This window comes from Lacrimispora sp. (assembly GCF_031982545.1).
Taxonomy (GTDB): domain Bacteria; phylum Bacillota; class Clostridia; order Lachnospirales; family Lachnospiraceae; genus Lacrimispora.
In genome coordinates this window covers 461,373-518,238 of the sequence record NZ_DALYXB010000002.1, presented here as the reverse complement: position 1 = coordinate 518,238, position 56,866 = coordinate 461,373, and the positions used below count along the sequence as shown (strand labels likewise).

Sequence of the window (56,866 nt, the reverse complement as noted above, 5' to 3'; positions counted from 1 at the left end):
GTCAGGTCTTGATATAATCAATAAGAGTCATGACAGTATCTTAAAGGTATCTGGATTTGAATGCGACAGAAAGAACCCCACTGCCCTTGCAGTGTGGAACTCTCTAAGCTTTAAAAGAACGGGAATCGTTGAGTTTGAGACTGCGGTTCAGAATCTTTCCGCGATCACACAGCAAACCTTTAATGGGCACATGATCGCTTTGGCTGAGGCTGTGCCATCAAAGGGTGTAACGGTACTTTCCGCAGGTGATTCATTGGAGAAGGCGGAGTCTGTGTTTTCCTCTGTGGAATGCGGGGAAGAAGGAACTGTGAGAAAGGCGGTCAGCCCTTACTATGAGGTGGAATTTGATCAGGCAGGAAATCTATCCCGTATCTATGACAGAACAGAAGAAAGAAGTCTGTTAAAGGAAGGGAAAGCGGGAAATGAACTGCTTGTATTTGAAGACCGGCCACTGGAATTTGATGCATGGAATATTGATTCTACCTTTGAGGAGAAACAGTGGCAGGTAAATGACGTAATAGAAATGAAGCTGTTAGAAAATGGCCCTGTCAGAGCAGTGGTACTTGTAAAACGGAAATTCATGGATTCTGTCATTGAACAGCAGATCTGCTTTTACAGTCATACAAAGAGAATTGATTTCAAGACCAGAATTAACTGGAATGAGCATCAGATGCTGTTAAAGACTGCCTTTCCTCTGGATATTCTGTGTAAAGAGGCCAACTACGACATTCAGTTTGGTAATGTAAGCCGGCCGACTCACAAAAATACCACCTGGGATCAGGCAAGATTTGAAGTATGTGCCCATAAATGGGCGGATGTTTCAGAAGCAGGCTATGGCGCCGCTGTTTTAAATGACTGCAAATACGGTTATGACGTTCAAGATTCTGTCATTCGCCTTACGTTATTAAAATCCGGCATTTTCCCGAATCCGGATGCAGATCAGGGAGAGCATACATTTACCTATTCTCTGCTGCCTCATAAAGGAGATTTCCGTACTGGCAGAGTTATACAGGAAGCCTATGACTTAAACTGTCCTCTTATTTCTACTGAAATTAAAGGAGATGGTGTTCTATCCTGTTCCTTCTTAGAGATTGAGAATGAAAATATACTGGCTGACACAGTGAAGTGTTCGGAAGATGGGGACGGACTGATTGTACGTTTCTATGAGTCCTATGGTATGAGGACCAATACCCATGTATCATTGTCCATGACAGAGGGTGCACAGATCAGCGAATGCAACTGTATGGAAGAGGAGACTAAAACGGTGCCGGCAGAAAACGGACGGATTGCCCTTACCTTTAAGCCTTATGAAATAAAAACCATAAAGATTCAATTGTAAAAATTATATTTTTGCAAGATTTGCAAAAGATATACAGTAACTTGACAAACTATGCATAGTCACTGCCTGTGAGATATCATATAATGGTGCAATATAACTGTATCAGAAAAGGGAGGATATGCAGATGGAGCTTGCTGCAGAACGAAACGGACGGATTCATATATGGATGGAGGAATTACAAAGCCATCTATTTGAAAGACTTTCTTCAGTGACATTTACCGGTTTTACGACGAAAGAGCATTTCTCTTACGAGGAAGCACTAAAACAGGAGTTTCACCCCATGCCTCAGGGAACCCCCTGGGGCAGCAAATGGGAATACGGCTGGTTTTTAACGGAGATCGTCATGCCAGAAGAGGCGGAGGGAAAGCGGATTTTTCTTCACCCGGAGGTAGGCGGTGAGATGCTTTTATGGGTAAATGGGAAAACGGCAGGTTCCAGAGATTTAAAGCACGATGGAATTACACTGACACGCCATGCAACGGCAGGTGAGCGTTTTTTTGTTGTGGCAGAAAGCTATGCAGGGCATGGACCGAGACTGGAAAAGGGCGGACCATGCCCTGATTTTCGTACTGCGGTTCCGGAACCGCCGGAGTTCCAGGTTAAGGTAGGAAATTCGGATTTTGGAATCTGGAACGAAGATGCATTTCAGCTGCTTATGGACGTATTTACATTAAGCAAGCTTTCTGAGGGGCTTGATCCCAAATCCCTAAGAGCAATGAAAATAAATCAGGGACTTTTGGAATTTACATTTACAGTGGACTTTGAACTGGACCGGGAAGGACGAAATGAATCGTTTCGTGAGGCGAGGAAAAAACTGGAACCCCTTCTTTCCTGTGTAAATGGATCAACGGCTCCGGAGTTCACCATTTTCGGACAATCTCACCTGGATCTGGCATGGCTGTGGCCATGGGAAGAGACAAAACGCAAATGTGCAAGAACGCTATCCACCCAGATTGCCTTATCCGATGAATATGAGGATTATAAATTTCTCTTATGTGAGCCGCCGATTATGGAGAATGTAAAAGAACATTATCCCGAATTGTATGGACGCCTTCTAAAGAAAGTGGAAGAGGGATCTTTTATCCCTGAGGGCGGAATGTATGTGGAACCTGATACCAATCTGGTATCGGGAGAGAGCCTCATACGCCAGTGTCTGTACGGAAGAAAATGGTTTCGAAAAGAACTTGGCATAGAAAGCGTTATGGTCTGGCTGCCGGACTGCTTCGGCTTTAACGGACAGCTGCCCCAGATTATGAAAGGCTGTGGAATCCGTTATTTTGCAACACAGAAGATGGCCAGAGCACTGAAGGGCTGTGATGGTTTCCCTTATAATAATTTTTGGTGGGAAGGAATCGATGGAACCAGGATACTGACCCATTTTTATAAAAAGAACAATGCAAGGCTGGATCCTCTTGATCTGATTACCCGATGGGAGGAAGACAGGGTACAGCAGGAAAATATTGATACCTTTATTTTCCCGTTTGGATTCGGCGACGGCGGCGGAGGAGCCACCAGAGAGATGGCAGAGGTGGCAAAACGGATGAAGGATTTAGAAGGTGCGCCCCGTACCAGCATGGAAAGTCCGGTTAAATTCTTTGAAAGACTGGAAGAAGATAACTCTGTAAAAGAGGTTTACAGAGGGGAGCTTTACCTTCCATGGCATAGAGGCACCTATACGTCCCAGGCACGGATTAAGAAGGAAAACCGGTTGATGGAACGAACACTTCGGGAAACGGAGATGCTTAATTCCATTGCATGTTTTGTGGAGAGCGGTGACAATAAAACAGAAGAACTGGAAGCTTTGTGGAAAGTACTTCTGTTTAACCAGTTCCATGATATTATACCGGGGACTTCCATCACCAGGGTTTACGAAGATGCAGCAGCCCAGTTAAAAGAAGCTGGGGGGAGCGCGCTCTGTCTTTACGAGGAAGCAAAGAAGAAGCTCACTGGTTCAAAAGCAGACGGTCTGCTGGTGTTTAACTCACTTTCCTGGGAGCGGGAAGAACTGGTGGAGATCCCCCTGGAAGACGGAGAAGAGCTAATCAGCTGTGGCAGACTGCCGGTAAGTCAGAGAATGGGAGATCAATTGCTGATACCCGTGAAGGTACCTTCCTGTGGTTATGCCCAGATTGAAGAAAACAGCTGTGCAATTCAGGGTGATACTTGCAGAATCTATGAAGAAAACGGATTTTTTATTTTGGAAAACCAGCTTTTAAGAGTAACGATAGATGGCGTTGGCCAGTTAAGGAGCGTACTGGAGCAGGATACCGGAACGGAATTTGTTGATGGAATTGCAAATCAGTTTCTTCTTTATCGGGATATCAATGTGGATTACGATGCATGGGAAATCAGCTCTTTCTATAAAGAGGTGCCAGTGAAACTCAATCAGGCTGCAGTGATTACCATTGAGGAGGCAGGCCCTTTAAAAGTGGTACTTCTTGTAAAGCGTCAGATTCATAAGTCAGTCATGACCCAGAGAATCTCTTTGTCTTATCACAGCAGGCGGATTGATTTTGCAACCGTGATTGACTGGCAGGAAACCCACAAGCTGTTAAAGACTTCATTTCCAGTTACGATCCGGGCCGAGGAAGCTTTAGAAGAAATACAGTTTGGATATGTGAAACGGCCCACCCACCGCAACCGACGTTATGATGCAGACCGGTATGAGGTGTGCAATTACCGATATACTGCGATGACTGAGCCTGGAAGAACAGCAGCAGTGCTCAATGATTCCAAGTACGGAATCAGTACGGACGGGAATGCTATGGAACTGACATTGTTAAAAGCACCTGTATGGCCGGATATGTATGCAGATAAAGGGTTGCAGGAATTTACTTACTCCTTTTATGTAAAAAGCAGTGATTTTGCGGACAGCGGTGTGGTACGTGAAGGAATGCAGCTAAACAACCCGCTTAAATTCTGGGGAAAAGGGGCAGGTACGAAAGAATATTTCAGTATTTCGTCAGATGATGTGATTTTGGAGACAGTTAAAATGGCAGAAGACGGGGAAAATCATTTGATTTTAAGATTTTATGAGGCATTTGGAAGGCATACATCCTGCGTGATAAAAGCTGGTTTTAAAATCAGTAAATTGTGGGAAACTACAATGGAAGAAACCATATCATCCACAACCACACTGCCTGTGAAACTTTTAGGGGATAAAAGTGAAATCCTCTTAGATTTTGCTCCTTTTGAAATAAAAACATTACGTTTCGTTTTATAAACGCAAAAAATGCGAGTAAGATGGTTTCAATAAAAACAAATTACGCATAGCAACAATGTACCCAAAATATTATAATGTTTTCATCAGCTTTAAGAAAAAACACACCAAAATTTGATATGGAGTTAACAAAATGCAAAAGAAGCTAATCATTTTTACAGACAGTGGGGATACCATTATTGACGAAGGCACTGAAATTCGCAATGATGAGGATATTGTAATCCACGCAGAATTAATTCCCGGTGCGGGGGAGACCTTAAAAGCTCTTTATGATGCCGGTTATGTCATTGCTATGGTGGCTGACGGAGAAGAACAGTCCTTCACCAATGTTTATGAAGAAAATGGCCTTGGTTATTGCTTCCACACCAGAACAATTTCCGAGATCGTTGGGGTCCAGAAACCTTCCGAGAGAATGTTTATAGATGCCATGGAGAAAAATCACCTGACCGAAGAAGATAAAAAACGGGTGGTTATGATTGGAAATAATGTGAGAAAGGACGTTGCCGGAGCCAACCGCTTTGGAATTACCTCTGTTCTCATTGACTGGTCTCCGCGCTATGATATGAATCCGGCTGATGAGTGGGAAACGCCGGACTATACCGTCCATGAGCCAAAAGAGCTTCTGGCACTGATTGAGAGTCTGGAGGCAGAGCTTCAAAAAGACGGAAACGAATAGAAGGAGGGTATGGATATTATGAAAGAAAAGACAATCAAGGAAAAGGCACGTAAGATTCCCTTTAAGGTGTATGTGCGCAATACCTGGCAGCTTTACTTAATGCTTCTGATTCCGGTTATTTATATGCTTATGTTCCGCTATAAGCCCATGATTGGTGGCGTAATTGCTTTTAAGAAATTTAACGTGTTTGCGGGTATCTGGAACAGTCCCTGGGTTGGTCTTTCCAACTTTAAAGAAGCATTTGGTTCCAAAGATTTCTGGAATGCACTGAAAAACACATTGATTTTAAATGCAGGAGATTTAATTATCGGTTTTCCGATTCCCATTCTGATTGCAGTTTTCCTGTTTGAAATCAGAAATTTAAAGATCCGGAAAGCAACACAGACGATTTTATATCTGCCGAACTTTCTTTCCTGGGTTATCATTGCAGGTATTATTACACAGCTGTTTTCAACCAGCGGACTTGTGAATGATATCATACGCAAAGTAGGTTTAAGGGAAATTAATTTTTTAAGTAATACTTTTATCTGGAGATTTGTATACTGGTTCGCCGGAATATGGCAGTCAGCAGGCTATTCTTTAATTATTTATCTGGCAGCGTTGTCAGCGACGGATCCTTCTCTGGGAGAAGCTGCTTATATTGATGGTGCCACAAGACTTCAGAGAATTGCACATGTTACGATCCCTCAGATCAGAGCTACTATTTCCATCATGCTGATTATGCAGCTTGGAAAGATCGTCTCCATCGATTTTGACCGTCCTTATATGATGGGTAACACACTTGTTAAAAGCGCCTCCGACGTTATCAGTACCTATGTTTACAGTGTAGGTCTTCAGGCCGGCCGGTTTGATTTTGCCACTGCAGTTGGTTTATTCCAGTCAGTAGTCGGTATCGTAATGATCCTGTCCGTTAATCAAATATCTAAAAAAATGGGAGAGGAGGGAATTATGTAATGGCAGAATTAAAAAGTAAATCAGACAGACGGTTCCAGTTATTCTGGAATACAGCATTTATAATAATCAGCATTGTAGCGCTGATTCCAATTTTTCGCGTAGTTTCCATGTCATTAAGTTCCAAAGACGCAATTTTAGGCGGTAAAGTATTCCTTTATCCGATTGAATTTACAACCGAAGCTTATGTCCGTGCATTTAGAAGCGGAAGTTTCCTTTCCTCATTTATTTATTCCGTTTTCCTGATGCTGGGTTCAACGGCAGTCTGTATTGTTATGACGATTGCTGCAGCTTACCCTCTTTCAAAGAAGAATTTAAAGGGCGGAACGATCATTATGACAATGTTCGTACTGACCATGTATCTGGATCCCGGTATTATTCCGAAATATTTAAATGTTAAAGATTTCAGAATGATCGATACTGTATGGGCATTGATTATTCCAGAAGCGCTGAGCGCATATAACATGATCATCATGTGTACTGCTTTCAAGGGACTGGATTCCTCATTATATGAAGCGGCTAAAATAGACGGCTGTAACGAGATTCAGACATTATTCAAAGTAGCACTTCCGCTGGTATACCCGACACTGGCAACACTTGCTTTGTTCTACGCAGTGGGAAGATGGAACCGTTTAAGCGATGTTTTATACTATGTAAACAGCTCCAGACTGTATACTGTTCAGATGATATTAAAACAGTTAATAGAATCTGTTGCAATATCACAGCAGGAGGGAGTAGCTTCCCAGCTTGTAGCCGATAATATTAAATCTGCAAGTATTGTAATTTCCATGACACCTATGCTGATTGCCTATCCGTTTATTCAGAAATACTTCACAAAGGGCATTATGCTTGGTGCAGTAAAAGGTTGATTATTTATTTTTTACAATAAATAAATGAAGAAAAGAAAGGGAGGTTTTATTAATGAAAAAAGCAAGATTATTAAAAAGCTGTATGGCAGTATTTGCAGCAGCAGCTCTGGTAACCGGCTGCGGATCCAATGCAGGTAAAGAAACAACAGCAGCAACTACCGCAGCAGCAGGCGGTACTGAAACAAAGGCAGAGGCAACAACTGCAGCAGATAAGGGAGAAGAAGTAACCATTAAGGTTATGGTATGGGACAGAGGTGATGCAGCTCCAGGAACAACTGTGGAGAAAAACACCCAGACAGAATGGATCAAGCAGCAGATGAAAGAAAAGTACAACATTAATGTTGAGTACGTTTCTGTACCAAGATCCTCTTCTGATGATAAGTTAAATATCATGATGTCTGGCGGCAGCGCACCTGATATCGTATTTACCTACAATCAGGGTATCTTCTATAACTTTGCACAGAACGGCGGTCTGGCTGATTTAACTCAGGCTTATGAAAACTATGGTGCTGACATTAAGAAATACGTTTCTGATGCGCAGAATATGGGTCAGCTTGAGGGAAAACAGCTTGCTATTATGAAACAGAGAGGTGTGGAATCTCCTCGTCATACTGCATTTATCCGTAAGGACTGGCTGGATAAACTGGGAATGCAGATGCCAAAAACCAAAGAGGAACTGGTAGCTTATTTAGAGGCAGTAAAAGAGAAAAATCCAGGCGGAGTAGACAATGTAATTCCGTGGGCAATGAGTGGACGTAATGATACAGAAAAGGGTTATCTCAATTTCGTGGGATCCTATGTAAACTTTGCAAATGACAAAGATGCATATGTATATAGTGAAGCTTATACAGCAGTTGCTCCAGGCGCTGTTGATGGAATCAAAAAGTTAAATGAACTTTATAACAAAGGACTTATCTCTAAGGACTTTGCTACAGATACCCAGGAAGATATCTACAAGGCTCAGTTAACTGCAGGCAATGTTGGATTCTATTTAGATGATACAGAGCGTACCTTTGATTTTATCTCTGTATTAAATCAGACTTTAGGTAACAGCACTTTTGCACCGGTACAGTGTTTTGAACTGTCAGATGGATCTTATCGTACTACATTTGAGCAGAGATATGGTATGTTTGTTATGGTTCCAAAGACCAGCGAGAAGAAAGCTGATGCTTGTATGAAATACTTAAACTGGCAGGCTGATCCGGAAGTTGCAGAAAATATTGTTTATACAACCGAGCATAAGAGAGATGAAAATGGCGTACCGCTTAAATTCTCCGATGAAGAGCTTTATGCAAAGGGTTATCCTAAGACACTGGATGATTTAAATATCGTAAACCTTGCTATGGATTGGACAACAAAGAAAGAATCTATTGTTGGAAAATGGGCAAAGGATTATCCAGGTGTAGGAGATACTAATTGGTTCTCAAACTTCTATGATGTACGTTCCGAAGGAAAGTTCCGTTATCCTGTATATTCCAACATTTCACAGGCAGAAAGTGACTATGGACAGAATGTAGAAAACATGATGATTGAATATGTTTACAAGCTGATCAGCTGTACACCAGATCAGTTCGATGCTCTTCAGAAGACAGAATATGACAACCTTGTAAATGCAGGGCTGCAGAAGATTCTTGACGCAAGAGCAGAATATTTTGACACTATAAAGTAATTCCTTAACGGGGCAGCAGGCTATAAGAAGCTCGTTACAGCTCTTTCTCATCGAAATAAGGATGATGCCGGGAAGCTGTAACGGGCTTTTTCTGCCCATCTGATCGTTAAAGAATTGTCGGAATGCTGTTTCCGCCTCCATCTTTACGGAATTCAGAGGGCGACTGGCTGCAATACTTTTGAAAGATTCGGTTAAATTGTGAAAAGCTTGTAAATCCGCATTCTTCCGCCAGTTCAGAAATCTTCTTTTTCGTGTTTAACAGCAGGTATTGCACGTTTCGGATTCGTGTCATCTGAATGTATTGGGTCAGGGTGTAACCAGTCACATCTTTAAACTGATGGGACAGATAGTAAGGGCTGATATAAAATTCTCTGGAAAGGGAGTCCAGTGTTAATTCTTCTGAATAATGATTATGTATAAAGTTGGCAATGGTGTATATTTTTTGTGAAGCTGCATCCTTTAACGGTTCATTGGAATAGGTGTTAAAAGGTGCCAGCTGCCGTAATGTATAAAGAAATTCCACAAACATTCCGTGGACAATGAGTGATTTCAGTTCCGGTTCTTCGTCCTGAAAGGAGTAGCGGTAAATACGGTTAAGTTTTTCATTAACCAGCTGCTGCTGTTTGGAGGGAAAACGGAAAATCGGCAACGGTGAGTAAAAAGGTTCAAAAAGCTTCTGATAGGTTTCAGGCATTCCCCAAAGTGCAGGGGGATACAAAAACCCGATGATCAGCCGTTTGCTGGGGGCACCTTTCTGATATTCGGAGCGGTGCAGCACCGATGGGCGAAGAAGTACGATATCGCCGGATCGTATGGAGTAGGGGATACCTTCTACCAGATGGTATGCCTGGGGACTAATCAGTATCATCAGTTCATAAAAGGAATGAAAATGCTGAAATGGCATGTTGATATCAAAGGATCGTTCATCATAATCAAAGTAATAATAAAGAGAGTGCTGGATATCGTTAATGGTGATATTATGCCTTTTCTTATAAAGCAGTGTATCATCAGGATTTGTCATAGGAACCACCTTTATACTTTCTATGGAATAGTCATGTATCGGATATTCATTATAGCAGAATGATGACAAGATGTGCAATACATTGGCAAATAAAAAAGAAAAATATTGTAGAGATTGCAATTTGCTCCAACTATTTCGTTGGTGGCAGCAGAAAGGAAGTGGCAAAAGAATGGAAAATTTAAAAGAAAAAATAAACCTGCTTGTATCCAGCTTTGAAAAGATTCTGTATGATGAAGATGATATCTTTTTAAAAAACATGCAGACAAATAATCTGGCTGGAGACAATCCGGAACGGTACCGCTATTGGGAATGGACACAGGGAGTAGGCTTATTCGGTTTATGGAAGATCCATGAAGAAACCGGTGAAGAAGAAATTATAGAAAAACTGAATAAGTATTATGAAAGACAGCTTACCATTGGTTTGCCTGCCCGTAATATTAACACAACAGCTCCTCTTCTGGCTTTAACCTATCTGGTTGAGAAAGACGGAAATGAGACTTATATGGAAATCTGCCGGGACTGGGCACAGTGGCTTGTGGATGAACTTCCCAAAACAGAAGAAGGCGGATTTCAGCATCTGACTTCTGATACCTTAAATGAGCAGGAACTTTGGGATGACACGCTCTTTATGTCCGTTTTATTCCTTGCCCGTATGGGTGTGATTCTTAAGAAACAGGAATGGATTGATGAGGCTGAATATCAGTTCCTCATCCATGTGAAATATCTGGCTGACAAAAAGACCGGTCTTTGGTATCATGGCTGGACATTCCATGGCTGCCATAATTTCGCCGGTGCATTCTGGGGAAGAGGCAACAGCTGGATCACAATGGCGATTCCGGAACTGTTCGGCATCATACCATGCAGCGGTGCGGTCAAACACTATTTAACAGAAGCATTAAAAAATCAGATTGATGCATTGGTTTCCTACCAGAACGAAAATGGCATGTGGCATACAGTCATTGATGACAATACCTCTTACGTTGAGGCCAGTGCAACCTGTGGTTTTGGTTATGGAATATTAAAAGCGGTTCATTTAGGACTTGTGGATGCCTCTTTTGAGGCAAGTGCCAGAAAGGCTCTTCTGCCCGTTCTTCAGTGTATTGATACGGAAGGTGTGGTGCATCAGGTATCCTATGGAACTCCTATGGGAAGAGAAAGTGTACAGTTCTATAAAGATATTGAACTTCGCCCAATGCCATACGGACAGGCAATGGCTATGCTGTTCCTGTTAGAAGCATCAAAATAATAAAAGACAAAGGGCGGACCCATTTTACGGCAATCCGCTCTTTTACTATGGAGGAAAAAATGAGCACAGACTTAGAATTACTGGCAGCCTATAAACCAGTCATCATGCAGGATAAAAAAGAGCCTTTTGTAATTACAGCCATGGGATGTACTATTTTCCGTGAAACAAAGAAAAGCGATTCATTTCCAAAACGTGAGATTGTGATTAATAAGGAAGAATTGGATTTTGCAATCGAGTATGCCATCTGGTATGATTTTGATATCCAGCATTTATACGAGTTAGAGCATGTCTGGGTCTATGTTGACTATAATGGCAGGGTAAAAAAAGTGGAAGCCAGCTTCCATGGCAAGTTTTTAAACATGGTAGACTTAGATAATGGGGAGCTGATCCTGGAGGACGGTACCCATCCCGTGGTCTATACCCAGCCGGGCAAGCACGCGCTGGTGCCTGATCCCAGAGTGATCAGAGTGATACCGGCCTGGTTAGAAAGCTGTCAGGAGATGGCAGGATTAGACGGTGTCCTGGTTCAGGATATGTTTGAGGATCAGATTCATACCGATGATGATCTGCAGAAAATGACTGAGGCATATATTAAGGAAGTATTTGGGTTTAAGCCTTCTATGGAATTTGTGCCATTTAACCTGGAAAATGAGAAGCTGATGTCCTGGGAAGAATTGAAAGAATCCATTCCTGACCGTGTTAACAAACAGATTGCAGTGATTAAAGATTATTTTCATATATAAAGAATGAGGGTGCAGGAATGCACCCTCATTTTACGCTAATAGTTGGCTGGAACCGCACGAAGTGATATGGTATGCTTAAAGCAGGTAAAGTCTGTAAAATAGACTGTATAACAGTCCTGTGAACGTCCCTGGCTTCCGAACTTGCCTGCTACATAGTTATGTGCACCAAAGCCAGGTCCGGCTGTAATGGCATATTTTCCCCTGGAGGCAGTAACGGTTCCTTCTCTTGCCACAATTCCGCCACCTGCATTCCCTTCAGAGATGAAATAAGGGGATTCCACCCGGCAGCCTGCATCAAATGCAAGCTCTACCCGCAGCGGAGCCCGATCAATTCCAGCAGTTTCTATGGTGATATCAATTCCATCCGCTACCTCTGTAACAATCAGAACAAAGTTCATGTCTGGTCCATGCATTTTTTCTCTCTTTGAATGATCCATCTTCCACCAGTCCGCAGTGTCCTGAGGTTCCTGAAAGGGAAGATAGTACCAGCCCGCCATTTTCTGATTCAGTACAAATCCCTCTTTTCCGGGAAGCTGTACCAGGTTCTCCGGAACGAAGTATCTGTGCTCACAGAAGCTTGCACCAATTTTCATACTGACGCATAGATCCCCATGTACAAAATAGAGGAAAGAAGGACTGCTTTTTAAGATGGAACAGGAATAAGCTTCTCTGCGAAGCCGTACAATTCCGGAATCAGTATAGTGGTGGCAGTAATTAGTCAGAATTTTACTTTCCTCATATTCAAACTCGCCCAGTTCAGGAAGAAGCATGAAATGAATCAGCCAGTCCAAAGGTCCGATTCCTTTTGCCACAGCCTGATCCATGATAAAGCAGGCGGCCTGTAAAAAGGTCTCGTCGTGGAATTTAATTCCCATATATAAATATTCCAGATAATACCCGGTGGGAAAAATCCTTGTTCCACGATCCTGTCTTGTGGAGTTATTGGTAAAGATACTTCCGTCCGGCTCTATATAGTGAAGCATCATGGTTAAATTTCTTTTAACAGGCTCATACCAGGAATCGTCACCGGTTGCCATTGCAAGCATGATCATGGCGTTATTATTAACCAGGTTATATCCTCCTGCTGACCGTTCTGCGTATTCTCCGTCCTCATTGCAGTCACAGCCTTCGATTAAGAATTTCTCTGCCCCTTTCTTCATGGATTCATCAGAGGTGAAACGATAGAGCATCATTAAAGTGGACGCAATGGCCCAACGGTGGTTGGGAGTGTGGAATCCCCCGTTTATCATGGCCTTTCCGCCTTTGATCAGAATGGACTCCATAACAGGCATAAGAGTAGAAAGCATGGTGCGTTCCATAGAAGGGCAGTCTTCTTTCCCTGACAGCCGGTTCAAATAAATATAAGCGGGCAGAAGTCCGTCAATGCAAAATGCCGTATCTGCACCAGAATAAAAATTACAGTTTATAAGGTCAAAAAATCCGTTTTCCCGCTGACCGTTTGCAATATAAGAGAGAGCTATGGAAATTCTGTTGTAAATATCTTCATTGCCGTAAAAACGGCTGTTACTGTTAAATAAGCATGCGGTCATGGTTGTCACCTGAAAAATGGCAAGTTTTGGTTCTACCAGCCCGTCATGATCACGAAAACCTCCATAGAATTCTGAGGTCTCATCCATGACCTGCTGATTCATTATTTCTTCTGTTTTCCGGTCGCTGTATAATATGATTTTTTCGTAATGTTTTTTCATAGATGCTCCATTCTCCGCAGTCAGCGGCTTAAGTCTTTGCCGTTTTTATTGTATCACGGGAGTGGGGGCGGGACAATGCAGATGTTGCCAATTTGTTTTTTAAAGTTCGTAAAATTTGCGGTTCTTATTTAAAAAGAGGGGGCTGGGAGTGATTTCCTATTGGTTTGATAGGAAGACATGATAAAAAAATGGAGCACCGCAGGATTGGGGAAATACGGTACTCCTAAGAAGAGTTACATAAAGTATAACGCAAGAAAACGGTTAAGTAAAGATAAATATGTAATTTTTTTTATAAATTAGTGAAAACTTTAGAAAAACAATGGGTATTTGAGATTATATAAGTAAGAACAACCGTGTTATTATGCAGTTGAAAATTAATTTCATATTGAATCGGTTGCTGCATAGATTATACCATATGCTCCATCTGAGATTGCAGGAGGTGCGAATGGAAAAAATTCTGGACAATCGATATTACGATTTAATTATTAGCAATGCCCTGGTCACTTCGTATAATACCGGTGATAACATTACCATGATGAACGATTTGTTTTCTCTGCTTCATATCCCAAAGGATCGTATGGAGCCTTGTGATCTTGGAATAAATGCCTATCACAGCTTTCCGGAGCTATATACACTGGAATCGGTTGTCAGTATGGAAAATACCGGTGAAGAATCAAGACAGATCGCTGCTACCCGGGGACTGTTCGGCAGAGGTGTTATAGTGGGAATTGTTGATACAGGAATTGACTACCGTCATCCTGCCTTTATGAATAATGACAGAACCAGCCGTATTCTTTCCATTTGGGATCAGACAGTGGAGGGTACGCCTCCGTCGGGCTTTACCTTTGGATCAGAATACACAAAGGAGCTGATTAATTTCGCCCTTCTTTCCCAATACCCTTATAATATTGTACCGACCGATGATCCCTATCGGCATGGAACCGCAATTGCAAGCGTTGTCGCAGGTCGATCCAACGATAAGGAAGGATTCAGCGGGGTAGTGCCCCAGGCGGATTTAGTGGTGGTAAAGTTAAAGGAGGCAAAAGAAAATTTAAAAAGACTGTTTTGCGTTCCAACAGGTGCCCTGTGCTATCAGGAATCAGATATTATATTAGGAGTCAGGTATTTACTAAACGTCTCAAACAAGTTAAATCGTCCGCTGGTAATCTGTCTGGCGCTGGGAACCAATCAGGGCGGACATGACGGACGGGGAGCTTTAAGTACTTATTTAGATAACCTGATGCTGCTGCCTAAAATAAGTATCATTACCTCGGCGGGTAATGAAGGAAACAGCCGCAGGCACTATTATGGAAATGTCACAGAAGAACCGTTTTCAGACAATTTTCAGTTAAACTCAGGAGGAATAGACAACGAATACTTTATAGAAATCTGGCCCTATATTCCTTCCAGACTTTCCATACAGCTGACAGCACCCACCTGGGAAAGCACCCAGGTTATAAAACCTGCATTAGGACAGTGCCACAAGCTGAGTTTTCAATCGATTAAAACCAATGTCTGGATAAATAATGTTTTATTTGAATCAGAGACTGGGAATCAGCTCATCCTGCTTCGGTTCCGGAATATGGAACTGGGTATCTGGTATATCAGGCTGGATAATAAGGATGCAATACCGTTTTCATTTCATTGCTGGCTCCCATCTGGTAATTTGATTTCAAATGAGACTTATTTTGTAAATTCCGATCCCAATACAACCATTACCATGCAGGGAGATACTGCAAATCTTCTGTCTGTTACGGCATATAATCAAAATACCGGCTCCATTCTTGCACAGTCCAGCAGAGGATATACAAGGCTGGGGGGGATAAAACCGGATCTGGCGGCACCCGGGTATAATATTCCATGTGCAATACCGGATTTTCAGTATGGAACAGTCACTGGAACCGGAGTAGCTGCGGCATATGCTGCCGGGATAGCTGTCAAAATCATAGAATGGGCATACATCAAAGGAAATTACACCGCGATTACAGGAAATCAGATCAATCGCCTGATGATGAGAGCGGCAGAGCGGGACCCTGATGCTGTCTATCCCAATAATATCTGGGGGTATGGAAAGATCAATGCTGAAAATATTTTTAATGAATTAGAAGACTTTTAAATACTACCTCCTGACTGGTGAGGAGTGCTTTCTGGTTAGGAGGCTTGTTGTAACCTTTACAGAAAATTATGCATCCAATAAAAAGGGGAGAGTTTGTCTTTCCCCAAAAAGGAAAGGGGGAGATCCGTTATGATGGAGGAGATTCTTCGATATGTGAAACCGGAATTGATTGTGGTTGCTTTGGTTTTGTATCTTCTGGGACAGGGTATTAAACAGAGCCAGACGATTAAAGATAAGTATATCCCGCTTATTAATGGGGCGGCAGGTATCATTCTTTGTGGAATTTATATTTTTGCAGTCAGTGAAACAGATACTGTACAGAAGGCCGCTATGGCTGTGTTCAGTGCAATGACACAGGGCATACTGGTTGCCGGGCTCAGCACGTATATTAACCAGCTGATAAAACAGTGGGGAAAGCCTGATTAAACAGACTGTATATCCTGGTTTGATTTGGCGGGTTATCGGTAACCCGGCCCGCCTACTTCTCGTCGCCTAATTCTTTTCTGACTCTGGGGTTAATGCCCCTGCGTTTCATCTCACCTAAGATGTTTTCAAATTCGTCCGGTGGAGCAGCAGGAGTCTTTATATTTCTGCTTGCTGCTTCCAACCGGTCAAATTCTTTTGCCAGCCTTATTTCGCTTTCTTTCCTTTGGCGTTTCAAGCGATCACCTCCCAGAAAATTATATAACGTTGTATAATTTTCTGCTATCTGCGAGAAGTGGTGAATAAAATGGAAGAGAGGGAAAAATAAAACACCGGACTACCTTGTATATTAACAAGGGATTCCGGTGTTTCCATCAATTCATTATACATGCGGGTAACAGGACTTGAACCTGCACGGTCTCCCACCAGAACCTAAATCTGGCGCGTCTGCCAATTCCGCCATACCCGCTGATAGCAAACAGATCATAATAAAATGAGACACCGGGGATTCGAACCCCGGACAACTTGATTAAAAGTCAAGTGCTCTACCACCTGAGCTAGTATCCCATACTGGGCTAGTTGGATTTGAACCAACGAATGCAGGAGTCAAAGTCCTGTGCCTTACCGCTTGGCGATAGCCCAATAACATCTCCTGATAAAAAAAAATTCCCTTTAAGGGAAAGGTGAGTACAGGGATTCGAACCCTGGGCCTCCAGAGCCACAATCTGGCGCGATAACCAACTTCGCCATACCCACCATAAAAAGCTTCACACTGCTGGTTGACAGTGTGAAACGAGCCTGAAGGGATTTGAACCCCCGACCCACGGCTTAGAAGGCCGTTGCTCTATCCAACTGAGCTACAGACTCAAGAGCGGGTGATGGGAATCGAACCCACGTATCTAGCTTGGAAGGCTAGTGTTCTACCATTGAACTACACCCGCAAAGGTTTTTTGAGAAATAGATGACTTGATCTCAAGTCGGGGTGACAGGATTCGAACCTGCGACTTCCTGGTCCCAAACCAGGCGCTCTAGCCAAGCTGAGCCACACCCCGAAGGTTTTTTGCGTCTTTGTTTTTTTCTTGTTTTCCGCAACGCAAGAGTTATTATATATGATGGATATAGATTTGTCAACATTATTTTCAAAAAAAAATAAAAATCGAAAAAAGCTGATAATTGGGGGATTTCGTAAGGGAAGAAAAGCAGATAGAATAGCCTTAAAATGGGAGGAACCGGCAGGTACATAAATGTTCCTGCCGGTTTGAGTATGAAAAATAAAAAGTCAATGTTAAAAGGGTGGGGTTCCTTTACAAATATCAGTATACCCTGGAATTATGACATAAGTTTGACCAGTCGATAAAGATTTCATAAAAAAACTAAAAGAATTCTAAGTAATGTTTGAAAAAACAGAAAGTTTTTCCATTTAAAGAGGATTTGCTGATTTGAAAAAGTAAAACTACCTACCTTTTGTGATTTGACTGTTTTGTGTATTGCTTCTTATGATATAATTAATACAGACAGTAAAACAGGAAAAACGAAAGAGAAAGGAGCACTTATGAAATACTGGGATATTTTTGAGAGTGAACTGGGTCCTATTCAGGTAATATGTGATGAGGAAGGAGTATTAGGTGTGGAATTCGGGAGTGAAGCTCCAAAAGAGGGGCTAAAAAAATCCACAGACCTGATTAAGAAAACGGTTCTTCAGCTGAACGAGTATTTAATAGGAGAAAGAACAGAATTTGATCTCCCATTAAAACCTGAGGGAACAGCATTTCAAAAAAAGGTATGGGAGGCACTTTGCACCATTCCTTACGGACAGACAAGAAGTTATAAAGAGATTGCCGTGCAGATTGGTAATGAAAAGGCCTGCCGTGCAGTGGGAATGGCAAATAACCGCAACCCCATTTCCATAATCATCCCCTGTCACCGTGTAATTGGTGCAGACAAAAGCCTTGTGGGATATGGGGGAGGACTGAATATTAAAGTGAAATTATTGAATCTGGAGAGTCCTGGTGTCATCTGGGAAAATTATTAAGATTTCATTGTGATTCTTTCGGTTCGTTTAAAATGCTATACTTTCAGGATTGTTCATGTTATAATCCTCCACGTCACCAGAAAAGAATTTTATGATGAGGAGTGATTCTATGAGAAAAAATAAGATCTTAGCAGGGATTTTAATTGCGATGACAGTGATGATGACAGCGACAGCCTGCGGAAAGAATAATACAAAAGCGGAATCGACGCAGGAAACCAAGCAGCAGACACAGGCAGAAGCATCCACTGAGGCAACCACAGCGGTGAACGCAGAAGTGGCTTCTTCTGGGCAGGAAACATCAGAAGGTGAGGATACATCGGAAGAAGAGGAAACAAAAGAAACACAGCCGATTACAGCTAATGATGCAGGAGATATTAAAGAAGGCTTATTTACTTCCAAATCAGGCAAATATGAGATTATGCCACCAAAAGGCTGGTCACTGGATGAGGACGGAGATGAGAGCGTGGTAGCGATTTCTTCACCTAACGACGAAGATTACCTGGAAGTTACTTATGTACAGGGTGATGATGCAGATGGAGCCAGGGAAGTTTATCCGGCTACCATGGATGAATATAAGAAGTTAATCAGCCGTGGTGAGGATATGGAATTTGTCCGTTACGATGTTAAAAACGGCAGTGACGGCAGCCAGACCTTCCGTTATGCACTCCGGTATAAGACACCTCAGGATGGAGTTCGTTATTATGCCATCTCCGGTTCTTATAACGCAGCTACAAAAACCTATATCAGTGCAGCTGGAACCATTGGTTCAACTGACAGCGGAGTAGAAGGACAGATCGAAGCTGCTCTGGATTCTCTTAAACTGAAATAAAATAACTATAATTGAATGAATGAAAGCAGGGGCAGTAACCAGTTAAACATGGTTATCGCCCCTGCTTTTATAAGTGGATCTTTATTCCGTTTAACAGCTGAACATCTTCTTCCTGATGTGTACTGATTAAAACCAGCTTTCCTGCCGATTGCTCTTTTATATAGGTTATCACCTGTTGTTTTGTCTCTTCATCAAGGCCCGTAAACGGTTCATCCATGATTACCATATCAAAAGGTACCATTAGAGCGCGTATTATGGCCACACGGCGTTTCATTCCACCACTTAAGGTTGCTGCCGGCCGGTCCAGAGATTCGCCAGGCAGCAGCTGTTTAAGGGCTTCCCTGGCCTTCCTTTTGCTATGCCCTGAAGAAGAAGGCATTACCATGGTTACATTCTCTACCGGAGTGAACACTTCACAGAGCCGGTTTTCCTGAAATACGGCTGAAATTCTTTCCTTGTTAAGACCGTTCACCTCTCCGGAATCTGCTGAAACAAGACCCAGCAGTATATGAAACAATGTGGTTTTCCCTGATCCGGATGGCCCCATGAGGCAGTAAACATTACCCGATACCAGATGAAGATTGACATGGTCAAGTACGAAGTGTCCGTCAAAGGACTTGCAAAGCTTTCTGATAACAAGTTCCATATTCATCCTACCTCTTTCTTTTTTGTCTGATACCGGGAGATGCCAGGTTTAAAAGCCACAGGAAGAAGGATTCAAAAAGCGCGCTGAGCAGAATGATCACCAGTGTCCATGCAAATAAATCAGCAGTACTTAAATAAATCTTGGAAAGATAAAGCTTTTCACCGATTGAATGGAGAGGAACGCCGATTACCTCTGCGGCAATTCCTGATTTCCAGCTCATACCCAGCGCCACCCGGCAGCCGCTTGCCAGATAGGGAAGCAACGCCGGACGATAAAGATAAAAAAACCTTTTTGCTTCTGACATCTGAAAAACATCGGCCATTTGAAGCAGTTGCTGGTCCGTACTTTTGATTCCTGCAATTGTCTGTATATAGATTATGGGAAAAACAACAAGAAATCCGATAATCACAGAGAGATTTTCAGATCCTGCCCAGATTAACGCCAGTATAACAAAGGAGGCAACAGGAACGGACTTCATCAGTGCCATAAGAGGCGACAGAAAATCTCCGATGAGGGGATATCGGCAGGCAGCTGTACCGGCTAAAATCCCGGCTGCAAAAGCAGAAAGAAATCCAAGGCTGATTTTTCCAAAAGAAAAACCAATGGTTTTCCAAAAGTCTGCCAGCCGGATCTGGTTGAATAATGCCAATATAACGTCCAAAGGCCCAACCAGTATTATGCTGTTGTGGACTGCCGTACTGGCAGCCTGCCATATCAAAAACCAGAACAGAATAATTCCGGCTTTTTTAAAGCGGAGAATGCCTGCATTCATACTTAGATCTCCTTAAGACGGTTACTGATGCATATAGTAGAAGTCATCACCAGGAAGTGCGCCTCCAACTGTCTGAGGTTCCATTTCATAAAGAACATTTAAATATCCGCTTAAAAGGGATTTCATTTTTTCACCATCCACATAGGTAATGCTGCAGAAAGGAATTGCTTTTTCTGCAACTGGTGCTTTTTCAATAATTCCAGCGGCAGCCACTAATGCAGCAGCCTCGCTAACATTATTATTGGCAAATTCTGCAGATTCTTTGTGATCTGCAAGAAATTGATCAATGGCTTCCTTATGATCCTTTAAAACATCATTTCTGCAGACGGTAACTCCGGTTACCAGACTTCCGTTTCCTTCTTTAGCAGCTGCATCCCACTCTTTGTTCAAATCAAGAACCATTTTCAGCTGATCGTTCTGAGCCATGGCTGCTGTCACAAATGGCTGGGGAAGAAGACCTACTGCGTCTGGTTTTTCTTTTAATACAGCAGCTACTTCTGCAGCTTCTGACTTATATTCCAGTTTTACATCATCAGCAGTCAGCCCGTTTGCCTTCAGGACGTAATTTAAGGCATAATCAGGAGTGGTTCCTTTTCCTGTTAAATAAACAGTTTTCCCCTTTAAATCAGCTGTGGTGTGAATGGAATCATCCGAAGACACAGCATAAAGAACGCCCATGGTATTGATGTCAAGAACCGTCACATTGTGTTTGGTTTTGGTGTAAAGGATGGATGACATATTGGCAGGGATCAGGGCGACATCCAGTTCTCCGCTCACAATTTTACCAAGAAGCTCATCGGCTGCAGTCACCATGGTAAATTCATAGGAATTCCCGGTTTCTCCTTTTTTAGCCTTGTCCATCAGCTTTACCAGTCCCATGGAAGTAGGACCTTTTAAAGAGCCGATTTTTAAAGTGTAGGAATCTTTTGAACCCTCTGCTTTTGTAAGTTCCGGTGCTTTGGTGGTTTCTGGTGCTGCTGTAGTCTGGGCTGCAGATGTGCTTTCCGGTGCGGGAGCGGAAGCCTGTGGGCTGCTTTTTGCACAGCCGGTTAAGACAACGGCTGTCATAGCAAGTGCTGCAAGTGCTGATAAAACTTTTTTCATAATAATCCTCACTTTCTGTCCGTACCATTTTATATTGGTTTTTATGCAAACAGATGAAAAAAAACCACGCCGACAGGCATGGGATTTCCGGTTTGACGTATTCTCCTCGCCTTCTCCGTCAGGTGTTCCTTTCGGGTTAGTACGAACAGGTAAAGTATACCATTTTTCAGTCTTGTTTGTCAAAATATTATGCAGAATCTCATAGAAATGTGTTATACTTGTAACACCTGAAGAGCGTGACTCTGTCAGGATTGTGAAAGGAGAAAAAACAATATGAACGATGTATATGAGAAGCTTTTAAGCTGTTTAAAAAGTGTACGGGAGAAAACTGATTTTGTTCCCGAGGTTGCCCTTATTCTTGGTTCCGGACTTGGGGAATATGCGGAGGAGATTGAAGTAGCTGCCACCATAGATTATAAAGACATTGAGGGATTTCCGGTTTCAACCGTTGCCGGTCATAAAGGAAGATTCATCTTTGGTTATGTAAATAAAGTTCCAGTAGTCATTATGCAGGGACGGGTTCATTTTTATGAAGGATATCCTATGACGGATGTAGTTCTCCCAACAAGACTTATGGGACTTATGGGTGCAAAGACTTTATTTTTGACCAATGCCTGTGGTGGCGTGAACAAGGAATTCAAACCTGGCGATTTTATGCTTCTTAAGGATCACATTGCCACATTTGTTCCTTCTCCGCTGATTGGAACCAACATTGGGGAGCTGGGAACCAGATTCCCGGATATGAGCGATATTTACCGCAAAGAGCTGAGAGCGGTAATTAAAGAAGCGGCAAAGGAAGAGGAAATTGAACTGCAGGAGGGAATTTATCTGCAGCTGACAGGACCGGCCTATGAATCTCCTGCAGAAGTGCAGATGTGCTGGATACTGGGAGCGGATGCAGTTGGAATGAGTACAGCCTGTGAGGCGCTTGCAGCCAACCATATGGGCATGAAGGTTTGCGGCATTTCCTGTATTACCAATATGGCATGCGGTATTATCGACCAGCCTTTAAGCCATACGGAAGTTCAGGAGACGGCTGACAGGGTAGCACCGTTGTTTAAAAAGCTGATTACGGCATCTATTACAAAGCTTGCCGGTAAATAAAGGAGGAAGGGGCCTATGGATCGTATGCTGGCGGAACGGATTTTTGCTGCGTCAGGAAGAAAAAAGCCATCTCTGGTATTGAAAAATGCCAGGATGGTGAATGTATTTACTTCAGAACTGGAAGATGGTGATATCGCCATTGAGGGCGGATATATTGTGGGGATCGGTTTCTATGAGGGGGAAACAGAGGTGGATTTAGGCGGCCAGGTGGTGTGCCCCGGTTTGATAGACGGACATATCCATTTGGAGAGTTCCATGCTCTCCCCTGAAGAATTTGCGAAAACCGTAATACCTCATGGTACTTCAGCAGTCATTACGGACCCCCATGAGATTGCCAATGTGGCAGGAACAGAAGGGATCAGATTTATGATGGAGCGCTCCAGGAATCTGGATTTGGATGTGTACTTTATGCTCCCTTCCTGTGTTCCGGCAGCAGGGCTTGATGAGTCCGGAGCTGTTTTAACAGCAGATGATCTGGCCCCCTTTTATCAGGAAAAATATGTGCTTGGACTTGCAGAACTGATGGATTTTCACGGAACCGTACAGGCAGATCCAGGTATTATGAAAAAAATAGTGAGCGCCGCAAAACACGGCCGGATCATTGATGGCCACGGTCCCCTTCTTACCGGCCGGCAGTTAAATGCTTATATCACGGCCGGTGTTGGGTCGGATCATGAGTGCTCCTGCATGGAAGAAGCAGTGGAAAAGATGAAACGGGGACAGTGGGTGATGATACGGGAAGGAACTGCGGCCAGGAACTTAAAGGCCCTCCTTCCCCTGTTTGAGGAGCCCTATTATCACCGCTGTATGCTGGTGACCGATGACAGGCACCCTGGCGAGCTATCCAGGCTTGGCCATATGGATTATATTATCAGAAAGGCGATCAGGCTGGGAGCTGATCCGGTGCGTGCCGTGATCATGGCATCTTATCAGGCTGCCCGGTATTTCAGACTGAGTGAGACAGGGGCCATTGCACCCGGTTATCAGGCAAATCTCATTGTTGTTTCTGATCTTAAGGAGTTTACAGTCAGTAAGGTTTACCGGAAAGGAATTCTTGCGGCAGAAGATGGAAGGCTGGTACAATCTCCAGAGGCTGGAACAAATGACCGCAGACAGATACCGGATAAAGTGGGTAATTCTTTCCGGTTAAAAGAGATTGTGCCAGAAGACTTTATTATGAAGGAAGAGGGAGATACCATACGGGTTTTATGTTTAACTCCCGGAGAATTGACTACAAAAGAGAGACTTGTGCCATGGACTGAAAAACTGAGAGCTGATCCGGATGCTCTTGCTGCCATGGATATTGTAAAGATGGCAGTAATGGAGCGGCATAAGAATACCGGACATACAGGCCTTGGTTTCCTTGGCGGATACGGACTAAAACGCGGGGCTGTGGCAACCAGTATTGCCCATGATTCCCATAATCTGATCATTGCAGGAACAAATGACCGGGATATGGCACTTGCAGGGAATACTGTGAGGAAGAACCAAGGTGGCATTGCGGTTGTGGCGGACGGAGTGGTTCTTTCAGAGCTGGCTCTTCCTATCGGTGGACTTATGAGCCCGGAGTCCGCAATATGGGTAGACGAGCGGCTGGAAAGGCTGAAGATACATGCGCACCAGCTTGGTATCGGAACGGGAATTGACCCTTTTATGACCCTTGCATTTGCCAGTCTTCCAGTCATTCCCATGCTGCGGTTAAATACCTGTGGTCTGATTGACGTACAACGTCAGGAAGTTGTAAAAACTATATTTTTCAGTACTTCAAAAAATACATATAATCAGTAAATAAGTATTGATATAAATATAACAATGTGCGATAATGGTCGAAAAGGCAGTTCATGCAGGGGATTTATTTCGGAGGGAGAATATTCATGAGAGTAACAATATGCATAGGAAGTGCATGTCATTTAAAAGGATCCAGAGAGATCATAGCCCAGCTTCAGAATATGGTGAGAGAGAAGCATTTGGAAGAGCAGGTGGATTTAAATGGTTCTTTTTGCAGCGGAAATTGTGTGAATGGAGTCTGCGTGACGGTTGACGGTCAGATCTATTCATTAAAACCGGAAGATACAAAGGAGTTTTTTGATAAAGAAATTCTGGGGAGGCTTTAATCATGGGAATTATTGATTTCAAGGCGACCAAATGCAAGCACTGCTATAAATGTGTTCGTAACTGTGAAGTCAAAGCGGTCATGATTAAAGATGAACGGGCAGAAATCATGTCTGATAAGTGCATTTTATGCGGAAAATGCATGCAGGTATGTCCTCAGTCTGCCAAAACGCTTATCAGTGATCTGGATCTGGTCAAAGGATTTCTTGATATTGGGTATAAAACTGTGATTTCACTGGCTCCATCCTATATGGGGCTGTTAAACTATAAAACAGCAGGACAGATAAACGGCGCCCTTAGAAAGCTGGGATTTTCTGATGTGCGGGAAACTTCAGAGGGGGCGGCAGTGGTGACTGCTGAGTATACCAGACTTTTAAAGGAAGGCAGTATGGAGAATATAATCACAACCTGCTGTCCCAGTGTCAATGATTTAATCGAAATTTATTACCCTGCACTGATCCCTTATCTGGCGCCGGTAGTATCGCCTATGGTTGCCCATGGCAAGATGTTAAAAGAAGAATTTGGAAGGGATACCAAGGTGGTCTTTTTGGGACCCTGTATTGCCAAGAAAAAAGAAGCTGAGGATTTAAGGCACGGGGATTATATTGATGCTGTCTTAAATTTCAATGATATAGAACGGTGGCTTGCTCAGGAAGAGATTACCATCGGGGATTGCGAGGATATCCCTTTTGTTCATATGAATCCAAGAGTGAACCGCCTCTATCCGGTTACCAGTGGAATCGTAAGCTCAGTGCTGGCAACAGAGGCCGAACGGGATGGGTACCGGAAGTTTTATGTCCATGGCTGCCGCAACTGTATTGATCTTTGTGAAAGCATGCTCCGGGGTGAGATTACGGGGTGCTTCATTGAGATGAATATGTGCTCAGGCGGCTGTATCAAGGGTCCTGCTGCAGATCATGAGCATGTATCCAGATTCAGGATAAAGCTGGATATGGAAGAAACCATTGAAAAAGACGGGGTTCCCGATGAAGAGATCCAGGAAATCTTTAATTCCCTTACCTTTGGAAAGCGTTTCTTAAACCGTGCTCCCAGGGATATTGTTCCTACGGAAGCCCAGATTCAGGAGATTTTGAAGAAGACAGGAAAGACAAGACCGGAAGATGAACTAAACTGCGGAGCATGCGGTTATTCCACATGCAGAGAGAAGGCCGTAGCTGTTATTCAGAAAAAAGCGGAATTAAATATGTGCATCCCGTTTATGCATGAAAAGGCGGAATCTTTATCCAATCTTGTTATGGAGACGTCTCCCAACATAGTACTCATTGTTGATAAGGAGATGAAGATACTGGAATATTCTGCAGTTGGTGAAAAGTATTTTGGCAAGACCAGACAGGAAGCTTTAACCATGTATCTGTATGAATTAATTGATACCACTGATTTTCAATGGGTGTATGATACCCATCAGAAAATTCATGGCAAAAAGGTCACATATGGAGAATACAGAATTTCTACTCTTCAAAACATTGTTTATGTAAATAAGGAAGATGTGGTGCTGGCAACTTTTATCGACATTACAAAGGAAGAAGAACAGGCCAGACAGGAGTATGAAAAGAAGTTAGAAACCATAGATCTGGCGCAAAAAGTAATTCATAAGCAGATGATGGTGGCCCAGGAGATCGCAGGGCTTCTGGGTGAGACTACGGCAGAAACGAAAACCACACTGACCAAGCTGTGCAAGTCTCTGTTAGATGAGGGCAGCGAAAGCGAGGTTAAATAATGGGAGTTACCGTTGACGTTGCTTATAAAAGCTTAAATAAATTCAGTGAAGTACTTTGCGGGGATAAGGTGGAGCTCCTCCATACGGATGACTCCAATATTATGATCCTGGCCGACGGTATGGGAAGTGGAGTAAAGGCAAACATACTGGCAACCATGACCTCTAAGATACTGGGCACCATGTTTTTAAACGGTGCAACCCTGGAAGAGTGTGTGGAGACCATTGTAGAGACACTTCCTGTCTGTCAGGTGAGACAGATTGCATATTCTACCTTCAGTATTCTTCAGGTATTCCACAATGGAGATGCCTATCTGGTGGAGTTTGATAACCCAGGCTGTATCTTTATCAGGGACGGGAGTCTGGTTCCCATTCCACACAGCATGCGGGTGATACGGGATAAGAAAATTAATGAATACCGGTTCCGTGTAAAAAAAGGAGATGCTTTGATTCTGCTTAGTGACGGAACCATTCATGCAGGTGTGGGGCAGCTTTTGAATTTTGGCTGGCTCTGGGAAGATGTGGCTGCTTATGCGGTAAAACAGTACCGTATGACCATATCAGCTGTTCGTCTGGCCAATGCGTTATGCAGAGCGTGTGATGAACTCTACCAGTACCGGCCCGGAGATGATACAACCGTTGCTGTTATGCGGATAATCGACAGCAAGCCGGTTCATTTAATGACAGGGCCGCCAAAGGACCCGGAAGATGATGTTTGTATGGTAACGGATTTCTTATCCGGAGATGATTCCACCAAGAGGATTGTCTGCGGAGGAACCAGTGCCAATATTGTTTCCAGGACCATGGATAAGAAACTGACGGTATCCCTTGAGTATTACGATCCGGATTTACCGCCTGTGGCTTACATCGACGGCATTGAACTGGTTACAGAAGGGGTATTGACTTTAAACAGGGTTTTAAAACTCTTAAAGCGGTATGTTAAAAATGAATCAGTAACGGAGGAATTTTTCCTGGAACTGGATAAACCAAACGGCGCATCCATGGTAGCAAAGATGATTATTGAGGACTGTACGGAATTAAAGCTGTATGTGGGGAAAGCAATTAACAGCGCTTACCAGAATCCGGGGCTTCCCTTTGATTTGGGAATCCGGCAAAATCTTGTGGAGCAGCTGAAGCATGCGGTGGAAGAGATGGGGAAGACGGTTACAGTTGCTTATTATTAATAGAGAATATTCACACAGCCACGTTTTGTGGAAGCTTCAAGGAGGAACGATATGGTAACGAATGATGCAACATTACTTCGCATCAAGCATCAGGTTTTAAATGAAGTAGCGAAGCTTGCCTGGGAAGGTACATTGGAACAGAAAAGGGATGAGATTCCCTATCATATGATTCAGGGGCCAAAGGCACAGTTTCGGTGCTGTATTTACAGGGAGAGGGAAATTATCAGAGAGAGAGTCAGGCTGGCGGAGGGGTTCTGTCCCAGTGGCAGAGACACCAAAAATGTAGTGCAGGTAATTAATTCTGCCTGCGAGGGATGCCCCATTGCCAGATATGTAGTAACAGATAACTGCCAGCTCTGTATGGGTAAGGCCTGCCAGAATTCCTGTAATTTCGGAGCCATTTCCATGAGTCATGACCGGGCCCATATCGATCCTGACAAATGTAAGGAATGCGGAAAATGTTCTCAGGCATGTCCTTATAATGCTATTGCAGATTTAACACGCCCCTGTAAAAGAAGTTGTCCGGTAGATGCAATTACCATGGATGATAACGGAATCGTTGTAATCGATGAAAGCAAATGCATTCAGTGCGGAGCGTGCATTCACAGCTGTCCATTTGGTGCAATTGGATCAAAAACCTTCATGGTAGACGTAATCAATCTGATTAAGGCCGGGAAAAAAGTAGTGGCTATGGTCGCGCCTGCAACAGAGGGGCAGTATGGACCGGATATCACCATGGCAAGCTGGAGAACGGCCCTTAAGAAAATTGGATTTGAAGATATGGTTGAAGTTGCCCTTGGGGGAGACTTAACAGCTGCTGCAGAAGCTGCGGAATGGGCAGAGGCTTATAAGGAAGGGAAGAAGATGACCACTTCCTGTTGTCCTGCATTTGTAAATATGATTAAGCAGCATTATCCCATGCTTTTGGAGAATATGTCCACTACGGTATCACCCATGTGCGCAGTATCCCGAATGCTGAAGGAGAAAGATCCGGAAACCATAGCTGTATTTATCGGACCTTGTATTGCCAAGAAAAGTGAAGCTCTGGATCTAAATGTGAAGGGAAATGCGGATTACGTGTTGACCCTTGGAGAGGCTCATGCCATGATGGTGGCCAGGGGAATAGAACTGGAGCCGGAGGAAAATACATATCAGGCAGGTTCCATTTTTGGAAAGCGGTTTGGTAATGGAGGCGGAGTTACCGCTGCAGTGTTAGAATGTCTCAAAGAATCAGGAGAAAATACGGATATTGAGGTCATGAAATGCAACGGTGCTGCGGAATGCAAGAAAGCGCTGATGCTTTTAAAGGTTGGAAAGCTTCCAGCAGACTTTGTGGAAGGGATGGCCTGTATGGGCGGCTGTGTAGGGGGTCCAAGCAAGCATAAGAGTGAGGGAGAGGCTAAAAAGGCAAGGGATTTACTCCTTGGCAGGGCCGATTCCAGAATGGTGCACGAGAATCTGAAAAATCAGGGTCTCGAGGCTGTTATGATGCATAGAAACAATTAAATAAGATAAAGTAACAGATATAAGAGTCCCTGCCAGATTATAATCCGGCAGGGACTCTTTTAATACAGAATCTGCTTACATTCCGGCAAACTGATTCTTTATTTTGGATATTTTTTGCTGTTCTGCCTGTTCTGTGGTATACCATCCCTTTGCGGACATCTTTTTATAGATATCATCCTGCATGCACAGTGTATCATTTAACGCATTGTCAAATGCCTGGTGTACATTCATGGTAGGGGATTCAATAGTTCCGTGCATATATAAATCACAGGCACCCTTTGTGACGTTGAGTAAGTTTTCCATAATACACTTATCGTCCATCTTGCTTCCTCCTTACACTAATTTATAGATGTTATCGAAAATCTGCTGGTGCTTTTGCTGCAGCTGCTGTGCGCAGGCTTTTAATTCAGGATCCTGTAAATTTTGTGCAGCATCCTGGCACTGGGTTTTTAAGAAATTTTCATGTCCGAGAGCGTCTTCAATATAATTTAATTCTTTTGGGCTCATGTCTCATCACCTCCAGTCATAGTATGGAGAATTTAAGACGATCCATTCATTTTTCATTTCATTTCCTTTTTATGACAAAAAAACTCCTTCTGACCAGGCAGAAGGAGTTTAAAATTTAACTAATTATTATTAATTGATCTTTTTACGTAGCTGGTGTGAAGCAGGTGATGTGCTTTTTCACTTCCAGGTTCGCCAAGATAGGTAGCATAGAGTTCCTTGATTGCAGGGTTCTCATGAGATTTACGAATTGGTGCAGCTGCATCGGTGTCGTAGAGAACTTTTGCACGCAGTGTGCGGATATCTGTGGTGTTACGCACATATCCTGGCTGCTGAGGCTGACCGCCGCCGTTTACACAACCGCCAGGGCAACCCATGATCTCGATGAAGTGGTAATCAGCTTCACCGGATTTAACCTTGTTTAAAAGGTCTCTTGCATTGCCAAGACCGGAAGCAACAGCAACTTTTACATCCATATCGCCAACATGATAGGTGGCTTCCTTGATCCCTTCTGTACCGCGGACATCAGTGAAATCCAGCTTCTTAAGTTCCTCACCGGTTAATGTCTCTACAGCAGTACGAAGAGCAGCTTCCATAACGCCGCCGGTAGCACCGAAGATCACGCCTGCACCGGAATAAATTCCCAGAGGAACATCAAGCTCTTCGTCAGGAAGATTGTTAAAACGAATACCCGCCTGTTTGATCATTCTGGCCAATTCTCTGGTAGTTAAGGAATAGTCTACATCTGCAACGCCATTGGCATCCTGATCTTCTCTGCCGATCTCAAATTTCTTTGCAGTACATGGCATAATGCTGACAGAAACGATATCTTCCGGCTTGATGCCCATCTTTTCTGCATAGTAGGATTTGGCAATCGCACCGAACATCTGCTGCGGAGATTTACAGGAAGATAAGTTCTCTGTCATATCAGGGAAGTAGTGTTCGCAGTATTTAACCCAGCCTGGAGAGCAGGAAGTAATCATAGGAAGAACGCCTCCGTGCTGTACACGCTCGATGAACTCATGAGCTTCTTCCATAATGGTTAAATCTGCACTGAAGTTGGTATCAAATACTTTATCAAAACCAAGTCTTCTGAGAGCAGCAGCCATCTTACCTTCCACATTGGTTCCAATTGGGTAATCGAATTCTTCGCCGAGAGCAGCACGTACAGAAGGTGCAGTCTGAACGATGACATGCTTAGTGGGGTCTGCAATAGCAGCAGTTACTTCTTCAATACTGGATTTTTCGTAAAGAGCACCTGTAGGGCATACTGCGATACACTGTCCGCAGGAAACACAGCTGGTTTCTCCCAGTCCCATATCAAAGGCAGAACCGATAAATGTGGCAAATCCACGATCATTTGGTCCGATTACACCAATTCCCTGTACTTTCTCACAAACTGCAGTACAACGGCGGCAGAGAATACATTTGCTGTTGTCTCTGACCATGTGAGCGGCACTCTCGTCCAGAATGGAAGGAGTCTTGTCACCGTCAAAGTAGTCATCTGCATCCACGCCCAGTTCCTTACATAAAGTCTGCAGTTCACAGCTTCCGCTGCGTACGCAGGATAAGCAGGATCGGTCATGGTTGGAAAGAATCAGCTGAAGTGTTTTCTTTCTGTATTCACGAAGGCTTGGAGTATTGGTCTTTACCTCTAAGCCCGGATTGATTGGGTATACGCAGGAAGCAGCAAGTCTGCCTCCGTTGATCTCAACGGTACAGAGTCTGCAGGCTGCAATCTCATTGGTATCTTTTAAAAAGCATAAAGTCGGTATCTCAACCTGGGCAAGTCTGGCAGCTTCCAAAATGGTGGAGCCTGCCGGAGCGCTTACGTCCATGCCATTGATTTTTATAGTAATATTCTCCATGATACAATCTCCCTCCATTATTTTTTATAGACAGCGCCGAATTTACATTTCTCCATACAAACGCCGCACTTGATACATTTCTCAGGATCAATCACATGCAGGTTCTTTACGGAGCCGGTAATGGCGTTAGCAGGACAGTTTCTTGCACAAAGTGTACAGCCCTTGCACTTGTCAGCATCGATGTAGTAGGAAAGAAGTGCCTTACATACACCAGCCGGACATTTCTTGTCATAAATATGGGCATCGTATTCGTCACGGAAGTACTTTAAGGTAGAAAGCACCGGGTTTGGAGCTGTCTGTCCAAGTCCGCATGCAGAATTGGCCTTAACGTAATAGCACAGCTCTTCCAGACGGTCTATATCTTCCGGTTTTGCCTGTCCTTTTGTCACCTTGTCAAGTATCTCAAGCATACGCTTGGTACCGATCCGGCATGGAGTACATTTACCGCAGGATTCCTCAACTGTAAACTCTAAGAAGAATTTCGCGATATCAACCATACAGTCGGTCTCATCCATTACGATCAGACCACCAGAACCCATCATGGAGCCGATTGATAAAAGGTTATCGTAATCAATTGGAATATCGTAGTGCTCGGTAGGAATACAGCCGCCGGAAGGTCCGCCGGTCTGGGCAGCTTTAAATTTCTTTCCGTTAGGAATGCCGCCGCCGATTTCCTCGATGATTTCACGCAGTGTGGTACCCATTGGAACTTCTACCAGACCGGTGTTGTGAATCTTGCCGCCTAAAGCGAATACTTTTGTTCCCTTGGATTTCTCTGTACCCATGGATGCAAACCATTCTGAGCCGTTTAAGATGATCTGTGGGATATTTGCATAAGTTTCAACATTGTTTAAGATGGTTGGTTTGCCGAACAAACCTTTCTGAGCCGGGAACGGAGGTCTTGGTCTTGGTTCACCACGGTTACCTTCGATGGATACCATCAGTGCAGTTTCCTCGCCGCATACGAATGCACCTGCACCCAGACGGAGATCAATATCAAAGGAAAAGCCTGTTCCGAAGATATCATCACCTAAAAGTTCCATCTCTCTGGCCTGTGCAATGGCGATTTTAAGACGATCAACAGCGATTGGGTACTCGGCACGAACGTAGATAAAGCCCTGGGATGCGCCGATTGCATAACCTGCAATAGTCATGGCTTCCAGTAATGCATGAGGATCTCCCTCTAGTACGGAACGATCCATGAATGCGCCTGGGTCACCTTCGTCTGCGTTACAGCATACGTACTTCTGGTCTGCATCATTCTGCTTTGCCAGTTTCCACTTCATTCCGGTAGGGAAGCCAGCGCCGCCGCGTCCTCTTAATCCGCTGTCTAAAAGAGTCTGGATTACGTCATCAGGAGTCATCTCGGTAAGAACCTTACCAAGTGCCTGATATCCGCCGGTACCGATGTATTCTTCGATTTCTTCCGGATTAATAACACCGCAGTTTCTTAAAGCAATTCTGTGCTGCTTTTTGTAAAAATCGGTATCACTTAAGGCTTTGATTCCGTTAGGAGTTACTGTTTCGTTATAAAGGAGACGTTCAACCGGACGTCCCTTTAATAAGTGTTCACTAACAATTTCCGGAATGTCCTCTTCTTTTACCATTGCATAAAAAGTTGCATCTGGGTAGATAATCATAATGGGTCCCAGAGCACAAAGGCCATGACAACCTGTCTGTACTACGGATACTTCTTCAGAAAGACCCTGATTTCCTAATTCATCTCTTAATTTAACCATAATCTGCTGGCTTCCGGAGGAAGTACATCCGGTACCGCCGCAAACCAATACATGTGAACGATACATCCTGATTCCTCCTTATTTAATATCCGCAGATGATAATGTGTAGTTTTGAACAACGTGTCCGCCAATAAGATGCTCTTTATAAACTTCCGCTGCCTTCTCCGCTGTCATTTTTATGTAGGTTACTTTTTCCTTACCAGGTTCTAAAATTTCTACAATAGGCTCGTACTGACATAATCCGATACAGCCTGTCTGGGTAACAGAAAAACGATCTGTCATGTGGTTCTCCTGAACCAGATCTGACAATGTATTAAGAACAGGTCTTGCTCCGCTTGCAATTCCGCATGTTGCCATACCAACTAAGATACGGGTACGTGAGTGATCTTCTCCGCGCATGCTGACCTGACTCTGCATCTTCTCCCGAATTGCTTTTAATTCTTCAAGAGTCTTCATGTTTATCCTCCAATTCTGACGGGTCTAAATGACCGCGCCTCCATCAGTCTCCAATTTGTTTTCAAATAAATATTCCTTTATGTAAGCGGCTACCTCAGGTGAGTCAAATGGAATCTCACCGAGAATCTCCCGAAAGAGTCTTGTATCCAGCTCAAAGGACGCTTCGTTATAACGATAGATATAGAGAAAATCTGTATCCGGATGGCAGGTGATCAGTGTCTCAATGGTACTGTTCATGTCACCTAAGGGCATTCGGTCTATGTGGGAGAGTCCGAACACAGCAGTTGTCTTCGTTCCGATACCCGGTTTCGATTCGATGGAGAAACTCCCTCCCGTGGATTCCGCTGCATATTTGAAAAACGGAATACCAAGACCGACCTTTCTGGTCTGGCGGGTGGTAAAAAACGGGTCTGTTACATTCTCTAACTGTTCTTTTGTCATTCCGCAGCCGTCGTCAGAAAGCTGGACGGTCAATTCATCTGTAGAGGTATTCACAGAAACAAGAATGGTAACCAGGCTGGCGCCTGCCCGTGTGGAGTTCTCTGCCACATCCAAAATATTTAAAGAAATCTCTGTCATCATAAGCGTATGTAATTATTCGTATTTGGCTAAAATACCTGGAACATCATCGACTGTCAGTCTTCCGTAAACTTCTCCGTTCACCATCATGACAGGAGCCAGACCGCAGGCGCCTACGCAGCGGCAGGAGTCTAAAGAAAACTTTCCATCCGGAGTGCATTCTCCGTTGGTGATGCCAAGAATTTTCTCGATTTTATGGAAAATGTCACCGGAGCCTTTTACGTAGCAAGCGGTTCCAAGACAGACAGATACCTGATATTTGCCCTTAGGCTGAAGTGCAAACTGGGCATAAAAAGTTGCAACACCATAAATCTTTTCAAGGGGAATACCCGTTTCATCAGAAATTATAGTCTGAACTTCAATTGGAAGATAACCATAGATATCCTGTGCCTTCTGCATGATAGGCATAAGAGATCCTTTTGTATCTTTGAGCTGGGAAATCATTTCTTTCAAAGCAACTTCCTGCTCTTTTGTCCCGTTAAACTGGACGCCTTGTTTTTTACAAGTCATTTGATAACCTCCTTCAATGTTGCTTATGCAATGTAACTGATATTTTATCATGTTATTGAGAAAAAATCTATAGTTTTAATCAAGATTCGACAAAAAAATAACAAACATTACGTGGGAAATTTATACACTTGAGGCACTATTTATGATATAATTATCAATAATGCCTTGAATTGTGTGAATAGCGTGAATGGATGGAGGAAAAGGGCCATATGACAGTCGAAGATATCAGGAAAATACTGGGTGCAAAAGTGCTGGTGGGAGAGGAGCATCTGTCTGAGGAGGTGAAAAGTGCCTGCGGTTCTGACATGATGAGTGATGTGCTTGCTTATTCAAAGGATCATTCTGTACTGCTCACAGGACTATGTAACCCCCAGGTGGTTCGGACTGCTGAAATGCTTGATATTGTGTGCATCGTGTTTGTAAGAGGGAAAAAGCCGGATGAAGCCATGCTCCAGATGGCGGCTGAGAGGGGGATTATTCTCCTGTCCACCGGGCACCGCATGTTTTCTGCCTGCGGAATACTCTATGAGGCAGGACTACACGGAGGTGCGATTTAATTATGGATGTGATTACGTTTCATTATACGATTTCCCCGGATGATTTTACAAGAGCGGGAGAGGCAAGCAGTGATGTAAAGAGCAAATTGAAAAAAATGGGTGTTACACCGGAAGCCGTTCGCAAGGTTGCCATTGCCATGTATGAGGGAGAGATCAATATGGTAATACATGCCAAAGGCGGAGAGATCATGGTACATATATCAACAGAACGGATTGAGATGGTTTTAGAAGATGTTGGTCCCGGCATTCCGGATATTGATCTTGCCATGCAGGCCGGATATTCCACTGCTCCGGATGCGGTGCGCTCCCTTGGTTTCGGTGCGGGAATGGGACTGCCCAATATGAAAAAGTATTCCGATGAGATGGAGATACATACGGTGATTGGAGAAGGAACCACCATTCGAATGGTGGTAAATCTGTAGCCGCAAAAATATGGATTGCTAAAAGAGGTGAGCCATTGGATAAATTTTATCATTCTGTAAGACTTGATGAGGATCTCTGTATGGGCTGCATTAACTGCATTAAGCGCTGCCCCACTCAGGCGATCAGGGTCAGAAATAAAAAAGCACAGATTAACAGTAAATTCTGTATCGACTGCGGTGAGTGCATTCGTGTATGCCCCCATCATGCCAAACATGCCATTTACGATACCATGGAGGACTTAAAGCAGTTTGAATACACGGTTGCCCTGCCGGCACCTTCCTTGTACAGCCAGTTTAATAACTTGGATGATGTGAACATTGTGCTGGGTGCACTGCTGCTTATGGGATTTGATGATGTATTTGAAGTGAGCGCGGCTGCGGAACTGGTCAGTGAGGCAACCAGGGGGTATTTAAGCAAGAATCCGGATAAGCTTCCGGTTATCAGTACAGCCTGCCCTTCAGTAGTACGGCTCATCCGCGTTCGTTTTCCTAATTTAATTCCTAATCTACTGCCGCTTAATCCGCCGGTTGAGGTGGCTGCCATACTTGCAGTGAGAAGAGCGATGGAAAAGACGGGACTGCCCAGGGAGAAGATTGGGATCATATTTATTTCGCCATGTCCGTCAAAGGTGACTTATGCCCGTGCTCCCCTGGGAACAGATCACAGTGAAGTGGATAAAGTCCTTGCTATTAAGGATGTCTATCCACGGCTTCTTTCCTGCATGAAAGCGGTGGGAGAAGAGCCGCCGGAGATCGGAACGTCGGGGAAAATCGGTGTCAGCTGGGGAAGAAGCGGAGGAGAAGCAAGCGGTCTCTTTACAGAGGATTATCTTGCTGCAGACGGGATTGAGAATGTTATACGGGTTCTGGAGGATATGGAAGACCAGAAATTTACGAATTTAAAATTCGTGGAGTTAAATGCGTGTAACGGGGGCTGCGTCGGAGGGGTTCTTACTGTTGAAAATCCTTATGTAGCGGAGGTAAAGTTAAAGCGTCTGCGCAAATATATGCCTGTGGCAAGAAGCCATATGGAATCAGAAGGGGAAGAACTTGTGAGATGGACCAGCATGGTCCAGTATGAGCCGGTATTTCACCTGGGTGACACCATGATGGAAAGCTTTGCAAGGCTGAATCAGGTAGAGCGGCTTTTGAAGAAATTTCCGGGACTGGACTGCGGTTCCTGCGGTGCTCCCACCTGTAAGGCACTGGCAGAAGATATTGTCAGAGGGGAAGCCGCGGAGTCGGATTGCATCTATTTCCTCCGGGATAATGTCCATAAGCTGACAAAGGAGGTTGCCAGACTGGCAGCTGATATTGAGGAGGGAGATGGAGACAGCTACAGTAAATTTAGAGCCATGACCTCCTATATAGTAAGGATTTCTGATGAAATGAACCAGCTTGACAGGAAAGAGGGGAGAAATCAAGATGACGATAAGGGAACTGATTGATACTGGAGAATTTGAGACGATTCATGTAGGTGAGAGAACGGACAGAAGCATTACAAAGCCATTTTGCTGTGATTTATTAAGCATTGCCATGGGCAAAGCACCTGAGGGCTGTGCATGGGTGACTGTTATGGGAAATATGAACACCCTTGCTGTTGCGTCTTTAACGGATGCCGCCTGTGTGATTCTTGCAGAGGGGGTGGCACCTGACGAGGCCGCAAAACAAAAGGCAATCGAACAGAATATTACAGTAATGAAGACCGGGCTTCCTATTTTTGAAGCAGCTCTGCTGATTGAAAAAAGGCTTTCCCATGAAGACGCTTGAATATGACCTCCATATTCATTCCTGCTTATCCCCCTGCGGCGATGACGATATGACACCTGGTAATATTGTAGGGATGGCAGCGTTAAAAGGACTTGAAGTGATTGCGGTGACAGACCACAATTCCTGCAAGAACTGTCCCGCTGTTTTACATTTTGCAGAGGAATTCGGGATTCTTGCAATTCCTGGTATGGAGCTTTGTACGTCGGAGGAGGTCCATGCGGTGTGTCTCTTCCCTACGCTGTCAAAAGCAATGGAATTCGATGGATATGTGGAGAAGAAACTGATCCCCTTTCCAAATAATGTGGAAATTTTTGGGAATCAGTTTATATATAATAAGGAAGATGAAGCAGCGGGGACGTTTGACAATCTACTGATTAACTCCACGGAGATATCCTTTGACGGACTTTGGGATCTGGTTAGATCCTTTGCCGGTGTTATGTTTCCCGCTCATTTGGACAAAAACGCCAACAGCCTGTTGTCAAACCTGGGTTTCGTTCCGCCTGACAGCCGTTTTATGGCGGCAGAAGTGAGGAATCTAAACAGTCTTCCTGAACTGGTCAGGCAAAATCCATATCTTGAGGGCTGCGTGATCCTCCAAAATTCAGACGCTCATCAGCTGGGGGATATCAAAGAACCGGGTCAGCCTCTGGAAGTAGAAGAAAAAAGTGTGGAAGGAGTAATTGCCGCCCTTTTAAAGGGAAGATTTGTATGAATATGAGGGACTGATGCTGCAGTCGTTCCTATTCCTGTATGGATGAAAAAGAGAAGGCTCCGGAATACAGAGAACAAACTGTATTTTGGGGCTTTTTTTGCTTTTTACTTTCCATTTTCCTTTCATTCCTGTATAGTAGAGATTAGTAACAGGGAAAGGAATGATGTTTCATGAAGAAATTTTTACAACTGGGTCTGGGTGTGACAGCCCTTGCCCTTATAACAGCTTTCGTGCCCGCTTCTCCGTTTCCGTCCATGGCGTATGAAACGGCGGCAGCTGCAGAAGAGACAACGCAGGTACGAGGCGGCTGGATAGATGAAAACCTGGGGCCGGGAGTTGCCAGATGGGTAGATGAAAGCGGAAACGTTTCTACAAAGCCAGGAAAGCAGGAAGAGACACAGACAGAGACAGCGACGCAGTCACAGGCGGAGACAGAAAGTCAAAGTACAGGAGAGACAGCAGGGCAGCAGGAATCATCAGAAACGGAAGCACAACCTGCTGGAAGAGTGATTGATCCTTCCAAACCAATGATTGCACTGACCTTTGATGATGGTCCTTACGCTCCGGTCGGAAATCAGATTATGGATAGTCTGGCACAGTATGGCGGAAAAGCGACTTTTTTCGTGGTAGGAAACCGGGCGGCCTATTATCCTGATGAATTAAAGCGTATGGCTGCAGAAGGGCATGAGATTGGTAATCATACATATGAGCATAAGTATTTAAACAAGTTAAATGCCCAGCAGATTCAAAGCCAGATTAACCGCTGTAATGATGCAGTACAAGCTGTCTGCGGTGTAAGACCTGTATTAGTCAGACTGCCGGGAGGGAATAAAAACAGCACAGTTCTTCAGAATGTTCATGCGCCTATGATTATGTGGAGTATTGATACGCTGGACTGGAAGACCAGGAACACGGCTAAATCCGTACAGACAGTGATGAGCCGGGTGAAAGATGGGGATATTGTGCTGATGCATGAACTCTATCCTCAAAGCGGAGCTGCCGCAGTTGAGATTATCCGCAGATTATCCGAGCAGGGATATCAGCTGGTTACCGTAAGCGAGCTGGCAAGCTATCGGGGCGGAGTGGTATCCGGCGGGGTTTATTCACAGTTTTATCGATAAGAATAAAAAGAGGAAAACTGTACCCTAATAGTAATACACAGAAAACCAATCTGTGTTAAGCTATTAGGGTATTTTTAATAATATGGAGAAGGTGAACCCATGATACTGAGAATAAAAGACATATTAGAAAAATTAGATGAAACAATCATTATAAAGTCAGTTTTATGCGAAGAAAATCTGACCATACGGGGAGTAAAACTATTAACGGACCATATAGCGGTTTTTGATGATCATATACTCTATATTGGCCGGTATTCTGATAGTTCCAAACGTTTCTATAATTCCAATAGTTCCGGCAACAATTTTCCTGTGAATGTTCTTTTGCTTGAATGTCCGTCTGACCTGGATATTTCTCAAATGGTAAATGAAGACTGTCACTCCAATATGATTTATATACAGCCGGGAATCACCACGGAGGAACTGCTGAATGATGTTACGGATATACTTGTGGACCAGTATTCGTTAATTGAACGGCCAGCTGCACTTTTTAACACCATTATACAGGGCAGAGGGCTTCCCTATATTATAGATATAGCCAGTGAGTTATTAGGAAATCCCGTAATGCTGGGAGATAATAATCACCGCTTATTAGCAGCATCTGATTTTAAGGAAGTAGATGATCTGCCATGGATGGAATACAGGAATATTGGATTTACAACCTATGAGTATACACAGAAATATAATTTTAAACAGTGGATAGAAAAAACAGTACAAAACAAAAAAGCAGTGATTGGAAGTCTTGGAGAAGGTTACAAATACCGGAGAATATTTTGCGCGATCCGATTGGAACGGCGTATTGTGGGCCATTTTGCTGTTCTTGAATACAACAGGCTTTTTACAGAGAAAGATTTGGAGATAACGGAATTCATATGTGATGTAATAGCAAATGAGATTAAAAACAATCAATCCTCAGGTTTTCAGTATGACTGGCTGGCAAACCGTTTTATTACGGATCTGATACAGGGAAGTCTTACGGAACCGGAATTAATTACAGACAGAGCAAAGAGACTGCAGTGGAAACTGCCGGAGAAAAAATATCTTATTATTATAAAATACAATCATTATTCAGAAACATTCAGCTTAATCTCTTTTATAAGAGAATCAAAACTTTTTAAAGGTTCCCATGGGGAATTAATGTTTCATGATAATCATTTAATATTTATTACAGGCTGCAGTCAGTCCCAATACTTAACCAATGAAGACATTCAGCCTATTACTGATTATTTAAAGCAGATGCACATGAGTGCCGGTGTCAGTCAGAGTTTTGGTGAAATATTGGAGATACCCGAGGCATATGAGCAGGCATTGGCAGCGATCCGGTTAGGCAAAAAGGAAGCAGCTGAGTTAGGTATCTATCGATATGAAGATTATGGAATTTATGATATGCTGGACCGGATAAAAGAACAAAAGGATTTAATCCATTATTGTCATCCGGATATTATAAGATTAAAAGAATACGATGAGAACCATAAAACGGATTATTTGAAAAGTTTATATACGTACATTATAAATATGGGGAATCTGGTGGCTTCAGCCGACGATCTGTTTATTCACAGAAATACGATGAATTACCGTTTGTCTAAAATACAAGAACTGATATCCGTGGATATTTATAACCGGGATTGTTACATGACGCTATATTTTTCGTATAAAATTTTAGAATATATCAGTAAATGAGAGAAAAATTCATTTGTGCAGAAATGTCATTGTTTCTGATATTTTTCTAAATAAATGCACGATGCATAAAAGTCCGTAAGTATGTTACCATAATTATGTTAATATTTTATCAAAAACATACTTACGGAGGCGGCATATGAATTACGAGATTTTAAACACACCATTCTCAATCGGAAATATGATTGTAAAGAATCGTATTGCCATGGCACCAATGGGACTTAACTCAGGCCATATTGACGGAACAATTGCTGATGATGAAATTGATTATTTTGAAGAGCGGGCAAAAGGGGGAACCGGACTGATCATTATGGGCTGCCAATTCTTAACGCAGGAACTGGCTCAGGGCTCCATGGAAGGATATCTGGATAATACCTATGTGATTCCTCAGTTAACCACATTGGTGGAAGCAGTTCACCGCTATGGAACGAAGATTTGTGCACAGCTTAGCTGCGGTACAGGAAAAAACGCATTTCCCAATATGTTAAATGGGAAGGCGCCTGTTTCTTCTTCAGCAATTCCTTCCATGTTTGATCCGAATTTAATGTGCCGCGAATTAACGGTTGAAGAAATCAAGACAATTATGAAGCAATTTTCATATTCTGCAAAAGTACTGAAGGATGCTGGTTTTGATGCCATTGAAATTCACGGGCATGCAGGATATTTAATTGACCAGTTTATGTCAGAAATCTGGAATAAAAGAACAGATGAGTATGGTGGAACACCGGAAAACCGTATGCGATTTGCCGTTGAAATTGTTCAATCCATACGGGAAGCAGTGGGACCCGATATGCCTATCCTGTTTCGAATGGCAGTAAAGCATAATTTTGAAGGCGGACGTACTTTTGAAGAAACCATTCCCCTTATGCAGGAACTGGAAAAAGCAGGAGTCGATGCATTGGATATTGACAGCGGAAGCTATGAAAATATTGATTATATATTCCCACCTGCTTATCTGGGTGATGCCTGCATGGCAGATGTCTGCGAGGTTGCACGTAAGGCGGTTAAAATTCCACTGCTGAATGCCGGTAACCATACTCCGGAAACAGCTGTTCAGTTAATTGAAAGCGGAAATGCTGATTTTGTATTAATGGGAAGACCTTTAATCGCGGAACCGGAGATGGCAAATAAAATCTTAACTGACCGCCGTGATGAAGTTCGGCCATGTATTCGCTGCAACGATGACTGCATCGGAAGAATTCTGACCAGACTGACGAAAATCAGCTGTTCCGTCAATCCAGCCACTGGATTCGAAAAACGCTTTAAACTTGAAAAAGCGGATAAACAGCAGAATGTAGTCGTAATCGGAGGAGGTCCTGGCGGAATGGAAGCGGCCAGAACAGCGGCGCTCATGGGCCATAAGGTTGACTTGTTTGAAAAAGAGAGTGATTTAGGGGGGCAGTTACGCAGTGCAGCAACTCCGCCATTTAAGAGCCAGCTGCGGGAACTGATTACCTGGTATAAGCGTCAGTTGGAATTAACCGGAGTTGCGGTTCATGTGAATACGGAAATAGGAGAAGATGATCCGGTGTTTGAGAAGGCGGATGCGATCATCGTTGCTACCGGAGCAATTCCTATGATGCCCCCGATTAAGGGAATTGAACGTGCAATTAATGTTTTGGAAGCACATCTGGATGAGAACAAGCTGAAAGGTGAAAAAATCATTTATTGCGGCGGCGGTCTGTCCTCCTGTGACAGTGCCTTGGAATCAGCATTAAAAGGGAAAAAGGTAGCCATCATTGAAATGCTTGATGAAGTGGCAGCTGGAGATCACATGATTAACAAAGCATCCTTAATACCAATGCTTTTAGAAAACAAAGTGGAACTTTATACAGGACATAAGGTGCTTGAAATAACGGCTGAAGGTGTCCGAGCCATGGAAAAAGATGGAAAAGAGGTTTTTCTTGAAGGAAACACAGTGGTTGCTTCCTTTGGAATGCTTCCTAACAATGAAACAGCGAAAGCCATTGATGCAAGATACCATAATAAGGTACGTCTGATCGGTGATTGCACGAAAGTAGGAAAAGTGGGCGGCGCTGTGAGAAGCGGTATGTATGCTGCAATGTCTTTAAGATAATGGAATACAGGGCAGGAATCCAGTAAGAGGATTAACCTGCCCTGTTTTTCAATGATTATTTCTCGTCACAAACCTGAAAAATATAAAATTTCAGGTAGTAAGAATTTTCGTCTCCGCTCCAGAGAATCGGGTGGTCTGCAGACTGGGTGCGGTATTCCACCTGACGCAGGCGTTTATGGGCGCTTACAGCCGCTTCTCTTATGGTTTTGGTAAACAACTCGGGGGTCATGAAATGAGAGCAGGAGCAGGTGGCTAAATAACCGCCATCCGTAACAAGCTTTAATCCCCGGATATTGATTTCCCGATAACCCTTCACTGCGTTTTTTACGGAGTTTCTGGACTTGGTAAATGCGGGAGGGTCGAGAATCACCACATCGAATTTTTCCCCGGATTTCTCAAGCTCGGGCAGAAGTTCAAAAACATCAGCACAGCGGAAGGAAACACGATCGGAAAGTCCGTTTAACTCTGCATTCTCCCTTGCCTGCTCAACTCCAAGTTCCGATGCATCGACTCCAATTACTTCTTTTGCACCTGCGATACCCGCATTTAAGGCAAAGGATCCGGTATGGGTGAAGCAGTCTAAAACCCGTTTGTCCCTGCATAAGCGTTTTATGGCAAGCCGGTTGTACTTCTGGTCCAGAAAGAATCCTGTTTTCTGACCATCTTCCACATCCACCATATATTTTACATCGTTCTCTGTAATCTCAACCTTAGTGTCAAATGGCTCTCCGATAAATCCCTTGAATCGTTCCATTCCTTCCTGAAGCCGTACCTTAGCATCGCTGCGTTCATAGATACCACGGATCTGAATTCCGTCTTCTGCAAGAATATGTTTCAGCTTTTCAAGAATCACAGGTTTTAAACGGTCAATGCCAAGTGCAAGGGATTCCACGACCAGAACATCAGAGAACTTGTCCACTACGATTCCCGGAAGAAAATCGGCTTCTCCGAAGATAATCCGGCAACTGCTGGTGTCTACGGTGGTTTTCCGGTATTCCCATGCGTTTCGTACCCGCATTTCAATGAAATCCTCATTGATCTCCACGTCCTTTTTCCGTGTCATCATGCGGACTGTGATTTTGGAGTTGGTATTAATAAAGCCCCTGCCCATGCAGTAGCCGTCAAAATCCTGGACAGTAATAATATCTCCGTTGGTATAATCTCCTGTTATAGTATCAATTTCGTTGTCAAAAATCCACATTCCTCCGGCTTTTAAAGACCGTCCTTCTCCCTTTTTAATTCTAACGATAGCTGTTTCCATAGTCTGATACTCCTTTGTTTTATGATTGATGCTGTTTCAGCCGTACAAGCAGCTGATATAAGGGCTTAAATAAAATAAGTGAAATAGTAAAATTCCCCATACCGTGGAGAATGTCAAATGGTATTCCGGCAGTCCACCAGACAAAGGCTGCATACAGGCCACCGGTCAGAAGTGTGGGCAGAGAGGAAAATAAACCAAACAGCATTCCAAAGGTTCCTGACAGAAGCGCGGCGGAGAATGGTGATGGGCAGTTTTTATTATAAAGAAGAAAAATGGCGGCTGGAATAATCGCCCACACATACAGGTATGAAAACCACCATATGCCAATTCCCCAGAATAATCCTTCCAATAGAACAAACACGTACAGGATAATCCATACGTGTCTGCCAAATACCAAAGTGTATAAAATTAAAAACAAAGAGACCAGTTCCACATTGGGCAGCCAGGATAAGCTTACCTGACTGATCAGTAACAGTGAACTTAAAAACCCATCAATTACCAGATTCTTTGTGGTAATGGGACGATATTGTTTCATGCCCCGCCGCCTTTACCATCAGAGAGGGTGTACTGAAAGGTGTAGTGTTCCCCGTCCTTAATCGCCTGCTGGCTGACGCCGTAATTGCATGGTTCTCCGTCACAAAGAAGAGCCCAGTAGGCACCGTCTTTTTTATAATCGGCCTGTTTGCCATTAATTTTAATCACCATCAGTCCCGATTCTTCTGTGGTGGTTCCTTCCAGAGTAAGACCAGGTATGCCGTTCACGGCCTCCAGTAAGAACTGAGCTTCCGTCTTTAGCTGATAGTGGTCTGTTGTCCCGTCCTTATATACTACATCTACGGTAATGTTCTTGGTTCCCGCCATGGGAACCGGCCTTGTCAGAGTATAGATGACTAACAGCAGTGCCAGGACTGCTATCGCGGTACAGCCTCCCAAAAAGGGAGAGAGCCTTTTGAATCGATTCATGTTATGCTGACTTCCTTTTTCATTATTCAAATAGCACAGATTAGTATAGCATAGAAGAGAGTACTGCCGCAAGGTGAGAATTTCCATCTTTTCTTAAAAACTTAAGTGATGTATAATGGATCAGTACTGTAGAAAAGAAGGTGGATAACGTATGGCTTTGAAAGAGCAGATATTAAATGAAATAAAGGAATGTGAGAAGCTGTTAATCGGAATCGGAGAGGAATGGAACGGCATTTTCGCTGGCGGGGAAGACAGCCTCTATGAAAAACTGGGCGGACTTATAAAAGACAAGGATTATTTTATCGTCACAACACTGACCAATGGAGAGTTGATGAAATCTGGTCTGGATCCCAAACGTATGGTGGCACCCTGTGGCAATGTCACCTGGAGACAGTGTTCCAAAGCATGTACAAAAGACATCTGGGAACCTGGAGAGATTCCTGATGATATCTGTCCTCATTGCAAAGAACCACTGACTGGAAATACCATTCAGGCGGAAACTTATATTGAAGAGGGGTATCTACCCCAGTGGAATGCCTATACCAGGTGGCTGGCAGGAACACTGAATAAAAAACTTGCGATTTTAGAGCTTGGTGTGGGATTTCAGACGCCGACTGTAATCCGGTGGCCTTTTGAGAAAACGGCGTCTGTAAATAACAAGGCATTTCTGTACCGCATTCATGGAAGTTTTGCACAGCTATCCGAAGGGCTGCAGGAAAAGGCAGAATCAATTCCTGTAAATTCCGTGGAATTCTTAGAAAGCATTTAGTCACGTTTTGCGTTGTGCAGGATCAGGGACTGTGTTAGAATATTGGAAAAAGGCGAAAAAGAGGTGGCTGCCATGATTGCGATTATTGACTATGATGCCGGAAACTTAAAAAGTGTGGAAAAGGCCCTTACTTCGTTAGGGGAGATACCTGTGGTGACCAGGGATAAGGAAACCATACTTGCAGCAGACAAAGTGATTTTACCAGGTGTGGGAGCATTTGGCGACGCCATGGATAAGCTTTGCCAGTATAACCTGCCAGATGTAATCCGGAAGGTAACTGAAAAAGGAACTCCTTTTCTGGGAATCTGCTTAGGGCAGCAGCTGTTATTTGAAAGCAGTGAGGAATGTGATGGGGTCAAAGGACTTTCTATTCTTCCGGGAAAAATTGTCAGATTTCCGGATCGGTCCGGGCTTAAGGTTCCCCATATGGGCTGGAACAGCCTGACTATCAGACCGGGCGCAAGACTTTTTAAAGGTCTGGATTCCGGTGCATATGTTTATTTTGTCCATTCATATTATTTAGAGGCAGACAGGGAATCGGATGTTGCCGCATCCTGTGAGTACGGTGTGGCTTTTGGGGCATCTGTGGAACGGGATAATGTATTTGCCTGCCAGTTCCACCCGGAAAAGAGCGGAGATACCGGTCTTAAGATACTGAAAAACTTCATTGAACTGACTTAAAGGAGGAACCGGATGCTTACAAAACGAATCATTCCATGTCTGGATGTGCACAACGCAAGAGTGGTAAAGGGTGTTAATTTCGTTAATTTACAGGATGCCGGAGATCCGGTGGAAATCGCAGCAGCCTATGACAAAGCAGGGGCAGATGAGCTGGTATTTCTAGATATTACGGCTTCTTCCGATAACCGGAATACAGTGGTTGATATGGTGCGCCGGGTTGCAGAAAAGGTCTTTATTCCATTTACGGTAGGCGGAGGAATCCGGACAGTAGAAGATTTTAAGATGCTTTTACGGGAAGGGGCGGATAAGATATCCATCAATTCCTCTGCGATCAATACCCCCAGACTGGTTTCTGATGCTGCTGATAAGTTTGGACGCCAGTGCGTGGTGGTTGCCATCGATGCAAGAAGACGGGCCGACGGAAGCGGCTGGAATGTTTTTAAGAACGGTGGAAGAATCGATACAGGACTGGATGCGGTAGAGTGGGCTATGAAAGCAGACAGTCTGGGAGCCGGAGAGATTCTGCTCACCAGCATGGACTGTGACGGTACAAAAGCTGGTTATGATGATGAACTGAACCGGATCATTGCAGAGTCTGTATCCGTTCCGGTTATTGCGTCGGGCGGAGCTGGAACCATGGAACATTTTCACAGTGCTCTTACAGAGGGCAAGGCAGATGCGGCTCTGGCAGCCTCTCTGTTTCATTACAAGGAACTGGAAATTATGGAGTTAAAACGGTACTTATCAGAGAAAGGAGTACCGGTTCGGATTTAAAGATGCAAAGGAGAAAAAATGGGAGCAATTGATAACGACTGGCTGGAACCCTTAAACGGAGAGTTTAAAAAGCCATATTACAGGGAACTTTATCAGAAGGTGAGGAAAGAGTACGAAACAACCCAGGTTTTTCCTGACCCCAATGACATATTCAATGCGTTTCAGTTTACCCCCCTATCCAAGGTTAAGGTGGTGATACTGGGGCAGGATCCTTATCACAACGTGGGTCAGGCTCATGGCCTGTGCTTTTCTGTGAAGCCTGATGTAGATATCCCACCGTCTCTGGTGAATATTTATCAGGAGCTGAGAGAAGATCTTGGTTGTGAGGTTCCTAACAACGGATACTTAAAAAAATGGGCAGATCAGGGAATTATGTTACTGAATACCGTACTGACTGTAAGAGCGCATGCAGCTAACTCTCATCAGGGAATTGGCTGGGAGACTTTTACGGATGCGGCTATTAAGATTTTAAATGAGCAGGATCGCCCTATGGTCTTTCTTTTATGGGGGCGTCCCGCACAGAATAAGAAGACAATGCTTACAAATCCCAAACACTTAATACTAGAAGCGCCACATCCCAGTCCTCTTTCCGCTTACAGAGGATTCTTTGGATGCAAACATTTCAGCAAAACCAACGCTTATCTGGAGGCAAATGGAATGACTCCGATTGACTGGCAGATAGAAAATATTTAAAACAGAGGAATTAAGATGAATATAATTGAGATATTAAAAGTTATCGTTCTTGGAATCGTGGAAGGATTTACAGAATGGCTGCCAATCAGCAGCACCGGTCATATGATTTTAGTAGATGAGATCATTCATTTAAACCAGCCGGACAGTTATAAAAACATGTTTCTGGTTGTGATTCAGCTGGGGGCGATTCTTGCAGTAGTCGTGCTGTATTTTGACAGGTTAAATCCATTTTCCCCAAGAAAAAAGGCAGCGCAGAAGAAGGCAACATTCGTTTTATGGAGCAAGATTATACTGGCATGTCTGCCCGCGGCTGTGATTGGAATTTTGGTGGATGATATCCTGGATAAATATTTAATGAACGGCTATGTAGTAGCAGCGACTTTAATTATATACGGTGTTCTCTTTCTTGTGATTGAGAACCGGAACCAGTACAGGAGCTTTGAAGTGCAGAAGGTGGGAGAGATTTCTTACCAGACAGCTCTTTATATTGGTCTGTTCCAGCTGCTTTCCTTAATTCCCGGTACTTCCCGTTCCGGATCCACCATACTGGGTGCCATGATTTTAGGCTGTTCCAGGGCGGCATCAGCGGAATTTTCATTCTTTCTTGGGATCCCGGTAATGTTCGGAGCAAGCCTTTTAAAGATTGTGAAATTCGGTTTTAATTTTTCAGGAGCCCAGGTTTTCTATTTGATTTTGGGTATGGTAGTGGCATTTGCTGTTTCTGTTTATGCGATTAAGTTTCTTATGGGATATATCAGACAGCATGATTTTAAATTTTTCGGATATTACAGAATTGTCCTTGGGGCAATTGTACTTTTGTATTTTGGTGTAACCGCATTCCTCGGTTAAAGGAACCATGAAAAAGAGAGCTGTCCGCCGGCCAATCGCCGCGGTCAACTCTCTTTTGTATTGTGGATCATATGGGTTCCTTTCCGACGGCTACGGTCTAAACAGCATTCCGATCCGTCCTTCAGCAGCTAGTTCATCTTCGCCGTCGAAGTTAAATAATAAATTCCGATTCTGTGTAACCAGTCCCATCTTCATTTCATCGTAGTCTTTAACGTTAACTCTGGTCAAACCGTAATCAATATAGATATCGCACATAAATGCATTAGCCGTATTGATCAGGAGTGCCAGCGGTATGGGAATGGTACGCAGCTGGATATCGACATTCATCGTCCGCATATCCGTACCTCCTTCTCTTTAGCACCGGACACACCGGTGTGGGCTTATGAAACGTTACGTATAGGGGTAACTCTGGTAATTTCATTTTACTCAATTCTATTTGAAATTACAAGAGTGAAAATAAAAAAGGATATGCTTGTGATGTAAGTTTACCTGATAGATTGTGATATGTTCTTATTATATAGATAAAATATCCTGACATTGACATTAAACAATGGCAGGGTATTTTTTTTATGCAGACAATATTTAAAGGAGAAAGGGTGAAAGGGGGCAAGGGGGAATATAACTAAGAAAAATACCAAAAGTTACATATAAGCTGCTAATTATTACATGATAGTAGTTTTTGTAATTTATTGGAGTATAATGTAATTATTTATCAAATGCAATTTAATAGTAACTAACAGGGGAAATAACAGAGGAGGAAGGAGCTTTTTCATGAATGCAGTCACATCCGGAAATCTAATAATAAACAGTGTTTTAAATATCAATGAAGTTATTGAATTTGAGATGGACATAAAGAAAAACTGCCATAACCTTGCCAGGCTAAAGGGATATGTTTCAGAAGATATTGGAATATCGCCGATCTTTCAAAAACTGGAGGGAAGTAGTATATCCGTCACGGTGGCAAATGAAAATGGGAATGAAATGAGCCCTCCTGTTTTCTGTGGTTTTATTAAGAATGTCTCAATATGCATGGAGGGGAACGGCTATACTGTTGAAATAGAGGCAGTGTCCCCTACCAAACTGCTTGACCGAGAAGAAAAATGCAGATCCTTTCAAAATATAGACATGACTTACAAAGAGTTGGTAAGGCGCGTCCTGGCAGATACAGCAAATACTGAAGTGATATTTCACATCGAGGACAGAAAAATTGGAACTCCGATTTACCAATACAAGGAAACGGACTGGGAATTTTTAAAAAGGATTGCAGGACAACTAAGAACATCCCTGCTTCCAGGAGGAGTTTCGGTTAAACCTGAGATTTATTTTGGTTTGCCCCATGGCGAATCCAGAGAGGGGCAGGAAGCCAGTAAAGAAAAAACATGGTTTGATCAGTCTTATCACACCTATGATAAAGAGCAGTATCATTTTTCAAAGAGCCAGTTTATCTGTCATGAAATCAGCTGTTATGAGAACTGGAAGGTTGGAGATGGCATAACAATGCGGGATAATTCCAACAAGGTAATTCTCGCCAAACGGTGCACACTCAAACAAGGGCTGCTGGTCTATACCTATACGGTAGGTTCTCCCGAAGCATTTGGTACAGCCAGATATGACAATGCCCAGATGACTGGCGTCTCACTTGCGGGTACGGTACTGGAAACAAAAGGAGAGCGTTTACGTGTGAGTCTGGATATTGATGGGGCGAAGAATGGTCAGGAAGTGTTTTGGTATCCATGGCTGCCGGATACCGGAAATGTAATGTACTGTATGCCTGAAATCGGAGAGCGTATCTGGATTGCATTTGACGATGGGGATGGGAATGCCAGGGCAAGCGGCAGTATCAGGAAAAACGGAACTGGAAATGGAGAAATGGCTGATCCGTCAAAGAGATATTTTACTACAGCAAAAAATAAACGGATGTATCTGCTTCCGGATAGTCTGGGATTTGTAGATTTAAAACAGAAAGTTCCGTTAAAGGTGGAAATTAGCGACAGCCTGGGAGCCAATATTGAGAGTAGTAAAGAGCTTACTGTGCTTGCAAAAAAAGGAATGTGGCTAAAAGCCAGCCGGATCTCGTTTCTTGCACCTCAGGAAATCTCTCTTGTCAGAAGAGATTTGGCTTCTCCTGCGGTTATTAATTTATGCAACGGGTTTGATTCCATTGGAAAATTTGGAAAGGTAAAAATGGAAGGAAGCGGTGAAGCCGGATTTCCTGTAACCGAATCCACCGACTCCGGAAAATATGATTTAAACGGGGCAGAAAATGCCGTTCTGGCATCAACCCCATGTGCGGCAGGTTCCACAAAACTGGAACGGCAGATAACAGGGACAAAGGTGAACTTTGTTACAGGGCAATAGAATTAAAAGTGTTATAAAAATCAAGATTGCGGGGTGATGAAATGAGTAAGACCATAAAAGTTGGCGGAGTTGGAAAAAGTCCTTTAATTGAAAAAGTCAATCGGCTGAATGCAATCAGCAGCCAGCTGGATGCAGCAGCTGCCTTAGAACAGAAGGTGTTTCAGTCAGAACAGGCGAATGCGCAGGAACGTTTGAATAAAAGGAATCAGATCACAGCAGATTTCGGCATCAGTTTTCAAAGTAAAGGGTAAACAGGAGTGTAACAGATGAATTTATTATATGATGAAAATACGGAAAACTGCCTCCAGGAACCGGTTATGATGCAAGAAGTTATACTTGTTGATGGAATCTTAACAGCCAGAATTCCGGTTTCGTTAAAAGAAATGTCAGAAAAAGGGAAGGAAGCATATTATCCATATGAGGATCGTCCGGAAATGATTTTCGCAGATGATACAGGGGAATGTCAAATGACGTTTCAAATGATAGATAAGAAACTGGGATCTTTTGAAACGGGAATCGCTGCAGAAGCAATAAGGGAATATATCAGCAGTATTTATCCAAGAAATGAATTATCTCCTGTTCATCTATATAATGGGAGATTTCCGTGTGGCTGGTTTACTATGGAACTGAATGAGGCGGGAAAAATCAGTCAGCACGTAAAAGCGGTCTTATCGGTTCATAATCGTATGTTACTTGTCACAGCAACTTTTCCGGAACAGGATCGTTTGAAATGGGAGGCAATGTTAAAGTATTTTTTTGATACGCTGGAGGAAACTGCATAGTAGTTCGCAAAAGGTCAGGAGTGAGATAATGGAAGAGATAAATGATAACGATATTGATAAGATATTTTTGCAGCTTCAAAGAGAGCTTAATAAGATAAAACAGGAGACACAGGAACGGGCTGACCGATCAAAAAAGTTAAAGTGGTTTCCCAGTCTGGGTATTGCAATGGACATTCCCGATGGGTTTTTTGAAGCAGATGAAGAGAAAACAGCTTCCATCTTTTTTTCAAAAAACCGCCCGGAGCTGGTATTAATCAATCCCTCTGCCCATTCAGGACTGACCTTCCAGACGGCAATTTTGGAAAAGAAGACTTACGTTCTTGATCTGTACCATGAGAGGGAAAAAATGATACAGATTTTAAAACGGGCAGATGAAAAAAACGTTTTCTATGATCAGGGAAATATCTCCGGCAATGTTCCTATGGTGTGGTTTGATTACAAAAGCTTTGCTTCCGATGAACGGGTTTACAACATGATGTTTCTGATCCTTTCTGACAGAAAAATGATGGTTGGAACCTTTTACTGCATATTTAAGGATTACGATAAATGGAGGCCGGTGATCCTTCGTATGCTTGAGACAATACAGACAGAGGAGGAAGAATGTGAAAGAATATAATTTAAAAACAGAACCGATTCAGTTTATTGAGGTCAGAGATCTTACGGTAAACAGGCAGATTAATGAGCATGGAACAGCTGTGGTAAGCGGGTATATTGCAGATGAGGATGAAGATATCTATTTAAAGCAGCTGACTGGCGATGTATGGGAGAAGATCGAAGTAGTGGGAGAAGATGGTGATGTGCAGACACTTTTTTGGGGAGTAGTTACCGGCTTTTCCATGGAACAGGTAAATGATCAGAAAAAGATGACATTAGAGCTTACAACTGGTACCTATTTTATGGATCTGAAATCACACTTCAGAACCTTTCAGGATGGTACAGCTACATATGAAGCAATTTTTGGACAAATTACTGGAAGCTATGAGAATTCGGGAATTATAAAGAATCGTCCCCTGACGGATATGACCGGAAAAATGGTGATGCAGCACAGGGAAACAGACTGGGAATTTTTAAAGAGGATAGCAGCAGGGTTTCACAGCTTCCTTGTGCCGAGTACCAGGATCAATGGAGTTAAGTATTTTTACGATTTGCCTAAAGGAGAAAGTTATGAACTTCCAAAGTTTGCCAAATACGCCGTGAAAAAAAATCTGATGGATTATCATAAGAAACGGAGTCAGGGATTAACCCAATTGCGGGAAGCCTCCTGTCTGGAATATGTGATACAAAGTCGGGAGGATTACCAGATTGGTGACAAGATTTCAATAGACGGAATGCAGCTCTTTGTCTGGAAAATAGAAAGCAGGTATGAAAGAGGTGAAATGCAGCATACATGTCACTTAAAATCCAGATCCGGTATGGATTTTCCGGAATATCGGGAGAAAGACCGTGCTGGCTGCTCTTTCTCCGCAGAAGTCCTAAAGGTAAAAGAAGATAAGGTAATGGTGAAGGTAAGTAAGGATGAGAATCAGGATCAGAAGATCAATCTGTGGTATCCATACTCTACCGTTTATTCCACCCCTGACGGAACGGGCTGGTACTGCATGCCGGAGGTGGGGGATGCTGTCCGGCTTCATATACCGGAGCAAAAGGAAGAAGAGGCATATGTGATCAGTTCGGTTCATCTTGATACACAAAGCTCTGATCGTAAAAATCCGGAGCACAAGATTATCAAGAATAAATACCAGAAGGAGATTCGTTTTACCCCGGATTCCATTGTAATTACCAATAACCAGGGAACCAAAATAGAACTAAGTGATGCCAAAGGAATCCATATCGTCAGCCAGAATGATATCGTGTTAAAGGCAAAAGACGACCTTACTATTTCCAGTGAAACTGGCTCTCTCATTGCAGCAGGAACGGATTCCGTTAATATAAAACAGAAGACAACCAGCATCAATATAGAACAGGGCATCTCGTTTACTGGAGGAGAACTGAAAGTACAGTAAATAGGAGGAAGTGTGATGAGCCGGATAAAGGAACTGGAAAAAGCCGCCCAAAATGCGGAAGATAAAATATTTGCATTAAAGTGCCGAAGGCTGGAACTTGATTATCAGAAAAAGGAGTGGAGGAAGCAGGCTTTGGAGCCTTTTGTGCAGTTATTAGAAGAGGCAGCAAAAAAAGAGAAAGAGTGGTCCTGGCTTGGGATCTGTTATCTCAATACCAGCCTGCAAACAGGAAGCTATGAGTTTTTGCTGTCTTTATATAATAACGAATTTTATTTTGATCCGGATCCAGTGGAATTGTACTGGCGTCCATTCGGCTTTTTTGAGTGCTTTGAGGATGATATGAAATCAGTAATGGTAGATTTAAGGAAAAGGTATCCCAGGATCTGGAGGTATGAGGAGGACGCGGTCCGCAGAGTTTGTGTGGAATATTACTATGCGGCTGTACGTCAGCTGTGCGTGGACTTGGCAGATGAAATCATGGAAACAGAAGCCTTTCAAAAGGCAGTAAAGGCAGAAGACTTTTCTGCCTTTTTCGGCAGGTATCAGGGAGAAGGGGAGATTATATGGCGTACCAGGGAAACTTAAAATATTTTATACTTACCAACGAAGAAAAGAATCCCCTTTTGCAGATTATGAATATTAACCAGTCTATTGATGTAAGGAAGCTGAACAGGAAAGAGTATCAGAATATGCCTTCTTATGTGCTGCTAAATGCAAAGCTTGGTATCGATGGCATATTTCCCGATATCATTGAAAAACCAGTTCTTCTGCTATCTAGGACAGCTATGGAAGTGGTCGGCTTATATGATTCCAATATTCCGTTTCTGTTTTTTGTACTTTTCGATACAGACAAAAAAGAGTGCGCGTCTTACTTCTGTCCAGTGCTGGAAGAAGAGGACTGTCTGGCGAGAAAGCCGGGGCCTGGGCAGCGGGAACTTATTTTGGATCGGAGTAAAATGACAGGTATTCCTTTGTTTCGTATCAGGACAGGAACTGAAAGTGCAGTAGTAATTCGTATGGATTTAGCGGAAAGTCTGCTGGAACGGGGAGCCATTGGTCTTAATCTTAAGGAGGTAAGTTTAACTGGCAGCAGCATGTTGAGATAAACAGTTGAAACAGGGGAAAGAGAGGAGAAAAGCAATGAGTGAGGCAGGTAAAATGAATTTAGGTCAGGGACCGGGATCGATGCTTAATCAGGCGCAGAAAGCAGCAGACAGTAAGGAGTATCTGGTGGAGGGAGCAAAGCTTTTTTGTGTCAACGGAAGCAATATTACCCAGCTTAAGCTTCCAACCGGTCATGGATATACCAGCGGTGGAAAGAAAAAGGTGAACTGTAAGGATTGCAAGGCTTGTGAGAATATCCCGTACTTTGGAGAGTGCCGAAAGAATGAAAAGGACCACAAATGCGAAGGCTTCATGGATCTGGTTGATAAATGGGAAAACACAGCAGTAGGAACTGGAAAGGCGGAAACCGTAGGGGGAGAAGAGGCTATCAGCATGAGCTCTGTCCTGCTCTGCAAAAAGGGAGGAGTCATTATTCCAGTGACATCAGGCCAGGGATATGACGGGAAGATAAATTGGGCTGCATTTTTAAAGCGTTACCAGAATGTATTCCGCTGGGTAGCGGGAAAGAACATGCTTTGTCAGGTTTATGGTAAAGATCCCATTAATATGAATACAGGAAATTACATATATGAAAAAGAGGATCTTGTAATAAATGGCAATATGCCGTTAAGTTTTCAGCTTTTCTATAATGCTATGGATTGCGGCGACCAGCAGGTACTTGGAGAGGGCTGGAACCATAATTACGGGGTTCGCCTGATAAAAATTAAAGAGGGAGAACTGTTAGGAATCGTCCTGGAAGACGGTCGTGAACTGCCTTACTGTCGGAAGCTGGGGGATAGTTATGCTCCGGTTATGGGAGATGGAGGAATACTGTGCAAATCAGAGAGCGGCTACCAGCTTGATCGGGAAGATGGCACCGTTTATGAGTTTGACCAAGGGGGAAAATTATTCAGCCAGAGAGACAGGAATGGAAATAGCCGAAAATTTACTTACAATAGTGACGGACTTTTGGGATGTGTGGATAATGGGACCGGAGGCAGGCTGAATTATACCTATAACAAGGAAAGGAAACTGATTTATGTAGAGGATCATACCGGGAGAAAAATCAGCCTGAGATACCAGTATGGGAAACTGCGGTGGTTTACCAATTCAATGGGAAACACCTATATCTATGAATACAATGAGAATGGAAAGCTAAATGGAATTATTACACCCCGGGATATACTGGGAGTGAAGAATGAGTATGACGGAGCGAACCGTGTAAGAAAGCAGATCTTGCCCGATGGAAGTGTGACAGAGTTTCGGTATGATGATGAAAATAACCGTACCTACATGCTGGAGCAGAATGGAAATCTGGTCATTTATGAATGTGATAAACTAATGCGCAATGTCCGTACCATTTATGAGGATGGGGAAGAGATATTTGAATATAATGACAGGAATCAGAAGATTCGTTATACGGATAAAAACGGGAATACAACCCGGTATTCATATGATAACCGGGGGAATTTAACACAAATAGTCAATGCTTTGGGGCAAAAGACGAATATGACCTATGATATTAACGGAAAATTGATTTGTATAAAGCAACAGGATGGTGCCTGTTCTAAAAGACGTTATGATAAATCAGGTAATCTTGTGGAAGTAGAGAACCCAAATGGAAATATTACATA

57 protein-coding genes and 7 tRNA genes (2 of these 64 only partly in view) are annotated in these 56,866 nt (G+C 43.3%); 40 read left to right on the top strand and 24 right to left on the bottom strand.

Features of this window, described 5'->3' with window-relative positions; all coding sequences use genetic code 11:
* The 6 genes from ABS301_RS05870 to ABS301_RS05845 form a co-directional block, all read left to right on the top strand.
* Nucleotides 1-1,339: the 3' portion of an alpha-mannosidase gene (locus ABS301_RS05870; protein WP_349671319.1), read on the top strand. The gene continues 1,799 nt to the left of window position 1, outside the view; 1,339 of the gene's 3,138 nt are visible here — the last part of the coding sequence; its start codon lies off the left edge, out of view; the stop codon is at nt 1,337-1,339.
* Between the two features lie 124 nt (nt 1,340-1,463).
* On the top strand, nt 1,464-4,562 hold the full coding sequence (locus tag ABS301_RS05865) for an alpha-mannosidase (RefSeq protein ID WP_349671318.1): 3,099 nt from the start codon (nt 1,464-1,466) through the stop codon (nt 4,560-4,562).
* 130 nt (nt 4,563-4,692) lie between these two features.
* Nucleotides 4,693-5,235 carry an HAD family hydrolase gene (locus tag ABS301_RS05860; protein WP_349666842.1) on the top strand — a complete coding sequence of 181 codons (543 nt, stop codon included), beginning with the start codon at nt 4,693-4,695 and terminating at the stop codon, nt 5,233-5,235.
* A gap of 18 nt (nt 5,236-5,253) precedes the next feature.
* A complete protein-coding gene (locus ABS301_RS05855) occupies nt 5,254-6,189 on the top strand; it encodes an ABC transporter permease (protein ID WP_349671317.1) in 936 nt (311 codons plus the stop codon).
* Nucleotides 6,189-7,055, top strand: a complete 867-nt coding sequence (locus ABS301_RS05850; protein ID WP_349671316.1) for a carbohydrate ABC transporter permease — start codon at nt 6,189-6,191, stop codon at nt 7,053-7,055. Before ABS301_RS05855 ends, ABS301_RS05850 begins: the two co-directional genes overlap by 1 nt.
* A gap of 52 nt (nt 7,056-7,107) precedes the next feature.
* On the top strand, nt 7,108-8,724 hold the full coding sequence (locus ABS301_RS05845) for an extracellular solute-binding protein (protein ID WP_349671315.1): 1,617 nt from the start codon (nt 7,108-7,110) through the stop codon (nt 8,722-8,724).
* 106 nt (nt 8,725-8,830) lie between these two features.
* Here the strand turns inward: ABS301_RS05845 and ABS301_RS05840 are convergent, their stop codons facing one another.
* Complete coding sequence (locus ABS301_RS05840) at nt 8,831-9,745, bottom strand: helix-turn-helix transcriptional regulator (RefSeq protein WP_349671314.1); 915 nt, start codon at nt 9,743-9,745, stop codon at nt 8,831-8,833.
* A 169-nt stretch (nt 9,746-9,914) separates the two neighbouring features.
* On the opposite strand from ABS301_RS05840, the gene bglB reads away from it, so the two are divergent.
* Together bglB and ABS301_RS05830 are read left to right on the top strand one after the other, a co-directional pair.
* Nucleotides 9,915-10,991: a beta-galactosidase BglB gene (gene bglB / locus ABS301_RS05835; RefSeq protein ID WP_349671313.1), complete on the top strand. Its 1,077-nt coding sequence runs from the start codon at nt 9,915-9,917 to the stop codon at nt 10,989-10,991.
* A gap of 59 nt (nt 10,992-11,050) precedes the next feature.
* Nucleotides 11,051-11,734 (top strand): hypothetical protein, encoded by a 684-nt coding sequence (locus ABS301_RS05830; RefSeq protein ID WP_349671312.1) that lies wholly within the window; start codon nt 11,051-11,053, stop codon nt 11,732-11,734.
* A gap of 35 nt (nt 11,735-11,769) precedes the next feature.
* Here the strand turns inward: ABS301_RS05830 and ABS301_RS05825 are convergent, their stop codons facing one another.
* The gene (locus ABS301_RS05825) at nt 11,770-13,443 is read right to left on the bottom strand and encodes a hypothetical protein (protein ID WP_349671311.1); all 1,674 of its coding nucleotides are present in this window, start codon (nt 13,441-13,443) and stop codon (nt 11,770-11,772) included.
* A gap of 445 nt (nt 13,444-13,888) precedes the next feature.
* On the opposite strand from ABS301_RS05825, the gene ABS301_RS05820 reads away from it, so the two are divergent.
* Nucleotides 13,889-15,559, top strand: coding sequence for a S8 family peptidase (locus ABS301_RS05820; protein ID WP_349671310.1), 1,671 nt, complete (start codon nt 13,889-13,891; stop codon nt 15,557-15,559).
* A 129-nt stretch (nt 15,560-15,688) separates the two neighbouring features.
* Nucleotides 15,689-15,985: a phage holin family protein gene (locus tag ABS301_RS05815; RefSeq protein WP_104438275.1), complete on the top strand. Its 297-nt coding sequence runs from the start codon at nt 15,689-15,691 to the stop codon at nt 15,983-15,985.
* A gap of 52 nt (nt 15,986-16,037) precedes the next feature.
* On the opposite strand, the gene ABS301_RS05810 is transcribed toward ABS301_RS05815, so the two are convergent.
* The 8 genes from ABS301_RS05810 to ABS301_RS05775 form a co-directional block, all read right to left on the bottom strand.
* The gene (locus ABS301_RS05810; protein WP_349671309.1) at nt 16,038-16,220 is read right to left on the bottom strand and encodes a hypothetical protein; all 183 of its coding nucleotides are present in this window, start codon (nt 16,218-16,220) and stop codon (nt 16,038-16,040) included.
* Nucleotides 16,221-16,371: 151 nt separating this feature from the next.
* A tRNA-Leu gene (locus ABS301_RS05805) sits at nt 16,372-16,451 on the bottom strand.
* A 25-nt stretch (nt 16,452-16,476) separates the two neighbouring features.
* Nucleotides 16,477-16,549, bottom strand: a tRNA-Lys gene (locus ABS301_RS05800).
* 3 nt (nt 16,550-16,552) lie between these two features.
* A tRNA-Gln gene (locus tag ABS301_RS05795) sits at nt 16,553-16,624 on the bottom strand.
* 39 nt (nt 16,625-16,663) lie between these two features.
* Nucleotides 16,664-16,739 (bottom strand) — tRNA-His (locus ABS301_RS05790).
* A 36-nt stretch (nt 16,740-16,775) separates the two neighbouring features.
* Nucleotides 16,776-16,849, bottom strand: a tRNA-Arg gene (locus ABS301_RS05785).
* 3 nt (nt 16,850-16,852) lie between these two features.
* Nucleotides 16,853-16,923 (bottom strand) — tRNA-Gly (locus ABS301_RS05780).
* Nucleotides 16,924-16,959: 36 nt separating this feature from the next.
* A tRNA-Pro gene (locus ABS301_RS05775) sits at nt 16,960-17,034 on the bottom strand.
* Between the two features lie 57 nt (nt 17,035-17,091).
* On the opposite strand from ABS301_RS05775, the gene ABS301_RS05770 reads away from it, so the two are divergent.
* From ABS301_RS05770 to ABS301_RS05760, 3 genes are all read left to right on the top strand, one after another.
* Nucleotides 17,092-17,226 carry a hypothetical protein gene (locus ABS301_RS05770; protein ID WP_349671308.1) on the top strand — a complete coding sequence of 45 codons (135 nt, stop codon included), beginning with the start codon at nt 17,092-17,094 and terminating at the stop codon, nt 17,224-17,226.
* Between the two features lie 308 nt (nt 17,227-17,534).
* A complete protein-coding gene (locus ABS301_RS05765; RefSeq protein ID WP_349671307.1) occupies nt 17,535-18,014 on the top strand; it encodes a methylated-DNA--[protein]-cysteine S-methyltransferase in 480 nt (159 codons plus the stop codon).
* A 109-nt stretch (nt 18,015-18,123) separates the two neighbouring features.
* Nucleotides 18,124-18,843, top strand: a complete 720-nt coding sequence (locus ABS301_RS05760) for a hypothetical protein (protein WP_349671306.1) — start codon at nt 18,124-18,126, stop codon at nt 18,841-18,843.
* 67 nt (nt 18,844-18,910) lie between these two features.
* On the opposite strand, the gene ABS301_RS05755 is transcribed toward ABS301_RS05760, so the two are convergent.
* From ABS301_RS05755 to ABS301_RS05745, 3 genes are read right to left on the bottom strand one after another with little or no spacing between them, the layout of a single operon-like run.
* Nucleotides 18,911-19,489, bottom strand: a complete 579-nt coding sequence (locus ABS301_RS05755; RefSeq protein ID WP_349671305.1) for an ATP-binding cassette domain-containing protein — start codon at nt 19,487-19,489, stop codon at nt 18,911-18,913.
* 7 nt (nt 19,490-19,496) lie between these two features.
* The gene (locus ABS301_RS05750; RefSeq protein ID WP_349671304.1) at nt 19,497-20,261 is read right to left on the bottom strand and encodes an ABC transporter permease; all 765 of its coding nucleotides are present in this window, start codon (nt 20,259-20,261) and stop codon (nt 19,497-19,499) included.
* Between the two features lie 21 nt (nt 20,262-20,282).
* On the bottom strand, nt 20,283-21,365 hold the full coding sequence (locus tag ABS301_RS05745) for an ABC transporter substrate-binding protein (protein WP_349671303.1): 1,083 nt from the start codon (nt 21,363-21,365) through the stop codon (nt 20,283-20,285).
* 273 nt (nt 21,366-21,638) lie between these two features.
* Between ABS301_RS05745 and ABS301_RS05740 the strand changes: the two genes are divergently transcribed.
* From ABS301_RS05740 to ABS301_RS05715, 6 genes are all read left to right on the top strand, one after another.
* Complete coding sequence (locus tag ABS301_RS05740; protein ID WP_349671302.1) at nt 21,639-22,469, top strand: purine-nucleoside phosphorylase; 831 nt, start codon at nt 21,639-21,641, stop codon at nt 22,467-22,469.
* A gap of 15 nt (nt 22,470-22,484) precedes the next feature.
* A complete protein-coding gene (gene ade / locus ABS301_RS05735) occupies nt 22,485-24,257 on the top strand; it encodes an adenine deaminase (protein ID WP_349671301.1) in 1,773 nt (590 codons plus the stop codon).
* Nucleotides 24,258-24,343: 86 nt separating this feature from the next.
* Nucleotides 24,344-24,583: a (2Fe-2S) ferredoxin domain-containing protein gene (locus tag ABS301_RS05730; protein ID WP_349671300.1), complete on the top strand. Its 240-nt coding sequence runs from the start codon at nt 24,344-24,346 to the stop codon at nt 24,581-24,583.
* A gap of 2 nt (nt 24,584-24,585) precedes the next feature.
* A complete protein-coding gene (locus tag ABS301_RS05725; RefSeq protein WP_349671299.1) occupies nt 24,586-26,319 on the top strand; it encodes a [Fe-Fe] hydrogenase large subunit C-terminal domain-containing protein in 1,734 nt (577 codons plus the stop codon).
* Entirely contained in the window at nt 26,319-27,500 is a 1,182-nt protein-coding gene (locus ABS301_RS05720) for a SpoIIE family protein phosphatase (RefSeq protein ID WP_349671298.1), read from the top strand. The genes ABS301_RS05725 and ABS301_RS05720 overlap by 1 nt, the downstream gene beginning before the upstream one ends.
* Nucleotides 27,501-27,551: 51 nt before the next feature.
* Nucleotides 27,552-29,006: a 4Fe-4S dicluster domain-containing protein gene (locus tag ABS301_RS05715; protein ID WP_349671297.1), complete on the top strand. Its 1,455-nt coding sequence runs from the start codon at nt 27,552-27,554 to the stop codon at nt 29,004-29,006.
* 75 nt (nt 29,007-29,081) lie between these two features.
* Here ABS301_RS05715 and ABS301_RS05710 read toward each other — a convergent pair whose 3' ends face one another.
* From ABS301_RS05710 to ABS301_RS05680, 7 genes are all read right to left on the bottom strand, one after another.
* The gene (locus tag ABS301_RS05710; RefSeq protein WP_349671296.1) at nt 29,082-29,327 is read right to left on the bottom strand and encodes a spore coat protein; all 246 of its coding nucleotides are present in this window, start codon (nt 29,325-29,327) and stop codon (nt 29,082-29,084) included.
* Nucleotides 29,328-29,339: 12 nt separating this feature from the next.
* A complete protein-coding gene (locus tag ABS301_RS05705; RefSeq protein ID WP_170072454.1) occupies nt 29,340-29,513 on the bottom strand; it encodes a hypothetical protein in 174 nt (57 codons plus the stop codon).
* Nucleotides 29,514-29,632: 119 nt separating this feature from the next.
* Nucleotides 29,633-31,378 carry an NADH-dependent [FeFe] hydrogenase, group A6 gene (locus ABS301_RS05700; RefSeq protein WP_349671295.1) on the bottom strand — a complete coding sequence of 582 codons (1,746 nt, stop codon included), beginning with the start codon at nt 31,376-31,378 and terminating at the stop codon, nt 29,633-29,635.
* A 17-nt stretch (nt 31,379-31,395) separates the two neighbouring features.
* Nucleotides 31,396-33,183 carry an NADH-quinone oxidoreductase subunit NuoF gene (gene nuoF / locus ABS301_RS05695; RefSeq protein ID WP_349671294.1) on the bottom strand — a complete coding sequence of 596 codons (1,788 nt, stop codon included), beginning with the start codon at nt 33,181-33,183 and terminating at the stop codon, nt 31,396-31,398.
* 12 nt (nt 33,184-33,195) lie between these two features.
* Nucleotides 33,196-33,573, bottom strand: a complete 378-nt coding sequence (locus ABS301_RS05690; protein WP_349671293.1) for a (2Fe-2S) ferredoxin domain-containing protein — start codon at nt 33,571-33,573, stop codon at nt 33,196-33,198.
* Nucleotides 33,574-33,597: 24 nt separating this feature from the next.
* Nucleotides 33,598-34,155, bottom strand: coding sequence for an ATP-binding protein (locus tag ABS301_RS05685; protein WP_349671292.1), 558 nt, complete (start codon nt 34,153-34,155; stop codon nt 33,598-33,600).
* 12 nt (nt 34,156-34,167) lie between these two features.
* Nucleotides 34,168-34,662 (bottom strand): NADH-quinone oxidoreductase subunit NuoE family protein, encoded by a 495-nt coding sequence (locus ABS301_RS05680; protein ID WP_349671291.1) that lies wholly within the window; start codon nt 34,660-34,662, stop codon nt 34,168-34,170.
* A gap of 209 nt (nt 34,663-34,871) precedes the next feature.
* Between ABS301_RS05680 and ABS301_RS05675 the strand changes: the two genes are divergently transcribed.
* From ABS301_RS05675 to ABS301_RS05640, 8 genes are all read left to right on the top strand, one after another.
* Nucleotides 34,872-35,219 (top strand): DRTGG domain-containing protein, encoded by a 348-nt coding sequence (locus tag ABS301_RS05675; protein WP_349671290.1) that lies wholly within the window; start codon nt 34,872-34,874, stop codon nt 35,217-35,219.
* 2 nt (nt 35,220-35,221) lie between these two features.
* Nucleotides 35,222-35,641, top strand: a complete 420-nt coding sequence (locus ABS301_RS05670; protein ID WP_349671289.1) for an ATP-binding protein — start codon at nt 35,222-35,224, stop codon at nt 35,639-35,641.
* A gap of 35 nt (nt 35,642-35,676) precedes the next feature.
* Complete coding sequence (locus tag ABS301_RS05665; RefSeq protein ID WP_349671288.1) at nt 35,677-37,089, top strand: [Fe-Fe] hydrogenase large subunit C-terminal domain-containing protein; 1,413 nt, start codon at nt 35,677-35,679, stop codon at nt 37,087-37,089.
* Nucleotides 37,067-37,411, top strand: a complete 345-nt coding sequence (locus tag ABS301_RS05660) for a hypothetical protein (RefSeq protein ID WP_277406029.1) — start codon at nt 37,067-37,069, stop codon at nt 37,409-37,411. Before ABS301_RS05665 ends, ABS301_RS05660 begins: the two co-directional genes overlap by 23 nt.
* Nucleotides 37,398-38,123 carry a PHP domain-containing protein gene (locus tag ABS301_RS05655; RefSeq protein ID WP_349671287.1) on the top strand — a complete coding sequence of 242 codons (726 nt, stop codon included), beginning with the start codon at nt 37,398-37,400 and terminating at the stop codon, nt 38,121-38,123. The genes ABS301_RS05660 and ABS301_RS05655 overlap by 14 nt, the downstream gene beginning before the upstream one ends.
* A gap of 170 nt (nt 38,124-38,293) precedes the next feature.
* Nucleotides 38,294-39,244 (top strand): polysaccharide deacetylase family protein, encoded by a 951-nt coding sequence (locus ABS301_RS05650; protein WP_349671286.1) that lies wholly within the window; start codon nt 38,294-38,296, stop codon nt 39,242-39,244.
* Between the two features lie 99 nt (nt 39,245-39,343).
* A complete protein-coding gene (locus tag ABS301_RS05645) occupies nt 39,344-40,921 on the top strand; it encodes a PucR family transcriptional regulator (protein WP_349671285.1) in 1,578 nt (525 codons plus the stop codon).
* 136 nt (nt 40,922-41,057) lie between these two features.
* A complete protein-coding gene (locus tag ABS301_RS05640) occupies nt 41,058-42,995 on the top strand; it encodes an oxidoreductase (protein WP_349671284.1) in 1,938 nt (645 codons plus the stop codon).
* A gap of 55 nt (nt 42,996-43,050) precedes the next feature.
* Here ABS301_RS05640 and ABS301_RS05635 read toward each other — a convergent pair whose 3' ends face one another.
* The 3 genes from ABS301_RS05635 to ABS301_RS05625 are packed head-to-tail and all read right to left on the bottom strand — an operon-like array spanning nt 43,051 to nt 45,219.
* On the bottom strand, nt 43,051-44,256 hold the full coding sequence (locus ABS301_RS05635) for a class I SAM-dependent rRNA methyltransferase (protein WP_349671283.1): 1,206 nt from the start codon (nt 44,254-44,256) through the stop codon (nt 43,051-43,053).
* 19 nt (nt 44,257-44,275) lie between these two features.
* Entirely contained in the window at nt 44,276-44,791 is a 516-nt protein-coding gene (locus ABS301_RS05630; protein ID WP_349671282.1) for a hypothetical protein, read from the bottom strand.
* Nucleotides 44,788-45,219, bottom strand: coding sequence for a DUF4430 domain-containing protein (locus ABS301_RS05625; protein ID WP_349671281.1), 432 nt, complete (start codon nt 45,217-45,219; stop codon nt 44,788-44,790). The genes ABS301_RS05630 and ABS301_RS05625 overlap by 4 nt, the downstream gene beginning before the upstream one ends.
* Before the next feature lie 151 nt (nt 45,220-45,370).
* Between ABS301_RS05625 and ABS301_RS05620 the strand changes: the two genes are divergently transcribed.
* The 5 genes from ABS301_RS05620 to ABS301_RS05600 all read left to right on the top strand — a co-directional run bounded on the left by ABS301_RS05620 (nt 45,371) and on the right by ABS301_RS05600 (nt 48,985).
* The gene (locus ABS301_RS05620; RefSeq protein ID WP_349671280.1) at nt 45,371-45,988 is read left to right on the top strand and encodes a hypothetical protein; all 618 of its coding nucleotides are present in this window, start codon (nt 45,371-45,373) and stop codon (nt 45,986-45,988) included.
* A gap of 72 nt (nt 45,989-46,060) precedes the next feature.
* A complete protein-coding gene (gene hisH, locus ABS301_RS05615; RefSeq protein ID WP_349671279.1) occupies nt 46,061-46,669 on the top strand; it encodes an imidazole glycerol phosphate synthase subunit HisH in 609 nt (202 codons plus the stop codon).
* 12 nt (nt 46,670-46,681) lie between these two features.
* Entirely contained in the window at nt 46,682-47,443 is a 762-nt protein-coding gene (gene hisF, locus ABS301_RS05610) for an imidazole glycerol phosphate synthase subunit HisF (RefSeq protein WP_349671278.1), read from the top strand.
* Nucleotides 47,444-47,461: 18 nt separating this feature from the next.
* On the top strand, nt 47,462-48,136 hold the full coding sequence (locus ABS301_RS05605) for a uracil-DNA glycosylase (protein WP_349671277.1): 675 nt from the start codon (nt 47,462-47,464) through the stop codon (nt 48,134-48,136).
* A gap of 15 nt (nt 48,137-48,151) precedes the next feature.
* Nucleotides 48,152-48,985, top strand: a complete 834-nt coding sequence (locus ABS301_RS05600) for an undecaprenyl-diphosphate phosphatase (protein ID WP_349671276.1) — start codon at nt 48,152-48,154, stop codon at nt 48,983-48,985.
* 90 nt (nt 48,986-49,075) lie between these two features.
* On the opposite strand, the gene ABS301_RS05595 is transcribed toward ABS301_RS05600, so the two are convergent.
* Complete coding sequence (locus tag ABS301_RS05595; protein ID WP_104438244.1) at nt 49,076-49,321, bottom strand: HPr family phosphocarrier protein; 246 nt, start codon at nt 49,319-49,321, stop codon at nt 49,076-49,078.
* 435 nt (nt 49,322-49,756) lie between these two features.
* Here ABS301_RS05595 and ABS301_RS05590 point away from each other — a divergent pair, with 435 nt between their 5' ends.
* The 8 genes in view from ABS301_RS05590 to ABS301_RS05555 are tightly spaced (at most 41 nt apart) and all read left to right on the top strand, a layout consistent with a single transcriptional unit that may run on beyond the window.
* On the top strand, nt 49,757-51,343 hold the full coding sequence (locus tag ABS301_RS05590) for a contractile injection system protein, VgrG/Pvc8 family (protein ID WP_349671275.1): 1,587 nt from the start codon (nt 49,757-49,759) through the stop codon (nt 51,341-51,343).
* A gap of 41 nt (nt 51,344-51,384) precedes the next feature.
* The gene (locus tag ABS301_RS05585; RefSeq protein ID WP_349671274.1) at nt 51,385-51,594 is read left to right on the top strand and encodes a hypothetical protein; all 210 of its coding nucleotides are present in this window, start codon (nt 51,385-51,387) and stop codon (nt 51,592-51,594) included.
* Between the two features lie 15 nt (nt 51,595-51,609).
* On the top strand, nt 51,610-52,125 hold the full coding sequence (locus ABS301_RS05580) for a hypothetical protein (protein ID WP_349671273.1): 516 nt from the start codon (nt 51,610-51,612) through the stop codon (nt 52,123-52,125).
* A gap of 28 nt (nt 52,126-52,153) precedes the next feature.
* A complete protein-coding gene (locus ABS301_RS05575) occupies nt 52,154-52,741 on the top strand; it encodes a hypothetical protein (protein ID WP_349671272.1) in 588 nt (195 codons plus the stop codon).
* The gene (locus ABS301_RS05570; protein WP_349671271.1) at nt 52,728-54,128 is read left to right on the top strand and encodes a contractile injection system protein, VgrG/Pvc8 family; all 1,401 of its coding nucleotides are present in this window, start codon (nt 52,728-52,730) and stop codon (nt 54,126-54,128) included. The genes ABS301_RS05575 and ABS301_RS05570 overlap by 14 nt, the downstream gene beginning before the upstream one ends.
* 15 nt (nt 54,129-54,143) lie before the next feature.
* Nucleotides 54,144-54,713 carry a hypothetical protein gene (locus tag ABS301_RS05565; protein ID WP_349671270.1) on the top strand — a complete coding sequence of 190 codons (570 nt, stop codon included), beginning with the start codon at nt 54,144-54,146 and terminating at the stop codon, nt 54,711-54,713.
* On the top strand, nt 54,692-55,234 hold the full coding sequence (locus ABS301_RS05560) for a hypothetical protein (RefSeq protein ID WP_349671269.1): 543 nt from the start codon (nt 54,692-54,694) through the stop codon (nt 55,232-55,234). The genes ABS301_RS05565 and ABS301_RS05560 overlap by 22 nt, the downstream gene beginning before the upstream one ends.
* A 34-nt stretch (nt 55,235-55,268) precedes the next feature.
* Nucleotides 55,269-56,866 carry the start of a DUF6531 domain-containing protein gene (locus tag ABS301_RS05555; protein WP_349671268.1) on the top strand. 3,415 nt of this gene lie beyond the right edge of the window, so the window shows 1,598 of its 5,013 coding nt (coding positions 1-1,598); its start codon is at nt 55,269-55,271; its stop codon lies beyond the right edge, outside the window.

Excerpts from the sequence above, each read along its gene's own strand:
- ABS301_RS05865 (WP_349671318.1), top strand. The coding sequence starts at position 1,464 with ATGGAGCTTGCTGCAGAACGAAACGGACGGATTCATATATGGATGGAG.
- ABS301_RS05860 (WP_349666842.1), top strand. The coding sequence starts at position 4,693 with ATGCAAAAGAAGCTAATCATTTTTACAGACAGTGGGGATACCATTATT.
- ABS301_RS05855 (WP_349671317.1), top strand. The coding sequence starts at position 5,254 with ATGAAAGAAAAGACAATCAAGGAAAAGGCACGTAAGATTCCCTTTAAG.
- ABS301_RS05850 (WP_349671316.1), top strand. The coding sequence starts at position 6,189 with ATGGCAGAATTAAAAAGTAAATCAGACAGACGGTTCCAGTTATTCTGG.
- ABS301_RS05845 (WP_349671315.1), top strand. The coding sequence starts at position 7,108 with ATGAAAAAAGCAAGATTATTAAAAAGCTGTATGGCAGTATTTGCAGCA.
- ABS301_RS05840 (WP_349671314.1), bottom strand. The coding sequence starts at position 9,745 with ATGACAAATCCTGATGATACACTGCTTTATAAGAAAAGGCATAATATC.
- bglB (WP_349671313.1), top strand. The coding sequence starts at position 9,915 with ATGGAAAATTTAAAAGAAAAAATAAACCTGCTTGTATCCAGCTTTGAA.
- ABS301_RS05830 (WP_349671312.1), top strand. The coding sequence starts at position 11,051 with ATGAGCACAGACTTAGAATTACTGGCAGCCTATAAACCAGTCATCATG.
- ABS301_RS05825 (WP_349671311.1), bottom strand. The coding sequence starts at position 13,443 with ATGAAAAAACATTACGAAAAAATCATATTATACAGCGACCGGAAAACA.
- ABS301_RS05820 (WP_349671310.1), top strand. The coding sequence starts at position 13,889 with ATGGAAAAAATTCTGGACAATCGATATTACGATTTAATTATTAGCAAT.
- ABS301_RS05815 (WP_104438275.1), top strand. The coding sequence starts at position 15,689 with ATGATGGAGGAGATTCTTCGATATGTGAAACCGGAATTGATTGTGGTT.
- ABS301_RS05770 (WP_349671308.1), top strand. The coding sequence starts at position 17,092 with ATGATGGATATAGATTTGTCAACATTATTTTCAAAAAAAAATAAAAAT.
- ABS301_RS05765 (WP_349671307.1), top strand. The coding sequence starts at position 17,535 with ATGAAATACTGGGATATTTTTGAGAGTGAACTGGGTCCTATTCAGGTA.
- ABS301_RS05760 (WP_349671306.1), top strand. The coding sequence starts at position 18,124 with ATGAGAAAAAATAAGATCTTAGCAGGGATTTTAATTGCGATGACAGTG.
- ABS301_RS05755 (WP_349671305.1), bottom strand. The coding sequence starts at position 19,489 with ATGGAACTTGTTATCAGAAAGCTTTGCAAGTCCTTTGACGGACACTTC.
- ABS301_RS05750 (WP_349671304.1), bottom strand. The coding sequence starts at position 20,261 with ATGAATGCAGGCATTCTCCGCTTTAAAAAAGCCGGAATTATTCTGTTC.
- ABS301_RS05745 (WP_349671303.1), bottom strand. The coding sequence starts at position 21,365 with ATGAAAAAAGTTTTATCAGCACTTGCAGCACTTGCTATGACAGCCGTT.
- ABS301_RS05740 (WP_349671302.1), top strand. The coding sequence starts at position 21,639 with ATGAACGATGTATATGAGAAGCTTTTAAGCTGTTTAAAAAGTGTACGG.
- ade (WP_349671301.1), top strand. The coding sequence starts at position 22,485 with ATGGATCGTATGCTGGCGGAACGGATTTTTGCTGCGTCAGGAAGAAAA.
- ABS301_RS05730 (WP_349671300.1), top strand. The coding sequence starts at position 24,344 with ATGAGAGTAACAATATGCATAGGAAGTGCATGTCATTTAAAAGGATCC.
- ABS301_RS05725 (WP_349671299.1), top strand. The coding sequence starts at position 24,586 with ATGGGAATTATTGATTTCAAGGCGACCAAATGCAAGCACTGCTATAAA.
- ABS301_RS05720 (WP_349671298.1), top strand. The coding sequence starts at position 26,319 with ATGGGAGTTACCGTTGACGTTGCTTATAAAAGCTTAAATAAATTCAGT.
- ABS301_RS05715 (WP_349671297.1), top strand. The coding sequence starts at position 27,552 with ATGGTAACGAATGATGCAACATTACTTCGCATCAAGCATCAGGTTTTA.
- ABS301_RS05710 (WP_349671296.1), bottom strand. The coding sequence starts at position 29,327 with ATGGACGATAAGTGTATTATGGAAAACTTACTCAACGTCACAAAGGGT.
- ABS301_RS05705 (WP_170072454.1), bottom strand. The coding sequence starts at position 29,513 with ATGAGCCCAAAAGAATTAAATTATATTGAAGACGCTCTCGGACATGAA.
- ABS301_RS05700 (WP_349671295.1), bottom strand. The coding sequence starts at position 31,378 with ATGGAGAATATTACTATAAAAATCAATGGCATGGACGTAAGCGCTCCG.
- nuoF (WP_349671294.1), bottom strand. The coding sequence starts at position 33,183 with ATGTATCGTTCACATGTATTGGTTTGCGGCGGTACCGGATGTACTTCC.
- ABS301_RS05690 (WP_349671293.1), bottom strand. The coding sequence starts at position 33,573 with ATGAAGACTCTTGAAGAATTAAAAGCAATTCGGGAGAAGATGCAGAGT.
- ABS301_RS05685 (WP_349671292.1), bottom strand. The coding sequence starts at position 34,155 with ATGATGACAGAGATTTCTTTAAATATTTTGGATGTGGCAGAGAACTCC.
- ABS301_RS05680 (WP_349671291.1), bottom strand. The coding sequence starts at position 34,662 with ATGACTTGTAAAAAACAAGGCGTCCAGTTTAACGGGACAAAAGAGCAG.
- ABS301_RS05675 (WP_349671290.1), top strand. The coding sequence starts at position 34,872 with ATGACAGTCGAAGATATCAGGAAAATACTGGGTGCAAAAGTGCTGGTG.
- ABS301_RS05670 (WP_349671289.1), top strand. The coding sequence starts at position 35,222 with ATGGATGTGATTACGTTTCATTATACGATTTCCCCGGATGATTTTACA.
- ABS301_RS05660 (WP_277406029.1), top strand. The coding sequence starts at position 37,067 with ATGACGATAAGGGAACTGATTGATACTGGAGAATTTGAGACGATTCAT.
- ABS301_RS05655 (WP_349671287.1), top strand. The coding sequence starts at position 37,398 with ATGAAGACGCTTGAATATGACCTCCATATTCATTCCTGCTTATCCCCC.
- ABS301_RS05650 (WP_349671286.1), top strand. The coding sequence starts at position 38,294 with ATGAAGAAATTTTTACAACTGGGTCTGGGTGTGACAGCCCTTGCCCTT.
- ABS301_RS05645 (WP_349671285.1), top strand. The coding sequence starts at position 39,344 with ATGATACTGAGAATAAAAGACATATTAGAAAAATTAGATGAAACAATC.
- ABS301_RS05640 (WP_349671284.1), top strand. The coding sequence starts at position 41,058 with ATGAATTACGAGATTTTAAACACACCATTCTCAATCGGAAATATGATT.
- ABS301_RS05635 (WP_349671283.1), bottom strand. The coding sequence starts at position 44,256 with ATGGAAACAGCTATCGTTAGAATTAAAAAGGGAGAAGGACGGTCTTTA.
- ABS301_RS05630 (WP_349671282.1), bottom strand. The coding sequence starts at position 44,791 with ATGAAACAATATCGTCCCATTACCACAAAGAATCTGGTAATTGATGGG.
- ABS301_RS05625 (WP_349671281.1), bottom strand. The coding sequence starts at position 45,219 with ATGAATCGATTCAAAAGGCTCTCTCCCTTTTTGGGAGGCTGTACCGCG.
- ABS301_RS05620 (WP_349671280.1), top strand. The coding sequence starts at position 45,371 with ATGGCTTTGAAAGAGCAGATATTAAATGAAATAAAGGAATGTGAGAAG.
- hisH (WP_349671279.1), top strand. The coding sequence starts at position 46,061 with ATGATTGCGATTATTGACTATGATGCCGGAAACTTAAAAAGTGTGGAA.
- hisF (WP_349671278.1), top strand. The coding sequence starts at position 46,682 with ATGCTTACAAAACGAATCATTCCATGTCTGGATGTGCACAACGCAAGA.
- ABS301_RS05605 (WP_349671277.1), top strand. The coding sequence starts at position 47,462 with ATGGGAGCAATTGATAACGACTGGCTGGAACCCTTAAACGGAGAGTTT.
- ABS301_RS05600 (WP_349671276.1), top strand. The coding sequence starts at position 48,152 with ATGAATATAATTGAGATATTAAAAGTTATCGTTCTTGGAATCGTGGAA.
- ABS301_RS05595 (WP_104438244.1), bottom strand. The coding sequence starts at position 49,321 with ATGCGGACGATGAATGTCGATATCCAGCTGCGTACCATTCCCATACCG.
- ABS301_RS05590 (WP_349671275.1), top strand. The coding sequence starts at position 49,757 with ATGAATGCAGTCACATCCGGAAATCTAATAATAAACAGTGTTTTAAAT.
- ABS301_RS05585 (WP_349671274.1), top strand. The coding sequence starts at position 51,385 with ATGAGTAAGACCATAAAAGTTGGCGGAGTTGGAAAAAGTCCTTTAATT.
- ABS301_RS05580 (WP_349671273.1), top strand. The coding sequence starts at position 51,610 with ATGAATTTATTATATGATGAAAATACGGAAAACTGCCTCCAGGAACCG.
- ABS301_RS05575 (WP_349671272.1), top strand. The coding sequence starts at position 52,154 with ATGGAAGAGATAAATGATAACGATATTGATAAGATATTTTTGCAGCTT.
- ABS301_RS05565 (WP_349671270.1), top strand. The coding sequence starts at position 54,144 with ATGAGCCGGATAAAGGAACTGGAAAAAGCCGCCCAAAATGCGGAAGAT.
- ABS301_RS05560 (WP_349671269.1), top strand. The coding sequence starts at position 54,692 with ATGGCGTACCAGGGAAACTTAAAATATTTTATACTTACCAACGAAGAA.